Origin of the sequence: Polaromonas sp., from assembly GCF_012927485.1 — a bacterium.
Taxonomy (GTDB): Bacteria; Pseudomonadota; Gammaproteobacteria; order Burkholderiales; family Burkholderiaceae_C; genus Polaromonas.
The window spans coordinates 56595-113512 of sequence record NZ_JABBPC010000013.1 but is presented as its reverse complement, the minus strand read 5'-3'; the positions used below and the strand labels follow the sequence as shown (position 1 = coordinate 113512).

Here is a 56918-nt window from a genome sequence, read left to right as displayed (position 1 = left end):
GGCAAAAAACCTTTTGAAATTAATCGGCTCGGTCTGTCGCGCAGCTTTCAGATTACGAATATTTTTCCAAAGCTCAGCGTATTTGAAAATTTGCGCTGTGGTGTCCTCTGGAGCTTGGGCTACAAATACACCTTCTTCAAGTTTCTTGCGGATCTGGATGATGCCAACGCGCGCGCCGATGAGTTGATGGCCATGATCAAGCTCGACAGAAAGCGTGACGTACTCGCCATCAATCTGACTTATGCGGAACAACGCGCCCTTGAGATCGGCATCACCATCGCGGGCGGTGCCAGCGTCATCCTGCTAGACGAGCCCACCGCAGGCATGAGTCGCTCTGAGACCAGCCGCTTCATCAGCTTGATCAAGGAAGTTACCATCGGCAAGACCTTGCTCACCGTAGAGCATGACATGGGTGTGGTATTCGGTCTTGCGGACAAGATTGCCGTAGTGGTTTACGGCGAAATCATCGCGTATGACAGCCCCGAAGCAGTGCGGGCCGACCCGCGTGTTCAGGAGGCCTATCTGGGCTCCCCGGTTGCGGACCAGCAAGCAGGGCAACACTAACCATGCTGTCTATAAAAGATCTACATGCCTTCTACGGCAAAAGCCATGTACTGCATGGTGTCTCGTTTGATGTGCGTCCTGGCGAAATTGTGGCTTTACTCGGTCGCAACGGCTCTGGCCGATCCACTACCGCGAAGGCGATCATGGGACTGGTTCATTGCCAAGGCTCTATTCACTGGAAAGCAGCCAAGTTTGCCGGAGAAATTGTCGGTAAAAAGGCCTACCAGATTGCCCATCTTGGCATCGGCTACGTGCCAGAAAACCGCGATATCTTTCCAAAACTTACCGTGCATCAAAACTTGATATTGGGGCAAAAAGGTTCAGCAAAGGGAGCGCGCTGGTCGTTCAATGACATGTACGCGATGTTCCCTCGGCTTGAAGAGCGCCAGAACATCGAAGCAGGCGTTCTGTCGGGTGGCGAACAGCAAATGCTCACGCTCTGTCGCACCCTGATGGGCGACCCGGACCTCATCATCATTGACGAACCCACCGAGGGCCTTGCGCCCAAAGTGGTGGAACTGGTGGGCCAATATCTGCAAACCCTGAAAGCTAAAGGCATCTCCGTGCTCTTGATTGAGCAGAAGCTGACTATTGCCATGGCCATTTCTGACCGGGCGCTCGTGATGGGACACGGCAGCATCGTGTTTGATGGCACACCTGACGGCCTGCGCGCCGACGCCTACATTCGAAAAGAATGGCTCGAAGTGTAAAAAAGTACCTGGACTTGTCCCGCCCGGGACAAATTGGGGCGTATTGCGAACGGAATAACTTATGCGCAGCCATGGAGCCCCCTACAATTATTAATAGAACGGTCGTACTATTTATCGTCAGTGAATGCAAGTGTCCGCATCCCAGGCCCATGCAAATCAATCTTCAAAACTGAAACTTGAATCAAGGAAAGAAAGCCTCAATGACTACCCTCTACGAAGTTCACGGCACCGTGGCGCTTATCACTCTGAGTAATCCGCCCGTCAATGGGCTTGGTTATGCCACCCGCTTAAGTGTCACTGAAAGCCTGCAGAAAGCTAACGCAGATACCGGTGTCAAATCGATTGTGATCACTGGCGCAGGCAAAGCCTTTTCTGGCGGCGCCGACATCAAGGAATTTGGATCACCCAAGGCGTTGCAGGAACCCAACCTTCACAGTGTCATTTTGGCGATTGAAAACTCATCCAAACCAGTGGTTGCCGCGATTCATTCGGTCTGCATGGGTGGCGGCCTCGAGTTGGCGCTCGGCTGCCACTACCGCATTGCCGCACCGGGCTGCAGTGTGGCGTTGCCCGAAGTGAAGCTGGGTCTGCTGCCGGGAGCGGGCGGTACCCAGCGTCTGCCACGCGCCGTGGGTGTTGAGCCGGCGCTGAACATGATTGTGAGCGGAGAGCCTGTCAAGAGCGAGTTGCTGGCCCAAATCCCCGGTCAAAAGCTGTTCGACAAAATGGCCAAGTCGGCTGAATCTTTGGCTGAAGAAGCGCTGGCGTTTGCTCAGGCGATTGCAGACACCCGTCCCCTGCCGCTGGTACGCGATCTGCCTTGCAAACATCGCAACGGAGATGCCTACTTTCAGTTCGCGCGCAACATGGTCAAGGGCATGTCCAAAAACTTCCCGGCACCGCTCAAGTGCGTGGATGCGGTGGAAGCTGCGACCAAGCGGAAATTTGAAGATGGCCTGCTGTTTGAGCGCGAGCTTTTCATTAACCTGATGTGGACGTCCGAAAGCCGCGCACTGCGCCATATCTTTATGGCCGAGCGGGCTGCCTCCAAGATACCCGACGTGCCGGCTGACACGCCAAAGCGCGAGATCAAATCGATCGCCGTGATTGGCGCCGGAACCATGGGCGGCGGCATTTCCATGAATTTCCTCAACGCGGGCATTCCGGTCAAGATACTGGAAATGAAGCAGGAAGCCCTGGACCGCGGTATCGCCACGATTCGCAAAAATTACGAATCTCAGGTCAAGAAAGGCAAGCTCAAGCAGGACAAGTACGAGCAGCGCATGAGCCTGCTCAGCACCACCCTGAGCTACGACGACTTGAAAGACGCTGACATGGTGATCGAAGCCGTGTTTGAGGAAATGGGCGTCAAGGAAAAAGTGTTTACTGAATTGGATCGTGTCATGAAGCCCGGCGCCATCCTGGCATCCAACACCTCCACGCTGGATGTGAACAAGATCGCCTCCTTTACCAAGCGTCCCGCAGACGTCGTGGGACTGCACTTTTTCAGTCCGGCCAACATCATGAAGCTGCTCGAAGTAGTTCGCGGCGAGAAGACGGCCAAAGACGTCATGGCGACGGTCATGGCAGTGGCCAAGAAAATTCGTAAAACGGCCGTTGTGTCTGGGGTGTGCGACGGTTTTATCGGCAACCGCATGATCGAGCAGTACGGCCGGCAGGGCGGATTTTTGCTAGACGAGGGGTGCACTCCGTCGCAAGTGGACAAGGCGATTGAGAAATTCGGTTTTGCGATGGGACCGTTTCGGATGGGAGACCTCGCTGGTAACGACATTGGCTGGGCTATCCGCAAGCGCCGCTACCAGGAAAAGCCAGGTATGAAATACAGCAAAACGGCCGATTTGTTATGCGAAAAAGGCCGTTTCGGTCAAAAAACCGGGGCGGGTTGGTATGACTATGTGGCCGGCAAGCGCGACGCTATTCCTAATGAAGAAGTCGTCAAGATGATCGAAGAGCACCGCAAGTCATTGGGCGTCACTCCACGCAAAATTTCAGACGAAGAAATTGTCCAGCGGCTGGTGTATTCCCTGGTGAACGAGGCAGCGCATATATTGGAGGAGGGCATTGCTTCCAAGGCCAGCGACATCGACATGGTGTATTTGATGGGCTACGGTTTTCCTATTTACCGCGGCGGTCCTATGAACTATGCCGATCAGGTCGGCCTCTTCAACGTGGTGCAGGCGATGCACCGCTTTGCACAGAATCCGCTAGACGACGCCAACTTCTGGAAGCCCGCACCGTTGCTGGCCAAACTCGCCGCCGAAGGCAAGACCTTTAATTGATTCACGCTTACCGACTCCGGAGATTTCCATGACCATCGCTGTAATTGTTTCCACCGCCCGCACCCCTCTGGCCAAGAGCTGGAAGGGTTCCTTCAACATGACACATGGCGCTACTTTGGGTGGCCATGCCGTTCAGCATGCAATTGCCCGCGCCGGCATCGACGCTGCAGAAGTTGATGACGTGATCATGGGTTGCGCAACGCCTGAAGGCGCTACGGGCGCCAATATTGCTCGCCAGATCGCGCTGCGAGCGGGCTGTCCGGTCACCGTGTCCGGCATGACCGTCAACCGTTTTTGTTCCTCCGGCTTGCAAGCCATTGCTTTGGCCTCTCAGCGCGTGATCGCCGGCGAAGCCGATATTTACGTCGCCGGGGGCGTGGAGAGCATTTCCTGTGTCCAGCAGGAAATGAATACCCACATGCTGCGTGAAGACTGGCTTTCCAAAAACAAGCCTGAAATTTACTGGAACATGCTCCAAACGGCCGAGCAGGTTGCCAAGCGCTACAGTATTTCACGCGATCGCATGGACGAATACGGCGCCGGCAGCCAGCAAAAAGCCACTGCGGCGCTAGCCGCAGGACTATTTGAGGCCGAGATCGCACCGATCACGGTGACGGCCGGTGTGGCCGACCCCGTCATGGGCCTGACCACGAAGCAGGTCACCGTGAGCAAGGACGAAGGCATCCGGGCCGGTACCACTAAGGAAGGCATCAGCGGGTTGCGCTCGGCGCTTCCCGGGGGCCTTGTTTCAGCCGGGAACGCCAGTCAGTTTTCCGATGGCGCCGGTGCTGTGGTCGTCATGGACGAAAAAGTTGCCGAGAAAAAAGGGCTTATGCCGCTGGGACGTTTCCTCGGTTTCGCCGTTGCGGGTTGCGAGCCCGATGAGATGGGCATTGGCCCGGTGTTCGCCATTCCCAAAGTGTTGGCCAAACTGGGTTTGAAAGTCAGTGATATTGACCTCTGGGAACTGAATGAAGCATTTGCCGTTCAAGTGCTGTATTGCGCCGACAAGCTTGGCATTCCGATGGACAAGCTGAACGTCAATGGCGGCGCGATTGCCGTCGGCCATCCGTATGGCGTCACCGGCCAGCGCCTGACGGGCCATGCGCTGATTGAAGGCAAGCGCCGCGGCGCGAAGCGTGTTTGCGTGACCATGTGCATTGGCGGCGGCATGGGCGCAGCCGGCATTTTCGAAGTCCTTTAAGCCGCTTGCCAAGGCCATGAACGATTCCCTGCTGCTCCAGAAAGGGCAGGCTATTCTGGCCCTGCAGCCTTTCAGCGTCCTCATCGGCGCCGAGCTCCATGCCCTGTCAACCGGGCACTGTGAAATGCAGGTGCCGATCACCGAAAAAATCCTGCAGCAATACGGTTTTGTTCACGGCGGCGTCGTGAGCTACGCCGCTGACAATGCGCTCACCTACGCCGGCGGAACGGCCCTCGGCGGGGCGGTGGTGACGTCTGAATTCAAGATCAATTACGTCAGGCCGGCCATCGGCGAGCGGCTGATTGCGCGCGCCCAGGCCGTGTATGCGGGAAGTTCGCAGGCGGTCTGCCGCTGTGATGTGTTTGTGATGGTGAATGGCGAAGAGAAACTCTGCGCTGTTGCTCAGGGCACGATTGCCCGCTTGCCGGGCAAGGAAACAGCTAAATAATCCCTCGGGAGATTGAACCGCACCATGAACCTCCGGCCCACCCTCGATTTTTTGCTCTACCAGTGGCTCGATGCCGAGTCGCTGAATCAGCGGGCTCGCTTTGCCGACCACAGCCGTGAAACCTTTGATGCCGTTTTTGACACCTGCGAACGCATTGCCCGCGAAAAATACGCGCCGTTCAACCGCATCGTTGACACCCAAGAGCCGCACTTTGACGGTGAAAAAGTCATCTTGCCTCGGGCCACGCACGAGGCTCAAAAAGCCTATGCGGCTTCAGGAATGCTAAGTGCTGCACAGGACTACGACATGGGCGGCATGCAATTGCCCTATACCGTAGAAGCCGCTGCCAACGCGTTTTTTGCCATGGCTTCGGTCAGTATCGGCTCCGGCATGCTGACGACGGGCAATGCCAATTTGCTGATGGTGCACGGCACTGAGGCGCAGAAGACGGTGTTCGCCAAGAATGAGTTTTCTGGACGCTTTTCCGGCACCATGTGTCTGTCAGAACCGCAGGCTGGTTCCTCGCTCAGCGATGTGACGACCCGCGCCGTACCCGACGGTACTGATTTCGAAGCCGACCCGCTGGGCCCACGTTATCGGCTCAGGGGCAACAAGATGTGGATTTCGGCTGGTGAACACGAGCTGACTGAAAATATCATTCACTTGGTGCTCGCCAAAATACCTGGGCCCGATGGCAAACTGATTCCGGGCACGCGCGGAATTTCGTTGTTTATCGTGCCCAAAAAACTGGTGGACAGCAGCGGTGCGCTCACTGGCGTTCGCAACGATGTCGCGCTGGCAGGGTTGAACCATAAGCTGGGCTGGCGGGGCACCACCAACACGCTGCTGAATTTTGGTGAAGGTAAATACCCGGTGAACGGAGAAGCCGGGGCCGTCGGCTACCTGGTAGGCAAGCCGCACGAAGGTCTGCGCTGTATGTTTCATATGATGAATGAAGCACGCATTGGCGTCGGGACAGCCGCCACCATGCTGGGACTGGCGGGGTATTACGCTTCGCTTGATTATGCGAAAAACCGCCCGCAGGGTCGCCCCATCGGACCCGGCGGCAAGGACCCGGCTCAACCGCAAATCCGGATCATCGAGCACGCTGATGTCAAGCGAATGCTGCTGGCGCAAAAGTCATACTGCGAGGGCGCATTAGCGCTCGAGTTGTACTGCGCCCGCCTGGTCGACGAGCAGCACACAGCCGAGCCGCAGGTCGCAGACGACGCGCGTTTGCTGTTGGAAGTGCTCACACCGATCGCCAAAAGCTGGCCCAGCGAATGGTGCCTTGAGTCCAATTCCCTGGCGATTCAGGTGCATGGCGGGTATGGCTACACGCGCGACTTTCCGGTCGAGCAGTACTGGCGCGATAACCGATTGAACATGATTCACGAAGGCACTCACGGCATTCAGGCGATGGACCTGCTGGGGCGCAAGGTGCTGATGGAACATGGCAGAGGACTCGCGCTGCTCGCAGCGCGTGTCAACGCCACCCTCCAACGTGCAACTCAGGTGCCGGAGCTCGCTGCGTATGCCGGCGCACTGGCGCAAGCCTGGCAACAGGTTGGCAGTGCCACCAAGGCCGCCTGGATCACCGGCGACTCTAGCGACGCACTTGCCAATGCAGTCCCTTATATGCAGGGCTTCGGCCACACCGTGCTGGCCTGGATCTGGCTGGAGGTGGCGCTGGCCGCACTTAAGGCAGATGCTACCCAGTCGATAGCTTCTACGCTAGGAATACTGGGTGCTACCCGCTATTTCTATCACTACGAATTGCCCAAAATTGAGGCCTGGTTTAACGTGGTTGAAGCGCGTGACCGCACCTGCGCCGACTTGCCCGAGGAGGCTTTTTAGTGGGGGTTTTAAAGCCGCCTTCCAAGGCGGTTTCTGGTACGGCTCTGGCCCGCTTGCAAGGGGTAATCTGGGTACTGATTTATGCCGGCCTGCTGGCGCTGGTTCTGGGAATAGTGGTGGACCGCGCGGACGAAGACGATGGCCAGACCCTCATGGTAGCGGGCGCGCTGGTCGCTGCGGTCGGCTTTGGGCTGATTTATTTACGCTCAAAAATAAGAGGGTGACGCATGATCAAACACATCGTCATGTGGAATCTTTTCGACGCTGCGGATGCGCCACGTTTCAAGGCCCAGCTGGACACCTGCAATGCACTGGTTCCGGGCATGGTCGAGTTTGAAGTCGCCATCAGGACAGTCGGGTTAGAAGCCAATTGTGATGTTGTGCTTTACTCCGTGTTCGAGAACAGCGCCGCACTGGCGGCTTATCAAAATCACCCGCATCATCAGCATGTTAGCGGCGCCTTGGGCACCCTGCGCGAGATCCGTAGCGTGCTTGATTATGAAATTTAGCAACAACATAAATGGAGACTTCCCATGACCCGTACGATTCAGCAACTGTTTGATCTCAAAGGAAAAACCGCACTCGTCACGGGCGGGTCGCGTGGCCTTGGCTTGCAACTCGCGCAGGCCTTAGGCGAAGCGGGCGCCAAAGTCATGCTGAGTTCGCGCAAGGCTGAGGACCTGATCGAATCGGCCGCCGAGCTGAAATCCGCTGGCATCGAGGTTGATTGGATTGCCGCCGACTGCTCTAAAGAAGCCGATATTCGCGCACTGGCCGATGAAACCATCAAGCGTTTCGGGCACGTGGATATCCTTGTCAACAACGCGGGAGCGGCCTGGGGGGCGCCGGCTGAAGATCACCCGGTGGAGGCCTGGGATAAGGTCATGAACCTCAATATCCGCGGGTATTTCATTCTCTCGCAACAGATTGCCAAACACAGCATGATCCCGCGCAAGTCAGGCCGCATCATCAACGTCGCGTCTATTGCAGGTCTGGGTGGGAACCCGCGCGAGATGACCACGATTGCCTACAACACGTCCAAAGGTGCGGTGGTCAACTTTACCCGGGCATTAGGCAGTGAATGGGGCGCTTACAACATCACCGTGAACGCCATCTGCCCCGGCTTTTTCCCCAGCAAGATGACGATGGGCACGCTCAAGGCGATGGGCGAAGACAAACTCACCGCACACGCACCACTGGGTCGTTTGGGCGATGACGAAGATCTCAAGGGCCTTTGCGTGCTGTATGCCTCAGACGCAGGCAAGCACATCACCGGCCAGTGGCTGGCGGTGGACGGCGGCGTCTCCGCAGTGACTGGCGGTTGAGCGGGAAAGCTGGATGACCTTCCTGAACTTTGGTACAGAAATACCTTTTGTCAGTCACCTCGGCTTTGCGCTGGAGTTGTTTGATGGCGGTCAATCAACCATTGGCTACACGCCAAAGTCCGAGCACCTGAATTCCTTCGCGGTCACGCATGGCGGCGCCATCATGACGCTTCTGGATGTCACCATGGCTGTGGCCGCGCGCAGCGTCCAGAAGGATATGGGCGTCGTCACCATTGAAATGAAGACCAGCTTCATGCAACCTGCGCCGGGCGACGGTAGCAAACTCACGGCGAAGGGGCGACTGATGCACCGAACCGCCACACTGGCTTTTACCGAAGCCACGCTTTACGATTTACAAAATCGGGCTTGCGCCCACGCGACGGGAACGTTCAAATACGTAAGACGCTTGGCGACAGGACCCAAAAGTGCGAATGCGCTGAGCGCGCCCGTCAGTCCCATTCCGACTGACTGATGTATTGTTTAACCGCTGACTCGTTTTCTAGCCCCAGAAAGACGGCCATTATTTGCTATTCATAAATAGCGTTTATTGCCGTTATAGAAGTCCCAAACCCATCTCAGGAGATTCACATGCCCGCTAATCAACAAATTCTTCTCGACAACCGCCCCACCGGTGAAGCGGTCGCCAGCAACTTCAAGCAGAGGTCCAGCGAGACCCCGGCGTTGCAGGATGGCGAGGTGCTGGTGCGGCACCACTTCCTGAGCCTTGATCCCTATATGCGCGGTCGCATGAACGAGTCGAAGAGTTATGCCGTGCCTCAGCCTCTGGGTGAAGTCATGCAGGGCGGCACCGTTGGCGAAGTGGTGGAAAGCCGCTCACCCGCGTTTCAGCCTGGCGACAAGGTGGTCGGCATGGGCGGGTGGCAGCAATTCAGCGTGGTAAAGGCAGAGCAGCCGGGCGCCTTGCGCAAAGTCGACACCACCCATGTGCCGCTGTCCCACTATTTGGGCGCGGTCGGCATGCCGGGGGTGACTGCCTGGTATGGGCTGGTGAAAATCATCGAGCCCAAGGCAGGCCAGACCGTCGCGGTGAGTGCCGCTACCGGCGCCGTGGGCAGTGCCTTCGCGGCGCTGGCGAAAGCACGCGGCTGCCGCACGGTCGGAATTGCGGGCGGCCCTGAGAAGTGCAAATATGGGGTCGACGAACTGGGTTTTGACGCTTGTATCGACTACAAATTGCACAAAGATGCAGCGTCCCTGTCTAACGCGCTCAAGGAAGCCTGCCCGGATGGCATCGACGGCTACTTCGAGAACGTCGGCGGCATGGTGCTTGACGCCGTGCTTTCGCGGATGAATGATTTTGGCCGCATTGCCGTGTGCGGCATGATCGCCGGCTACGACGGAAAACCGCTGCCCATCACGCAACCGGCACTGATTTTGCAGAGCCGTCTCCGGTTGCAAGGCTTTATTGTCAGCGAGCACATGGAAATATGGCCGGAGGCCCTCAAGGAACTCGGCACGCTGGTCGCTCAAGGCAAGCTGCGGCCACGCGAAACGGTGGCGGTTGGTCTGGCAGCCGCGCCTGAAGCCTTTCTGGGGTTGCTGAAAGGCAAAAACTTCGGCAAGCAACTGGTCAAACTTATTTAGCTTTGTAATCCGAGGTCGCCGTGGGCGCTAGCGATGTGGTCCTGAACCATCCCGAGTCACTGGTCGTCTATAACCTTCACCAGGAGAGAGCTTCATGACCGCGTTGATCCTTCATCACTACCCGACCTCGCCCTTTGCAGAGAAAACCCGTTTGATGTTGGGCTATAAAGGCCTTCCCTGGAAGTCGGTGCTGATCCCGATGATTAGTCCCAAGCCGGACGTGGTGGCGCTTACCGGGGGCTACCGCAGAACGCCAGTATTGCAAATCGGTGCTGACATTTATTGCGACACAGCCTTGATTGCCGACGTTTTAGAACATCTTCAGCCTGAACCCACGCTGTATCCCGAGCCCTGCAAGGGGATGGCGCGGACGCTTGCTCAGTGGGCTGACAGCACGTTGTTTTGGACCTCCATGGCGTTCAATATGCAACCGAAAGGCCTGGCCCAGATATTTGGCAATGCGCCGCCCGATGCGGCCAAGGCTTTCGGTGAAGACCGCCGTGCCATGAGTTCGGGCATGACACGCCTGCGTCCACTGGATGCCGCTGCAGCCTACAAGTCCTACCTGCGACGCCTATCGGACATGCTTGATGACTGGCCGTTTTTGCAAGGCGATGTGCCGTGCATCAGCGACTTTGCGATGTACCATCCGCTGTGGTTCACCCGCGTGCGCACGCCCGCGCTCGCCAACATTCTCAACGCCACACCGGCCGTGCTGGATTGGATGGAGCGCATGGCCGCCATCGGCCACGGCGCAATGGAAAAGTTCAGCGCATCAGGGGCGATTGCTGTCGCGGCGGCGTCGGTGCCGGCTCCGTTGCATGACGATATTTTTCAGGATGACCACGGCATCCCGCTCGGCAGTCAAGTGAGCGTAACCGCCGAAGTGTTCGGTCCCGAGCCTACCGTGGGCGAACTTGTCGCCGCCACTCGCATGCATTACACCTTGCGCCGCACCGACGAGCGCGCTGGTACGGTTCATGTGCATTTCCCGCGAGTAGGCTATTCGTTGAAGGCCGTTTGACGCACATGAGAGCCGACCCGACCTCGGTCATCAGCGAAGCCACAGAGATTACGCGCCTGATCTCGTGGCGCTTTCTTGCCTTCGATGCCTTCACACCCCATCAGCTTTACGAGGTCTTGCAGCTTCGCAGTGCGGTCTTTGTCATTGAGCAGGCGTGTCTCTTTCAGGATATGGATGGCGCGGATGGGAAGGCGATGCATTTGCTGGGCAGCATATCGGGTAGGTTGATCGCTTATGCGCGGGTCTTCGGCCCGGGTCTCAAATTTTCCGAAGCCAGTATCGGGCGCGTGATCACGCATGAATCGGTCCGCGGCAGCGGCGCTGGTCACGTTCTCCTGCGTCGGGCCATCGCCTGCCTGTCTCAGCAATGGGGGCCACAACCGATACGGATAGGCGCTCAGGCGCGACTGGAACAGTTTTACCTGCAGCATGATTTCGTCCGAACAGGGGTTCCGTACATGGAAGACGGCATCCCCCATATCGACATGCTGCGTCCTGCTTAATTCAAGGAGTTCACGATGATTACAAATTTCAAAGGCAAAACCGCCGTTCTTACCGGCGCGGGGTCGGGCTTTGGCCTGGAGTGCGCACGCATAGGCGCAAGACTGGGTATGAACCTAGTACTGGTCGATGTGCAACAGGATGCGCTCGACCAAGCCAGCGCAGAGGCAAAGGCCGCCGGTGCTCAAGTGCTTGCTTTAAAGATCGACGTATCGAGTGCCACGCAAATGGAAACGCTGGGTCAAGCGGTGCTCGAGCGCTTCGGTGCGCCGCACTTTGTCTTCAATAATGCCGGCGTCGGTGCCGGTGGTTTGATCTGGGAAAACACCGTCAAAGACTGGGAATGGGTGCTAGGTGTCAACGTGATGGGCGTGGTGCATGGCGTGCGTGTTTTTACACCCATGATGTTGGACGCGGCCGCGAAAGATCCCACCTGGCAGGGACATATCGTCAACACGGCCAGCATGGCCGGTCTACTGAATCCCCCCAATATGGGCGTGTACAACGTGAGCAAGCATGCCGTGGTGAGCCTGACCGAAACGCTGTACCAGGATTTGCGCCTCGTGAGTGACCAGGTTGGTGCCAGTGTGCTCTGTCCATTTTTCGTGTCAACGGGCATTAGCCAAAGCGAGCGCAATCGGCCGGCTGAATTTGTAGTCGAGAAACCTACCCGGAGCCAACTGATTCAGCAAACCATGACGGGAAAAGCGGTGGGTTCCGGCAAAGTCACCGCGGCCGACGTGGCACAACTGGTCTTCGATGCGATCGTTGCCAATCAGTTTTATATCTACAGCCACCCTAAGGCCATACACTCTGTGCAGACACGGCTTGAAGACATTTTGCAGGCACGCAATCCGACGGATCCGTTTGCGGACAAACCTGAGATTGGCCAGCAGCTGAAAGCCGCGCTGCGCGCTGCGTGACGGCGGGCAACCGGCAGTCGAGTCAACGGCTGACCCGGTGCGTCCGTTTGCGCCAAACCTCGGGGAGCAGGTCAAACAAGGGGCTGGGTTCCCGCTGCAGCTGCCGGGTGCCTGTCACGGGGACCAGTCCCGGCGCGTCTTTCGACAGATCCAGGTTGCCTAATTGCTGCATCCAGGCGACGTCCAAATCTCCCTCGAAGGTCGTACGGGAGAAGATCAGGGCCAGCATACGGCGAGCCTCAACGCTGCCCTTCACCTCGGCCAGTCGGTAGAGGCGGATCGCCTCCGCATAGTTTGCCGGCCGTCCCTCGCCCCGGTGAAATTGTTGCGCGCTGGCCAACAGGTCGGCGGCCGACATGGACGTTGGCCGGACCTGCAAACGGTTCTTGATACGGTCCGAGATAATCGCCATATTTGCGGAAGCTGCAGCCGATTTTGGTGCGGCTGCTTTGAAGTACTCCAGCGCTTCGGGCAAGCGGCTGGCGGCCACACTTTCAAGACCCAACTCGATGCGTGCGTGCATATCACCGCCTTGGGCTGCCCGAACCAGCAGCTCGCGCGCCGGCAGTGCCGGGCCGCTGTCGATCTGCCCAAGCCGTGGCGTGGCGATCTGCAACGGCGACATCCTGGATTGCACGACCCATTCCAGATACTGGGCGCGCGGCAGGTCCACGTTGCGCAGTTGGGCAATCCAGCGACGTGCGGCGGCCGGATCCGGCGAGCCTCCACAGCCCTCGATCTGGCACCACGCGAGTCCTGCACTGGACCACGCGTCCCCCAGTGCATGAGCGCGCTCGAACCATAGTTGGGCTTGGTTCGGATCACTCGTGACGCCCGCACCTTGCAGATAGATCAATCCCAGCAGCCATGCGGCCCGGGACGCGCTTGCGGGCTCCGCTGTCTGCGAGGATGAACCGTTCGGCGAGCGCGGGCTCAAATTACGCACCGGTGTACCCGCGATTGACTTAAGTCGCTGAATGTCGCGCTCTACCGCCGGATCGTCCGGCCCCTGTAACCTTAACGGGCTTGCCAGCAACGGGGACGACTGTATCGGTTGCGCAGGTGCTACCAGGACGCGGGCATCAGCGCCGCTCAGGCTAACGGCCAGCATCAGGCAAGCCGGTAACGTTCGGCGCAGCCGGGTGCGCCAGCGACCAGGTCGGTTGGTTGAAAGCATTTCAGCCCCCGGTGCAACACGGAAGGAAAGTCGTGCCCGCATAGCGCTGCTCTGGCTCAACGCGCCGCTGCCACCCGGCGCGGAATCACACGCCATTGAAGCGTCTGCTCGACGTAGCCGCCTTCGCCCAGCGCCTTGGTAAAGGCTTCCTTGACGCTGCCGATGCCCTTGTAGCCAGCGATCACCGTCAATCCCTTACCCTGCAACGGCGCGGGCAATTTTGGGAAGGCCTCTTCGTTCGTGGCAATGCAGCTGACGGCTTCGGTACCCGGTATACCGGTATCCAGCACAAAACCGGGGGTTGGACTCATCCAGTCAGGAATGCGGATCGCCAGGTTGGCGGATATCAGCGAAGTCGGGTTGGTCGCGTTGGGCAACAGCCGGATCACATGACCATCGGCCTCGGAGAGATAGCAGTAAAGGTGAGACGCTTTGGAGAGCGTGGCCGAGAGGAATATCTGCTCGCCCGATTCAAAAACAGTTCTGTCCAACACAAGGTTTTCGACCTGCATGTCGATGCGAGTAGGTTGCGACGGTGCGCCGTAGGCTACCTCACCCGGCATTGAGGCGGCGCCGCTGGTCGCTTTGTCTGCCGATGTAGTGGCGGCTACCCTGGTCGGGGTGGTGGTAGTGGGGAGCCAGCCGACACGGGCGAGCTTGCCGTCGTCGCCCAAAGTCACAAAATTGCGCAGGGCGCGCTCGTAAGTAGGAAAGTCGACGACACCCGTGACCACCATACCGCTGTCGGCTTGGAACCGGCCCAGCGCACTGCGGAACTCTGGGCTGTTGACTGCAAGCATGTCATCGCTTGCGGCCAGGTATCCATGGCTTATGAGCGAGCGCTTGACCAGTCCCTGATGGACGCCCGCATCTCCTTCGTCATACCAGTCCCTAAGCTGGCGCTGAAAGTCTGGATGCGTTTGCTCAAGTGTCAGGCATTGCCAGTAAGGCACTCGGGCCCATTTTCCGGTCAGCTCAATCATCGCCAGATCAACCAGGGTCCGAATGGCGGCGCCAGAACCTTGGGCATAGTCGCGGCCGACGTTGAACTTCCAGCCATAGTCGCCGATGCGGCCTGCAAGATCGAGTCCCTGTCCACCGGTTCCGAGGATGACCTCGTTGGAAGAGTCCAGTCCTGGAATAATGGTGCGCGTGCGGAAGTCGCCCAACTGAAGCTCCAGGCCAATGATCGTTGCATTGCGGTTTCGGCTGTAACCCGTATCCAGCCGGGAACCCGATGTGCCCACGTCAAACCGGTTGTTCAAGACATTCTGGTCCACAAACGCCACCGCGCCGGTTACGTAAAGGGCGGGGCGCTGCAATTGAATCTGGTTGTTGTTCAGCAGGATGGTGGTGAGGTTTTGCACCGTGTCTTGACGTGAAATATCAATTTCATAGTCCACGTACCTGAATGCGTTGCTCAGACGGGACATCTGCGAGAGGGCCGTCACGATCATTTCCTTGGTCGCAACAGGCACACGGGTTGAGAAGTCGGGAATCTGTTTACTTGTGATGAGCGTGGTGGGTAATTGCGTTTCCCGGAACAACCGGTCCATGCACATGAGCGAATCCGAGAAGCTGGATATCGAGCGGACCGGCCTGCCAGTCGGTCGGTCGGCAGCATGGCCATAGGACTGAAAGTTGGCATCCTCGCGGGGATTCATAGGCGTTCCACAACCCACCAGCAGAGACAGCGCTGAAAGCAGCGCAAGGCCCATGGTTCCCTTGAACCAGCCAGCGCCGACTGTGTTTTTTTCTGGCGTTCTCATGATGCTTCCCTGTTGTAGATGATTCAGAAAAAAGCGCCGCTGTCAGCCTCGGCGGTTGGGGCGGTAAGACTGCGGTGAGTTCTTGTATGAATGCAGTTTTACCGGCAAATATTGACCAGATCGCCTCTCAGAACGACGATCTGCTGTTGTCCGCTGACCGTATTGCGGCCTGCTTTATTCGTTGCCGACGTGACGCTACCGACGTCCTGTACGCAGGTCTTGTTAAGGCCTTGCGCACTGGAGGTGTTCACCACGTCGTTGTTGGTCAAGATCGTTCCGTCATTGGCCGTCGCCGAAAATGCCTTTGCTTCGTAGCGGGCAACCCGCGCTTTCATCCAGGCCGGCATTTCGGGGTTACGGTCGATCGGGTCTGATTTAGGCGACGGGCCGCCTGGCAGGTTCAAAAACTTGACCGGGCCCGACAACTGCACCGGATCCTCACCGGGAACGCCCTGTGCACCGGCACTCAGGGCCGTGCCCAGTATCCATAACGCCCATGCAGTGCGCAGATTTCTATTCATCATGACTGAGCTCCATTCTTAAAACTAAAAAAGGGCACCCACTGCGTCAGATCCAGGAGGGTGCCCTCGCACGTTGTCAGCGGTCTTGTCGGTTTGCGAGAGGCTGGCAGGATGTGCAACCGTTGTTACTCGCAATGTTTTGAACCGCAGTCGCGTGGTTGCCGCTGGCCAGGTTCGCCACGTAGGAACCCAGCATCGCCGTCACCTGTGTCGAGCTGCCGTTGATGTCAACCTTACCGACGTTGGACGACAGGTTTTGGCTGGCATAGCTGTGGCTGCCGGTTGAACGGTTGGACACGTCAGACCAGATGCCTGCCGTCAGTTGTGTTGAATTGCCATTGACGGTTACGTTGCCGGAATTGCTGGACACGTTCTGATGCGCGTCGCTGTTGCTGCCAGTAGACTGGTTCCGCAAGGACGAAAAGATCATCGCCACGCCCTGGACCGAACTGCCGTTAATCACGATTTGCGGTCCGTTGAGAGGGCCTGGGGGGCCGGCGAAGGCGGTAGTTGCCAGAGCAGCAAAAGCGATAAGTGCAAGCTTTTTCATGATAATTTCCTCAAGATATTGATCTACATTTTTCCGGAAGCCTGGAGAAATCCAGAGCCACTGGCCTGATAGACATTGCGGGGCGGTGCAGCTTCTCCGGACCGGTTTGGCTTTTTGCCCTGCTTTGTCTGGATTCAGTTTCGTAAACGCATGAGGTAATGCCAATCACTGCAATGAGTTACATCATTTGCGCGATCTGGCGAGCTGTTTGTTACGGATGTTGAACCGTCTTCCTGAGTCAACATCGGACTGCCTTGCTATCTTTTCCGCTCCGTACCACCGCGTTTGAATAGGGTGGATACATTATGAAACTAATGAAACAGAACGTATCTTTTAACTTAATTTCAACTATTCTTACAGATGTACATATAAATTTAGCTTCCCGCCAATAGTTCGTTACCATACAAAAGAATCTAATCAAGTGGTTTAGCGTAAATGGTGGCGAATAGTCAGTCAAACAATCGGTAAAACCTGCCGGTTGTGCCTGATAGATCGGGAACTCAGGAGAAGTTATGAACAATTTGTTGCATCCAGACGTCACAGCTAGCTCATCAATGAAATTTGGCCTGCTCGCAGAGGAGCATCACTTCGCCTCGCATAGCGCCCCCCCCAGCATCTGGCCTGACTTTTTGACGGGTCAAGCCGAGCAACCAGTGCGCGTTTTGCTGGTCGATGATGATCCGCACATACGCCGGGTTATTGCGCAGGAATTGCTGGCGGACATGCGGATCAACCTCCTTGCGGAGGCGAACAGCATGAAGGAAGGAAGACGCCTGATTTCGGTACATGAGTTTGACGTCATGCTGGTGGACCTTAACCTCGGCGATGGCACGGGATTCGACCTTATCGAGCACATGAAAACTGTGCGCCCTGTTGCGGAAGCGGTGGTGATCTCGGCAATGGAAGACGAGCAGCATGCCCTCCATGCCTTCGAACTGGGCGCCACAGGGTATTTGGTCAAAAATTCCTGGTTTGGAAACTTTTCACAGGCTGTGTTGCAGGTGGTCAACGGGGGGGCGTCCATCACACCCAACCTGGCGCGGCGCCTGCTCAGCAAGTTCAATCATGCCCAGGAGAGTAACCATCGTATCCTGTACAAGAGCAGCGACAAGGGCAAGCTGTCCGAGCGTGAGAAGGAAGTGCTGAAGCTTGTCGCCTCAGGCTACACCAGTTTGGAAATCGGTTCACGGTTGACCATCAGCGGGTTGACGGTTAATACGCACATCAAAAACATATATCGCAAGCTCCAGGTGCGCACACGTGCTCAAGCCGTGAGTTTTGCGGCCCATCGCGGGCTGTTCTGAAGGCCTGCCGTGTCACCCATCCCCTACCATTGGGGGGTTCAGGCCGGCGCCTTGCTCAGCATGGCTGCAGCGGCGGTGACTCTCGCGGTATCGGGCAAAGCCTGGATAAGGCAGCACAACCCGGTTGATCTGGCCTGTGCCGTTGCTACGTCCGGTTGGTTGGTGTATCTGCTAGCCAGTAGCGCCAGCTTTTTGATTGAGTCCCGTCCGCTTTCGGTATTTGCTGCCCATGCTGGTTATCAAGTCGCCGCTGCGGCGGTGTCGTTCTTTCTCTTGGTCAGCGCTTCGATCACCGACTTCAAAGTCTATGCCGTGTGGATGGCACAGGGCGTGGCGGGGACGCTGCTGCTGACTTTGTACGCCTGGGGCCCGGCGCAGCAGGACCTGGCTTACCAGCTTTGGGTGGCGCTCAATCTGGTTTGTGCCAGTGCGCTGTCGGTCTACTTGGGGTTGATCGCTTACAGGCAGGGGACTTACCGCTTCTGGCTGGTGCTTGGGGGAAGCGTGCTGGGTCTCGGCATTTGTTTCGAAGATTTGCTCGCCGCCAACGGTTTGCATGGCCCTACGTTCGCTCAATATTTTTTCGCCACTTTTCTGCTTCTGCTATGGCTTTTGATTACCGACCGGGCCGGACCCCCTGCGCGGGAAGCCGCGTCGGGAACACACTACGCGCATCCAACGGCGTGGGACACTGTCACCGGATTTGGCCCGTCCACCGAACTTGCCACGGCTGCTGTGGCCAGCGAGCGCCGACGTATCGCGCAGGACCTTCACGATGGCGTGGGTTCCCAACTGGTCAACATCCTGGCCACTCTCGACACGCGCGCGCCGCTGCAGAAGGAGGTCGCGCTGGCCCTGGAGCATTGCCTCATGGACCTCAAAATCACGGTCGACTCAATAGACACTTCGGACGATAACGTAATCGATGCGCTCGGCCGTCTTCGCTACCGCGTGCAGCATTCACTGGACAAACTGGGCATTCGCATGGTCTGGAAGGCGGATGTGGACGGACCGCTGCAGGCCTTTATCGGCGATCGTGCACAGCAAGTCTTGCGCATTACGCAGGAATGCCTGTCAAACATCATGCGCCACGCTCATCCCAGCGCGGTCGAGGTGATCTGCCGCTATCTGCCGGAGAGCGACTCCCTGCTACTGGAAGTGCGCGACAACGGCCTGGGCATTGCCCGCCGCGAGGCCGGCAGACCTGTGGGCAAGGGCCTGGAGGGCATGCGTCTGCGCGCCAGTAAGCTGGGCGGGCAGCTGCAGATTGCCACTAAGGCCCAGGTAGGCACCCGGGTACGACTGGTGGTACCGCTACACCCGCCAAACGTCACGGGCCGGTCTACCACCAAGCGATGAACTGACCGCCCTCATTCGATCTCGCGATATATTATTTTTGCCTCTGGCCCAATAGGAACAAGCGTGAATAGCTATAAAATATATAGCACCATGCGCTATCGATGCGGCATCGCAGACGGGCTGTGGCACACTCGCGGCTTTACGCCTGAATGAGGGAGTTGAGGAGGCATGAGACACGACTTCACCAGCGCATCGGTCACTTCGACGCTGAAGGCCTTGGCGATCGCCTTGGCTTGGATCCCGCTGGCGCACGCGGCAACCCAGACTAACCAGTGCCTCGCCGGAAAAGCAGCTGATGGCATTGAACGCACCGGCAGCCACCCTCAGTGCATGGTGACCCAAAAGTTTGAACCCGCCGGGGCTAACGGCAGGGTGCTCCTCGTCTTCCTGTATGGCGACAACGGCGGCAGTCTTGAGGTGCTGACAGGTCGGGAGACGGCATTGAATTTATCGCAACAGCTGAAAATTACCACCATCGCCTTCCAGCGCCCGATTTCCCGTAGCGATCCGGGTCTATCTGGCGGTGCCACCAGCGCGGAGGTCGACGACTACAGCCCCGGCAATGTAGCGTTAGTCGCTGCTGCGCTGGACCAGCTTCGACCGCTCAACCCGGGCAAAAAGATATTACTGATTGGCTACTCGGGTGGTGCAGCCGTGGCCGCACTGCTGGCCAGCCGTTTTCCAGCCAGTGCCGATGCTTATCTGCTGGCCGGTTGCCCGTGCGACGTTCCGCCGTGGCGGCAATGGCGCAACGCTTCAGCGCGGGAAAAGGGTCGTTGGACACACAGCCTATCGCCACAGGACGAGGTGGGCAACATCAAGGCGGGCATCCACATGCGTCTTGTGGTGGGCAACAAAGACGACAACACGCTGCCAAAATTTAGCGAGACCTATGCCGCTCGACTGCAGGCGCAAGGTGTGAAAACGCGATTGACTTACGCGATCGGCGCCACCCACGTATCCGTGCAGCGGGCGCCAGAGTTTGTCATGCTCGCTCAGGAACTGGCGTCAGACCTCTCCCGCTAGCTGACTGTGGGCGGATTCGATGGCGCTGTTGACGCTTGCAAGGGCGGATTGTTCTTTATCAAACTCTAACAACGCGGCTGGCTTGTAAAATCGTTAACAGTTGTTAATACTGTCAAAATATCTGACATAAGTATCGATTCCGAACCGGCTTTTGGCCGCCTTTCTACGGAGATCTCTCACGTTATGCGCTTAAACCTACCCGTCACCAATAACGAATACATACTTCCACCAGAGGTGGCGATGGTGTCCCGCACCGACCTCAAGGGACGTATCACCTATGCAAATCCGACGTTTCTTGAGGTGAGTGGCTATGAGCTGAATGAACTCCTGGGCAAGGCGCACAACATCGTCCGTCATCCCGACATGCCGCCGGAAGCCTTTGAGGACATGTGGGAAACGCTGAGTCGAGGCGCGCCATGGACAGGCGTGGTCAAGAATCGGCGCAAAAACGGTGACTTCTATTGGGTGCAGGCGAACGTCACACCAATCCGCCACAAAGGCGCGACGCAGGGTTATATGTCGGTGCGTAGTAAACCCGAACCCGCGCAGATGAGCGACGCCGAGCAAAATTATCGCAAGATTCGGGAGGGGCATGCCGGCGGGTTGGTGATCCGGCAAGGGGAGGTGATGCGACCGATTTGGGTTGACCCCATGGCCGGCTTGCGCCGAATCCCAATCGCGTACCGGGTCGTTTGTATCAGCGCCTTTGCGGCTCTTCTGACGCTGATCTTTGGCGTACTTGGATGGCGCGAAGTCAGCCTGATGGCCCTGTCATCGGGCAGGGCCAACTGGGTCCCTAACGTACTGGCGGCGGGCACTGTAGTTTCCGCCGTGGCGTGGATCGGAATGGGCTATTTTCTTGTGAGTACCGTGTTTCGTCCTCTGGACAAGGCGGTCCGGGTAGCTCAGGCCATTGCCGGGGGCGATCTTGTCAAGTTCGAAATCCACTCCACGGATGAAGCCAAGCCCTTGCTGCGTGCCTTGAACCAGATGAACGCCAACATGGTGGGACTCCTCTTGGACATCGGTGGAAATGTCGACACCATCGCCACGGCCTCCAGCCAGATCGCGGCGGGCAATATGGACCTATCATCGCGTACCGAAGAGCAGGCCAGCTCGCTGGAGCAGACGGTTGCCTCGATGGTAGAGCTGACTTCCACGGTGAAACAAAATGCCGACAATGCCCGCCAAGCGAATCAGTTGGCTGAATCTGCCTCCCGCGTAGCGGTCAAGGGCGGGAGCGTCGTAGCGCAAGTGGTCGACACCATGGGGTCTATCAATGCTTCCTCCAAAAAGATCGTCGAGATTATTGGCGTGATTGACGGCATCGCCTTCCAGACCAATATTTTGGCGCTCAATGCCGCCGTCGAAGCGGCCCGTGCTGGAGAGCAAGGCCGGGGTTTTGCGGTGGTGGCAACCGAAGTGAGAAATCTGGCGAAGCGTTCTGCCGCGGCCGCGAAGGAGATCAAGACCTTGATCGGCGACTCAGTGGACAAAGTTCAGGAGGGAAGTAAACAGGCAGCGCAGGCCGGCAAAACGATGGACGAAATTGTCGCCAGCGTCAAGCGCGTGACCGACATCATGGCCGAAATTACATTGGCCAGCCAGGCGCAAACCTCGGGAATTGAGCAGATCAACCGAGCCATGACGCAGATGGACCAGGTGACACAGCAAAACGCGGCGCTGGTAGAGGAAGCCGCCGCTGCCGCCTCTTCCTTGGAGGAGCAGGCGGAAGATCTGGCACAGGCTGTGATCGTGTTCAGGCATGAAGGACATCAGTCGATGCGCGAGAACAATCTCCGTCGTGTCAATTCGAAGACGGGTGGTGAAGAGCCCCTTTGGGCGGCAGCGCCGTCTCTCAGTTTGGAGACAGCTGGCCGACCCACACGCGGGTAGACTGCTGCAAGACTTGAAAGTCGCGATCGTTCAGGGGGCGGATTGCACGGCCAACTACCCCACCACGGCCCCCTCATTGATTTTTTAAATGAGACTAATTGGTTGTGCTAATCTTTTAGAGTAAAAATGCTTTTCGCCCAATTAGATCAAGCACAGAAGGCTATCATTTAAATAGCACAAAGCGGACATGGGCCGCTCGCCACGCTCAAAAAAGAACACGGCTGCGGATGGTCCCTGGCACCTCAGCCAGCTTGGCCAGCGCCAAGTCGGAGTGCCCCGCATCAATATCGATCACCACATAACCGATTGCCTCATTGGTTTGCAGATACTGAGAGGCGATGTTGATGTGATTGTCGGAAAAAACCTTGTTGATTTCAGAGAGTACGCCGGGCACGTTGCGGTGAATGTGCAGCAACCGGTGTTTGCCAGGGTGCGCCGGTAGCGCCACCTCGGGAAAATTGACCGACGACGTCGAGGTGCCGTTGTCGCTATATTTCACCAGCTTTTCAGCCACTTCGACGCCGATATTTTCTTGCGCCTCTATCGTGGAGCCCCCCACATGGGGCGTCAGGATCACGTTGTCGAGGCCGCGCAACGGCGACTCGAACACCTCCTTGTTACTGTGCGGTTCTACGGGGAACACGTCAATCGCCGCCCCCAGCAGTTTTTTCTGGCGTAGCGCTTCGGCGAGCGGCTCAATCTTGACTACCGTGCCGCGCGAGGCATTGATCAGCACGCTACCTGGCTTCATCGCAGCGATTTCGGCCGGACCCATCATCCACTGCGTGGCTTGGGTTTCTGGCACGTGCAGGCTGACCACGTCCGCCTGTGCCAGCAGTTCGTGCAGTTGGGCTAGCTGACGGGCATTGCCGAGCGGCAGCTTGGTGACTACATCAAAAAACACCACCTTCATGCCCAGCGCTTCTGCCAATACCGACAATTGGGTACCGATGGATCCATAACCCACGATACCCAAAGTCTTGCCACGAATTTCATAAGCGTTTTCAGCCGATTTCAGCCAGCCGCCGCGGTGCGCTGCCGCGCTTTTTTCGGGGACGCCGCGCAATAGCAAAATGGCTTCAGCCAGCACCAATTCAGCGACCGAACGGGTATTGGAAAAAGGCGCGTTGAACACCGCGATGCCGCGTGCCCGTGCCGCGTTCAAATCAACCTGGTTGGTGCCTATACAAAAGCAGCCGACCGCCGCCAACTTGGCCGCATGGGAAAACACCTCGGCCGTGAGTTGCGTCCGCGAGCGGATACCGACAAAATGCACATCCGAGATTTTTACCTTGAGCTCGTCGTCCGACAGCGCCCCGCTGAAGCTTTCGATGTGCGTGTAGCCCGCCGCCTTTAGTACCGCGACGGCCGAGGGATGAATGCCCTCTAATAGTAGAAACTTGATTTTGTTTTTGTCGATGGAAGTTTTGATCATGAGAGGCTAGCGATTCAAAGAGTGATCCGGCTGATAGTATGAATGAATGTGGGATTTCAACGCTGCGCCGGCTTATTTGGCCCTGCTGATTGCCCGCTTGATGGAGGTAAAGTGGTTATCGCGTTACAAAAGATCGGGTTTGATCCGGGGGCAATTCTGCGCAGCGAAAAGCTCACGGAGTGCCACGGCGAGGGCTCCAGAATGCCAGCCTCGACGCGCGCTGATCGCGCGGCCTGCGCATCAGTAAATACGCCGCCGGAATTACAAACATCGACAACAGTGGCGCCGTGATCATGCCGCCAACCATTGGCGCAGCAATACGCTGCATTACCTCCGAACCGGTTCCAGCACCCCACATGATGGGGAGCAGGCCCGCCAGGATCACCGAAACCGTCATTGCCTTTGGCCGCACGCGCAATACAGCGCCCTCCTGAATGGCGTCCATGAGATCTTCGACGCTGGTCTTGCCTTGTTCAATGCGCTTAGTCCAGGCACTCTTTAAATACAGCAGCATGATGACCCCGAACTCCGCCGACACACCCGAGAGCGCGATGAAGCCGACGGCGCCCGCAACCGACAGGTTGTAGTTCAGCAGGTACAGCAGCCAAATGCCGCCGACCAAGGCAAAAGGCAGCGTCGCCATAATCAGCAGTGCCTCGCCAAAGGCTCCGAAGCACAGGTACAGCAACACGAAGATGATGAGAAGCGTGAACGGTACCGCGACTTTTAGTTTGGCGGTGGCCCGCTCCAAAAACTCAAACTGCCCTGACCAGGAAATCGAATAGCCCGGTGGCAGCGTGACTTGCTTCGCTACCGCACGCTGCATATCCATCACAGCCGAGCGCAGATCGCGGCCACGAATATCCACGTACACCCAGCCTGACAGCCGCGCGTTTTCACTGCGCAACATGGGGGGCCCGTCGGTGATGCGAATGTCGGCTACGTCGGAGAGCACCAGCCGCTGTCCGCGCTCGGTGATGATCGGAAGGCTGCGCAGGTTTTCAAGGGAATCCCGTATTTCGCGGGGATAGCGCAAGTTGATTGGAAAGCGTTGTAGGCCCTCGACGGTCTCCCCGATATTCTCTCCACCGACCGCGGTGGTGATGACGGCCTGAACGTCGGCGATATTCAGCCCAAAACGTGCCGCGTCGTCACGGCGGATGTTGACATTCACGTAGCGCCCTCCGGTGAGCCGCTCGGCGAGGGCGCTGCTAACGCCGGGCACGTCCTTTAATATGCGTTCGATGTCTGCCGTTGCGCGATCGATCGCGGCGAGGTCGGAGCCCGCCACCTTCACGCCCACGGGACTCTTGATGCCCGTGGCGAGCATGTCGATGCGGTTGCGGATGGGCGGCACCCAGATGTTGGACAAGCCCGGCACCCTGACAATGCGATCGAGCTCTTCCACCAGCTTATCGGTCGTCATGCCCGGACGCCACTGGTCGCGCGGCTTGAATTGGATCGTGGTCTCGAACATTTCCAGCGGCGCCGGGTCGGTAGCGGTTTCGGCGCGACCCGCCTTGCCGAATACGCTGGCGACCTCGGGAACGGTTTTGATCAAGCGGTCAGTCTGCTGCAGCAATTCGCCCGCTTTGCCCACTGAGAGGCCCGGTAACGCCGAAGGCATGTAGAGCAGGTCGCCCTCGTCAAGCCTGGGCATGAACTCGCCGCCAATGTGTTGCAGCGGCCAAAGGCTGAGCACAAACGCGACGGTTGCCAGCACGAGCGTCAGCTTGGGTGCCCGCAGCACCGCATTCAGAAGGGGGCGGTAGATTGCGATTAACACGCGATTAAGTGGGTTGGTTTTTTCACCAGGTATGCGCCCGCGAATGAGGTAGCCCATGAGGACCGGAATCAGCGTGACAGATAAACCAGCGGCAGCCGCCATGGCGTAGGTTTTGGTAAAAGCGAGCGGTGAGAACAGTCGCCCCTCTTGCGCTTCGAGCGTGAACACCGGAATAAAGGACAAGGTGATGATCAACAGCGAGAAAAACAGCGCCGGTCCCACCTCGGCTGCGGCATCTCCGATCACCCGCCAGCGCGCTGGTCCCTGCAACGATTGTTCGGGATACTCGTGAGTCCAATGTTCCAGATGCTTGTGCGCGTTTTCGATCATGACCACGGCCGCATCGACCATGGCGCCGATGGCGATGGCAATGCCACCTAGCGACATGATGTTGGCGTTGACGCCTTGGTAGTACATCACGATAAATGCTGCGAGGATTCCTAGCGGCAGCGAAATGATCGCGACGAAGGCCGAGCGCAGATGAAAGAGGAAAACGAAACACACCAGCGCGACGACGAGGAACTCTTCCAACAATTTGTGCGTCAGGTTTTCAACAGCGCGCTCGATCAGATTCGAGCGATCGTAAACCGGCACAATCTCGACCCCTTTCGGAAGCCCCGCCTGCAAAGAGCGGAGTTTTTCTTTGACTGCCGCTATGGTTTTCAGTGCATTTTTGCCTGAGCGCATCACGATCACACCGCCGACCGCTTCACCTTCACCGTCCAGTTCCCCGATGCCGCGCCGCATTTCGGGCCCCAGCTGAATGCGCGCCACGTCGCCAAGGTGAACCGAGACGCCGGCGCTGGTGGTCACCAACGGGATTTTCCGAAAATCATCCAGCCCCTGAACATACCCCGACGCGCGCACCATGTATTCCGCTTCGCCCAGTTCAAGCACCGAGCCGCCGGTTTCCTGATTGGCTTTCTGAACGGCCTCGACAATCTTGCTTTGCGGGATGCCGTAAGCCGCCAGCTTTTCGGGGTCCAGCACGATTTGGTATTGGCGCACCATACCGCCCACCGAGGCTACCTCAGCGACGTCGGGCACTGTCTTCAACTCGTACTTTAAGAACCAATCCTGCAGTGCGCGCAATTGCGATGCATCCTGGGTACCGCTGCGGTCAACCAGTGCATATTCGTAAATCCATCCGACCCCGGTCGCATCCGGGCCGAGCGAGGTCTTTGCGTTTGCGGGTAAACGCGATTGAATCTGATTAAGGTATTCCAGGACTCTGGAACGCGCCCAGTAGAGGTCGGTGCCATCCTCAAACAACACATAGACGAAGGAATCGCCAAAGAACGAATAGCCGCGGACGGTCTTCGCGCCGGGCACCGACAGCATGGTGGTAGTGAGCGGGTAGGTGATCTGATTTTCGACAATTTGCGGGGCTTGGCCCGGGTAGCTGGTCCGAATGATGACCTGGACATCGGACAGGTCAGGCAAGGCGTCTAACGGGGTTCTTAAAAGCGCGTAGACGCCCCAGGCGCTGACAACCAGCGTAGCCAGCACTACCAGGAAGCGGTTGGAAATCGACCACCGAATGAGTTTTGCAATCACCTGGTGGCTCCGGCGGCTGTTTTGGGGGCCAGCGGTGACACGCGGGTGAGTTGCGGAAGTCCCTCGGTATCCATGTAGAACTCAAAGCGCACCTGGTCACCCGTTTTTAAATTGGGCGGAAGGGCTGCCGAAGGAGGGCGTTTGAAATCCATGGTCATCGGCCCCCACTTCAGCGAGGGGATGGCGCCGTGGGAGAGTGTCAGTGCCTCGCGGCCAACGGCCTCGACCTTGGCTTCACCCTCGTGCCGGGGTTCCGTATTGGGAGCCGCAGATTTCGCCGCATCATTGAGTCTGGCCTCGACCCCTTTCAGGCTGGATTCCGAATCGATCAAAAATTGCGAGGACACCACCACGCGCTGACCAGCTTCCAGTCCGCGCTTTATTTCCGTCTGGTCGCCGCTTTCAATCCCGGCCTCCACGTTAACGGGGCGGAACTGGCCATGATCCTCGGCCAGCATCACTACCGCGCGCTTGCCGGTCTGAATCAGCGCTTCGGTGGGAATCAACAAGACCTTTTCGGCGCGCAGGTCCGCAAACCGCATCGACACGAACATACCGGGGACTAACCGGCCATCAGGATTGGCCAATTCCAGACGCGCTTTCACCGTGCGCGTGGCGGCATTGACCTCCGGCAGAATGGCCTGAACCTTGCCGTCAAAGTCGACGCCGGGTGCGGCCGGGCTATGGGCTTGCACCTTGGTCCCAGGCCGCAACAGCACTGACTGGCTTTCGGGCACCTCGGCGTTAGCCCAGACGGAAGACAGGCCGTTAATGCGGAACAAGGTCGTCCCCGGCATCACCGTCATACCCTCGCGTGCCGCAAGCTCGGTGACCACACCTCCGATTGGAGCGGTCATCGTGAAACGAGCGCGGGTCTGGCCGCGGGTTTCCACGGCGCGGATTTGTTCTTCGCTCATACCGGCCTGACGCATGCGCTGGCGAGCGCCATCAATCAGGCTGTCCAGTCCTGGTCCCTGCATTCGTCGCACGGCTAAAAACTCTTCTTGTGCGGCCACCCAGTCCGGTACATACAGGTCCGCCAGAGCTTGTCCTTTGGTCACCCGATCAAGGGTGGCGCGTACATACAGGCGTTCCACATAGCCGGTTGCGCGGGCCTGCACAATGGCCTGATCGCGCTCATTGAAGGCAATGCTGCCTACTGCCGAAAGCTCGGGCGAGAGCAGACCTCGAGTGACTGCGGCGGTGCGTATTCCCAGGTTTTGCTGAATTCGAGGGCTGATGCTGACGCCACCCCGGTCCGAACCACTATCGGCGTAGACGGGTACCAGCATCATGTCCATAAAAGGGGATTTGCCCGGTTTGTCAAATTTGGTCGCCGGGACCATTGGGTCCTGGTAATACAAAATCTGGCGGTTATTGGCGGGGTCGGTGTCACCGGCCTTGATGCCTTCGCTGATGTGGCGTTTAGTCGCCTCTTCGCCTTCGGCAACACTTTGCGGGCCGGCGATTGGGCGGGGACTTTGGACGGGCACGGTCGATAACGAAGTAGGTTGTGCGCCGGTTGCGCTCATTCCGCGTTTCATGCCAAGTGCGTACAGACCATAGCCGCCAAATCCTATGGACGCGATCAAGCCAGTTGCCGTCAATGCCACGACCAGAATTTTTTTGGAGTTCATGGTTGCTCTTTCACAGAAACTGGGAGGGTTGGGATTGGGGCTGGCGTGGCGCCGTTCGTCTGGGCGTTGTCGGGCGTCAGATAGTTAAGCTGCGCCCACAGACGAGCCGTTTCCAATTCCAGGGTTAGCGCCTGGATGCTGGTTTCGATTTCATCGCGCCGTGCAGCCAGTGCGTTGGCCAAATCGCTCTTGCCGATGCGGTAGGCCGTTAGCGCCGCTTCGCTGTGGTTTCCGGCAACGGGAAGCAGTTGGCTGGTGTAGCGGGAAACCCGCTCGATGCCGCTTTGCCAATCGTTGAGAAGACCGCGCACTTCGGCCTCTCGGCTTTGCAGCCTGTCTTCATAGACGGCGCGGGCCTCTTCCACCAATGCCAATTTGGCACCCACCTCACGCTTCTGACGATGTGCTGGGTCCCATTGCAGCGGGATGGAAACACCCAGTGAAACCATGTTGGAGAAAGAGGGACCGCGTTGGCTGTACGCCGCTTCGACACTCCAGTCCGACCTGGTGTTGGCCTGGGCCAGACGAGCCTCTGTTTCGGCAGCTTCCACCTGCGCGGCCAGCACGGCCAGCTCTGGCTGTTGCTTCAGCTGCTCAGTAGAAAATATCGAGTCGAGCCTGCGGCTGTCTCTGTCTCTCAGGTTTTCCCAGTCGGGTTGTCCCAACAGAGGGCGGTCGGCATCCGGACCGATCCAGCGAGCAAGCAGCAGGCTGGCGCTTCGCGTCTGCCGATCAATCTGGCTCAACCGGTCCTCAAGACCGATGAGTGCAGTGCGCGCAGCAAACACGTCGGCCGGGGTGCCCCTGCCACCGCGGAAGGCGATGTCCGCGCCTTCTACCTGCAAGCGCGTCTCCCCGAGCTGCCGCAACAGTAGCGCGCGCATGTTTTGCGCATAGTAGCGTTCGATCCAAGCCAATGCCGTGTCCCGCTGGATATTGGCCAGTGCCATTTGACGCTGCGCCTGGGCACGCTGCAACTCATGCTCAAAGCGTTCCGCTTTAAGCTGACGTTTTTCCTGCCGCGGAAACTCCTGCATGATGCCGATGCGACGGGCGGTCGATGAATCGCGCGTCAGGCTCAGGCTATCGGAGCCATTAACGGGCAGATTGTCGATGCCGAGCTTGAGTACCGGATCGGGCAGTTGGCCCGCCGAAATTAACATTTCCCGCGCTGCCCTGACGAGCGCATCCTGCGCAACCAGTTGCGGAGATCGGGCGGCCGCGAGTTGCTGCGCTTCTCGCAAGGACAAGGGCTCAGTGGCCCAGAGCGGCGCTGTGACTTGGGCCAGCAGCGCGGCCGCTGCAACGCTTCGAATTAAATAACCAGACAACATAAAACCTCCAGACAGCAAGAAAAACGGCCGGAGCAATTCGCAGGCTCAGGCAAGCACGATGAAGCTGGAGAAGTTAAATGCGAAAACAGCAGTGACGCACGGCCAATGGAGGCGCCGTGGTGCGCATCAGAAGAGGCGCTTGCAGGAGAACACCCGAGGATGCGGGGAAGGCGCGGGCGATCGGGAACTCGCTTGCCAGTTCTGGAAAAGACGCCAATCCAAGCGCTTGGTACGCACCGGCGGTCTGTGAGTCAGCCTTGCAGTACGCATGACACAAGCTGGGTTGCTCGCTGTCCATGGTCAGACTCATGGTCTCCGCGCACGGCATGTCGACCTGCGCCATTGAGGTGTTCTGCCCATCAGTGTTACCTGCCGCGCCCGGGCAAAAATAGCTCGCCATTGCCAACTGCATAAATAGAAAGCTCCCAAGCGCGAGGAGCACTGTGACGAAGCGATGGCGGCGATTCCAGGTCATGCAAGAGGTTAATCGATCGATTCGGGTTATGGGTTTATGCGGGATCTTTAGCGCATCAGTCTATATAAATGTGCACGTTTTGTCGAAAAAAGTCTTAAACCTCGTTTGAATCTCAGCTCTGGGTGCTTGCACGGCTGACTGCGACCAGCCGCTACTTTCGAAGCAGTCTCCATGCATTAAAAACCACCAGCAAACTCGCGCCGACGTTGGCAATCACAGCCATCCACGTCGGGCCTGATCCGCTCAGGGCAAGCGCCGAAAATAATGCTTTGATACCCACGGCCAAGCTGATGTTTTGGACCAGCACCGAGTGGGTGGCTTGCGACAAACGGATGAAGGTCGGAATCTTGCGTAAATCGTTGTTCATTAGAGCCGCGTCGGCTGTTTCTAGCGCCGTGTCGGTTCCCATCGCCCCCATCGGGAATCCAATGTTGGCGCGCACAAGAGTGGGCCGCTGGAATCCATCTGTCAACTTGCATAGATCGGCAAAGTTAAGGGGAAATGGAACGTCATGGCCCTTTGAGATCGTTTTCGACGTTTTGAATAAATTTCTCTTTGGTTTATTGAGAATAACTATCATTCGCATGGTACATTACTGTCTTTGCTGAGCTGCAAAACAACGCCGTGCACTTTGCAAATTCTGTCAACTATCGAAAGCTCACGATGATTGCGACTCTCCCTGCTAACCTTGTGCGGGACAACGTAGACCACCTTGCCTTGATGAAAAAGGGTGATTGCGCAACCGTGACGAGAGTGGCGTCCGTCGAGCGGCCAGACCAGTTGGCCATTAAAACGAGGCTTCTGGAGCTCGGTTTCGCTCCGGGCGAGAAAGTTAGAGTCGTGGCAGAGTCATTTCCGGGTGGTGACCCGATGGCAGTGCGACTTGGCAACACCACTTTTGCGTTACGGCGTCACGAAGCCGCAATGATTCAGGTGGAACGACCAGCTCTACTGGCTGCGTAACAGTCGTTAGCCGACTCCCTATGAGCACCACCCACCAGTTGCGGCTTGCATTAGTCGGAAATCCCAATTGCGGTAAAACCGCGCTGTTCAATCGACTGACGGGTGCCCGGCAAAAAGTCGCAAATTATGCCGGTGTGACGGTCGAGCGCAAGGAAGGGAAATTCACGTCTGCAGCGGGAAGTACCTATCAAATCGTTGACCTGCCTGGCGCTTACAGCCTGAATGCGATGACGCCTGACGAGGCCATAACGCGAGACGTATTATTCGGCAGCCGCGCAGATGAGACGCCGCCAGACGTCATTGTGCTGGTTGTCGATGCAACGAATTTGCGCTTGAACTTGCGCCTGGTCCTGGAAGTCCTGCGCCTGAAGCGTCCGACAATACTGACGCTGAACATGGTGGACGTTGCTGAAAAGCGTGGCTTGGTGATTGACACGAATAAGCTACAGGCGGAGTTGGGTATTCCCGTGGTTCGAACCGTGGCGACCGCGCCGGGTGGCGAGACAGCGCTGATTGCGCAGCTTGACACCCTGTTGCCGGAGCCTAAGTCAAGTGACATTGCAGTCAACAACTTGGCGCAATTCAATGCTGACAATATCGCAAGCCTTGAAGCCACACAACGCGAGGTCCGGCGTATTCTGGACGCGGTCATCACAAAGGAAGGTCGCGAGCATGTTATCGGCGACAAAATCGATGCTGTAGTGCTTCATCCGGTGTTCGGTTATGTCGTTTTGAGCGTCATCCTGTTCCTGGTTTTTCAGGCCGTGTTCAGCTGGTCAAAATGGCCGATGGATCTGATAAAGAGCGCTGTCGATGGCCTAGGCCAAAGCGTACAGGCGGTTATGCCGCACGGTATTTTGCGCAGTCTAGTGGTTGACGGTATTTTGTCCGGCGTCGGCAGCGTGCTGGTCTTTTTGCCACAGATCCTGATTCTTTTCCTGTTTATCCTCTTGCTCGAAGATTCAGGCTATCTCCCGCGTGCTGCCTTTTTGCTGGACCGATTGATGGGCAGCGTTGGCCTTTCTGGCCGAGCCTTCATCCCGCTGCTCTCTAGTTTTGCCTGCGCTGTGCCCGGCATCATGGCGACGCGGACTATCCAAAATCCGCGTGACCGCTTGGCCACGATCATGATCGCCCCGCTGATGACCTGTTCAGCGCGTTTGCCAATTTATGCCTTGGTTATCGGCGCATTTATTCCAGACCGATCGCTTGGTGTTTTGAATTTACAAGGGCTGGTGCTTTTTGTTTTGTACATCGCAGGAATTGCGTCCGCAATGGCAGTAGCCTACGTTCTCAAGCGGACTATCGGCAAGGGGCGCTACCAGCCCCTGATGCTGGAGTTGCCAAACTACCACTGGCCAAATCTCCGCAACCTGATCATTGGGCTCTGGGAGCGCACCAAGATATTTGTCGGCCGCGTGGGCACCATCATTTTGTCGTTGATGATTCTGCTGTGGTTTTTATCGAGTTTTCCGGCGCCGCCATCGGGTGCCATTGGTCCGGCAATCCAATACAGCATGGCCGGACGACTGGGGCATTCCTTAGAAGGTTTTTTTGCACCGATAGGTTTTAACTGGCAGATCGTGATTGCGCTAATTCCTGGGATGGCAGCCCGTGAGGTTGCAGTGGGGGCGCTAGGCACGGTCTATGCGCTTTCTGCCACCGGTGACCAGCTGACAACCACCTTGACGCCAATGATCGCGGCGACATGGACGTTACCAACCGCACTTTCTTTGCTGGCGTGGTACGTGTTTGCGCCGCAATGTATTTCCACTCTTTCGGTTGTCAAGCGAGAAACCAATTCCTGGACACCCGCACTGGTCATGGCAGGATATATGTTTGCTCTTGCGTATCTTGGCTCGTTAGCGACCTATCACATAAGCCGCGTATTGCTTGGAGGGGTGTAATGCAGGAGTTCATCGTCGGGATAATTGTCGTTTTTGCTTTCTGGCTGGTGGCAAAACGATACACACCGCCGGCCATCCAGCGCTTTTTACGCAAGGGGTTCGCCGGTATTGCAAAGCAGTTTGGCTGGCCCATGATCGCGCAAAGATTTGAAACAGAAAAACCAGCACCACCTTCTTGCTCGGACGGTTGCAGTGCATGCCGCCAATGTGGGCCAAGCGGCAAAGTGTCTGCCAGCAAAAAAACCAATATCTCTTCCACGTCGATCGAGCGTTCGACCCCGCCGTTATAAATAAACTGACGAACTGCGCTTTGACTCTTTGGGGCACACAGCGGCCCAAGGCCAAGCAGTGGGATACTCAATCGGTGAAAAACCATATCTATATTTATTCGCCCTCCAGCGCAGTGCGCGACAAAGCGAGCTTCAAACGCGGGGTGAAGCGCCTGGAGTTCTTGGGCTATGAAGTCGAAATTGACGAAGCCGCATTGGCAACCCATCAACGTTTTGCCGGTGACGACGACACCCGTCTCGCCGCCATTCATCGCGCGGCAGCCAGCGGTGCCGATGTCGCGCTGATTTCGCGCGGCGGTTACGGCCTCACTCGAATCCTGCCGCGCATCAACTACAAAGCAGTGGCCAAGGCTATTGCAAAGGGTACACAGTTTGTTGGATTAAGTGACTTCACAGCGTTTCAGACGGCGTTGCTGGCCCAAACCGGTGCGGTGACCTGGGCTGGACCCGCGCTCGGCGAAGACTTTGGCACTGAAGCCCCGCCAGATGACATCATGGAGGCCTGTTTTGAAGACCTGATCACGGGACAGGGCGAGGGCACGGGTTGGCAATTGCCTAAAGTTGCTATCAAGTCGACCGCGATTGAAGACGCTCCAATAGGCGCCACCGCTAAATTTAGTATTAAAGATGCAATGCTTTGGGGCGGTAATCTGGCGATCTTGTCATCACTGGTGGGGACACCCTATCTGCCAGTCGTTAAAGGTGGAATTTTGTTTCTCGAAGACGTCGGTGAGCATCCATACCGGGTCGAGCGCATGCTCACGCAGCTGTTGCATGCGGGCGTACTGGCGCAGCAAAAAGCCGTTATTTTCGGACAGTTCACCAACTACAAGCTGGTACCTCACGACAAAGGTTTCAAGTTGGCAGCGGTGGTCGCCTGGCTTCGCCGCCAAATCAAGGCGCGCGTGCTAACTGGACTGCCTTTTGGCCATGTCGCCACCAAAGTGTTACTGCCTGTTGGCCACCAAACGACGCTGGCCGTGGAGGGCCGAGACGCCTTTTTGCTTTGGGGCCATCAGCATTAGTTTCTGCGGGCCTGCCTATGCCCAGAAGTAAATCAGCGCGGAACTGGATCGCAGCCTTGCTGAATCGCGCTGCTTTGTAGGTCAACGGTCAATGGGCTTGGCCTGGAGGTCAGGCCGCGGGGCAACAGCCCCTCGAATTTTTCAGTGATGCGGCCTACTTTTTCACGTGCAATGTATTCTCCATGCACTGCGGCCAGCACGGCCATCACATCGCCGCGCGCGTACCACAGCCCTTGAGCGTCAAGAGCATAGCGCACATGCCGTATGACCTTGGGGTAGTTCTTTTCACCAAATTCACCAAGCTCATCCAGAATAAAAAGGCGAATGTCTTCGGTTCTATTTTTCAGAGTGGAAGGCGTGGTATCACGAGAGCCTAGTAAGGCCATCAGGCTGCTCTTGAAGGTCGGCTTTAACCATTGCATCGGGTAAAACTTTCTGTCGGGCTTGCTTCCGGCGTAGCGTGGAAGGTAAGTCGGGAGGTTCGGTAAACCTGATCCCCCGAGCTCTTTTACTAGATTAAAACTGACCTTTCCTTAACGCAACAGGTTTTACGTGAATTGGTTAACGTAAAACAACAAATGAATCAAAGACTTAGTAACTAAATGTGAAGTGGATTCTGCTTTTGAACAGTGTTTAAATATTTTGAGCTAAATTAGTGAAAGTTGGAAATTACCAATAGTTGCGAGCCGGCCCTTGGGAATTCCCGATGGCCGATCTATTCGTTACGCGTCGCGCTTTCCCTATTTATTTCACTTTATGAGGACGCCAGGATTGATATGACCAAGCCCGTGACCGCTTATCCCGCGCACTGTATCAACGGGCAACGGACCAAAGTGCAATCCTCCGAGACGCTGCCGGTTTACGACTCCAGCACAGAAGCGCGCGAAGTAAACATGCCGCTGAAAATGGCGCGTGCCGTGCAGGTGGGCGGGCCAGCTTGGCATTGGGGCATTTTTTCGAAAGTCGCGCGCCAATTCGAGTGGGGGAGAAAGACCGGTAGCTCGCTCATCGCGCGCGAGCCGATTGATTTGGACGTTGAGAGTCAGACTGGTAATCTTTTGTGGATTTCCATCCAAAACCACCCTACACCAAGGTCAACTTGTGTCGTCGTAACGCATGGTCTAACTGCCCTTGAGTATGTTTCGCCGCGGCCTGGCCGACCGTCGTGGCCAACCCAAGGTCAAGGACTTCTCCTGCCTGGATCAGATCTTCGCCATGGCCTTTGCCCGACGGACCTACCGAGAGCGCTCGCGCGACATCGAAGTCAACCTGCGTGCGCAATCGCGCCGGGTGTACCGCTTGGGGTTTCTCGGCCAGCCGATTGCCCGCGATACGCCGGTCGACACAAACGTTACGCGTCTTTGGCAGATCTGCGCGGACTTCACCCGGCACTGGATTCGGATGTCCCTGCCTTTGTATGCCAACAAGGCATTGGTAGTCGAGTTCGATGCTGCGGTCTGCGCGGTCGATGTCAGCATCATCGACACGTGTCCGTCGCTGTTCGCATGGGCACCGGTTCGCTCCACCAAAGCAGCCATCAAGGTACACGTGCAGCTGGACTTGCGCGGCTCCATTCCCGGCCTCTTTCATTTCACCGACGGCAAGATCCGCCCGATCGAGACGGTGATATGAATTGATATATCCACATAGGTCCTGATCGCCGTCACAATGAAGCGCTTGCATCTTGACAATCACAGCCTACACGAAATTCTGCAAATCCGGCGCTTGTCTAGGGTTGAAATAATCCCTATGAACCAATTACTGACGTCGCTTCAAAAAATTCAAATGCAAATTTTGAGCCCAATCAGCGCAATCCCCTTTGAAAAACGTCGGAATATTGCTAATTTCAGATACTCCAACGAATCGCATTACCCATGGCAGTAATTACCGTCGTTTTTGTTGATCTCACGAGAAGCACGGAGATTTTTGAATCTCTGGGCAACGCCAAGGCAACCCGGGCCATCACCCGACTGACCCGCTGGACCGGCGAGGTGTGCGAATCGCTGGGAGGGCACGTCGTGAAGTATCTGGGCGACGGCGTGCTAATTGTGTTTCCTCTAAACAGCAATGCCCTGAAAGCTGTGACGGAACTTCAACGCATTCACTGCGCGCGCATTTTGCGCTGGCCCGAACCGCTCAAGATGCGGCTTCAGATAGGTATGGCGCGTGGCGAGGTCGTGGAACAAGACGGCGACTATTTTGGCGATGCGGTCAATCTTGCGTCCCGTCTGAGTGACCTGTCCGGGCCGGATCAGATCCTGGCCACTGAGGGCGTCATCAGTCAACGGTCGTCCGATAGTTTGGTGCGGTTTCGTTGCCTTGGTGCCATGAATATTCGGGGCCGCAGCGGGACGTGCGTCGTGCACCAGATTGAATGGCAAAACGAAGTGCAGTCGGATTTTTTCACGGTGCAAGCCAGTTTGCCAGCGTCTTCTGACTCTTCAGCGGTAGCCCCCATGGTGATTGAGTTGTCCTGTCTGGACCTCCACGCTGTGTTTACTTTAGAGCAGCTTCCCATTTTTCTCGGTCGCGACGAAGACGCGCAATTTGTTGTGCGGGATCCGCAGGTCTCGCGCAAGCACGCCAGAATCGAGTGGCGTGCCGGTAAGTTTTACCTTGAGGATGTCAGCAGCTATGGTACCTGGGTACGATTTTCAGACAGTACAACCATCGTATGGCTGCGTCGGGAGGGATGCGTCTTGACGTCAGAATGCGAAATTGCGCTGGGGGCGCCTTTTGAGAACTTTACCGGTTCGACGGTCAATTTCAAATTCGGTCGGAGCCAAGCGGTAGTGCTAATGCCTCCCGTATAAGAAGGCGCAGCGGCGCTTGACGCAGCCGCACTAATCCTAGCCAGTTACGTCCGTATTCCTCGAATGTCCGCCCCGTTTCATGGGAATAAGCATGCAGGGGATTTGGCCAGAATTTATAGCTCAGTTGACGCTGAGTCTTTGAGCGGGTCGGTGCGCGACCGCTCGCGCCTGTCCCAGGAGGAAGTTCAAGCTGGAATCGCGTCGATATTGAGCCGGTCCCAATGGCGGTGCAGGGCGATCGCAGTCATAAAGTCTTGCGAGACCATCCCATCCAGCACCTTGCGCACGTCAGTAATGAGGACCCCCGGCGTGGGCACAGAGATCAGATCCGGATTTTCACCGAGGCTGAAGCCAAGTGTGCTTAACAACTGCACGCCGTCATTTACTGCGCAAATGGTTTTGCAGTGTTTATAAGCCTCCAGTACAAAGTGGACGGCTTCGCCGAGTCCGCACAACGCTGCGGCGCTGTCGCTGCCACCGGGAATCAGGACCGCGTCGAACATAACCGACGGCATGGTGGCGAAGGTATGGTCAACCGCGAGCTGCCGGCCAGTGGTGGTCCCTACGCTGCCTAGATGGGGTGCAATGAGCTTGCACAGGGCGCCCGCATCCACCAAGTCTTGCTGGATGCGCCGAAGAGTGGCGGTCTCAACCCCATCAGCCACCAAGATGGCGACCTTGCGGGTTTTTACGCTGCCACCAGGTCGACCCACCATGCGCAAGGCGGGATCTTCGTCGACCTTATTGACCATTCGGTAATCCCGAAAGCCGAGACGGCCTGCTGCCGCTTTCGGATCTGGGGCGTTGATGCCGAGTGACGTCGCGACCCGCGTGGCCAACTTCGGGTCCACGTGCGCGAGGTTGTCGACCATGCGCTGACGGATATCAGGAACGTTGACTTTGGATAGCTCAAATCTGAACGCCGCGGCGATATGGTCCTTTTCAGCAGTGCTTTGGCTGTTCCAGAACAGTGTGGCCTGGGAAAAATGATCGTCGAATGAGGGGCTACGGCACCGAATTTTTGGTGATTGAAGTTGTTCTGGGTAGGACTGAAAGCCCTGCGCTGCGCCGTCGACTCGAAACTCTGTTCCCTGCAATCCATTTCCCAGCGTGTTGGGTTCATAGGCTACAGCGCCTTTGTTGATGGTTTGGCGATGCAGCCCATCCCGCTGAAAATTGTGCATGGGGCAAACACCCCGGTTAATAGGTATCTCATGGAAGTTGGCTCCGCCCAGGCGCGATAACTGGGTATCGGTGTAAGAGAAAAGACGGCCTTGAAGCAAGGGATCGTTCGAGAAATCAATGCCCGGCACGATATGACCCGGATGAAATGCCACTTGTTCGGTTTCAGCAAAAAAATTGTCTGGATTGCGATTCAGTACTAGCCTGCCGATGATCTGCACCGGCACCTGCTCCTCTGGAATCAGCTTGGTAGGATCCAGAATGTCAAAGCCCAGCGCGTCCTCTTTTCCAGCTTCCACGATCTGAACACCTAACTCCCATTCAGGAAAATTGCCGCTTTCTATCGCTTCCCACAAGTCGCGCCGATGAAAGTCGGGGTCCTTCCCAGCGATTTTTTGTGCCTCATCCCACGCCAATCCATGGACACCCAGTTTGGGTTTCCAATGAAACTTCACATAGTGGACATCGCCCCGCGCGTTGATAAAGCGAAACGCGTGAACCCCGAACCCCTCCATCATTCGCAGGCTGCGCGGAACTGCACGGTCTGACATCGCCCACATGAGCATGTGCGTTGACTCCGGCATCAATGAGGCAAAATCCCAAAACGTGTCGTGAGCGCTGGCCGCTTGCGGCATATCGTGATGCGGCTCCGGTTTGATCGCATGAATCAGGTCCGGAAACTTAATGGCGTCCTGGATGAAAAAAACTGGAATGCTATTGCCAACCAGGTCGTAATTGCCTTCACTGGTGTAGAACTTGACGGCGAACCCCCTGACATCACGTACCGTGTCAGCGGAGCCTTTGGACCCAACTACCGTGGAGAAGCGCACGAACACGGGTGTTTCAATGTCCGGGTCTTGCAAAAAGGCAGCGTGGGTGTATTGAACCATGGGTTTGTAGACCTTGAAATAGCCGTGTGCTCCGGACCCCCGGGCGTGAACAACTCGCTCAGGAATGCGTTCGTGGTCGAAATGGGTGATTTTTTCCCTGAGGATGAAATCTTCCATCAGGGTGGGGCCGCGAACGCCTGCCTTCAGAGAGTTGTGATTGTCTGGAATCTGCAGGCCTTGGTTGGTTGTCAACACATGCGCCGTATCGGTGGTAAAAATCTCGAGTTGACTTTGTTTGCGTTTCGCGTCATCTACCCCCATGGAGAGGAGGTTTGCGTTTTTGCGCTTGGATAGCGGCATGTAAATTCCTTGGCTGAACAAAAAAAGCCGGCGTAAATTCCCCCGGCATGTGCTTGCAAAGAAACAGTGCGCCGGTGAGAAGGCGTGATTTAGGAGTCGAGCAGGCCCTCCAATCCCTTCACGATTGCCAACAAGGCTAGCGCTGCAACTGTACCGGCCAGGAACCAGGCGGCAACCTCCTGAACGGCTTGTGCAAGTTCCTCTGGAAAAAGTAACGCGAGTACGAATAGACCTGCCGCCAAGACCAGTGCTGCGAGAAAAACAGCAATGCCAAGGTCGGTGTAAGCCTTTTCCACCTTCCGTACTTTTGGAACTGCATCCTTAACCAGGCTGTTCATGATCTTCATAATGATTTCCCCAGTCATCTCGTCACACAGCTAATCGTTCCCTGGGTTCAGCATAAATGTATGCAACCGAAGGGCCCATAGCCAGGAGCCGACGCCGGTTGTAAGGACAGTCTGTTTTTGGCGTAAGACGCCTCCGACCGTCGTAATAAAGCGCCGGCTTCAGCAATAGATTTTGGCGCTCATAGCGCTTTCGCCTACAGCCAGACGCAGGCACTTCCGGCAACAGCCTCCACCCTCATGATTTAAATTTTCGAAATGAGCTACCAAATTAATTTCAAATGTATTGAGCAATCGCGAAGTGTGGCAAAGCGATGAAAGTAAGAACCTACCTTGTCGATGACAACCCCATCATTCGCGGCAACCTAATCAGTACGCTGGAAGAACTTGGATCGGTAGAAACCGTGGGCGTGGCTAATAATCAAGAAGAGGGTGCGGCTTGGCTTACACAGAATGGTCGTCATTGGGATCTAGCTATTGTTGATTTGTTTTTAAAAAGCGGCAGTGGCTTGGGGGTTATGAACGCCTGCCGTGGGCGCAGCACACTTCAAAAGATGGTGTTATTCAGTGATTACGCGACACGCGAAATGCGATGCCGATGCGCTGAACTTGGTGTAGACGCGGTCTTTGACAACTCAACCGAGATTGACGAACTGGTGGCTTACTGCGTTTGCCAAAGCCAAATACTGACTTCCGCCGCTCACCGGGCGACGGGGCACGAAGTCCCCCCGAAGATTTCCTTCCTCATTCCGCCCAATGGTGAGGAAAAGTGAATTTTCAAATACAATTTTGTTCGACACAGATTCAACGAAGCCTTGGGAATACCACGCATCAGTCAGCCGAAGAGAGCCTATTTGCACAAGCGGGGTCGCAAGGCGCTTGGAAATTCGCCACAAGAGATGCATTCCCTTCGACTGCTAAAGCACTTCTTGCTCAAGCAAGACGCCATGTGACAATCAAACCTTGCTACCCGGCTTTGCTCGCCATAGTCGTCAAGTGCCTTTTGTATCAGTATTCTTGTTTAATACGCTAGCCTTCAAAGGAAGCAATATATAGGCGCTCAAACGCTTGAGGTTCTATGTCTATCGAGTCCTGCTATTAGGAGCTTCCAATGCCCGTCAACGTCCCTGTTCCCCAACCCATCCCCGGTATCCCAGGCACCGATGTGCCGGCTAAATCGCCGCCTATCATCGTGCCGCCTGGCACTGGAATACCCCCAGAAGTTAACGAGCCGCCGCCGTCAGAACCTACGTTTCCCATTCGTGAGCCTATGATCCCTTCTCTACCCCAGGTTGTATAGTTCTTGCAATACATATAACGAAAGTTTTTATGCATCTACGGGCGTTTCTCGTGCAGCGATGTTAATCAGTTTGCCGGTAGTAAGGCTCGTTGGCGCTGATACTCATCTTTTTTCATAAGGAGGTAATCATTACGCCCTACCTCATGCAGCTGCAAAGAATACTCCTCGGTGGCGTTAAACCAGTATTGCAGTCGGGTGTTGAATTGTTGTTCGGGTGGTTGGTTAAGTGACGCCAAATAGGCTTCTATCGCCAAGTAATAACGCATGGTGTTGCGCTCGATAGCACCACGCATGCCGCTTACATAGCCTAACCTTTGTTCCTGATTTATTTGCGTAAACCCAACTTTTCCCCTTCCTACCGTTGCCAGATAGGCCTGCATGCTAAGACGACTTGTCAGTCCATATCCATAAGAGTAGTGCAAATGAATAAAGGTCTTTCCATTGGGTATCGGGACGGCCTGAAGTTGAATGCTGTAATCAGTTGTGCCCAAGGGACCTTTATTGGCATTTAGCTGAACTGCGAGGTAATTCGGTGAAGCTGCAGCCAGTTGAAATATAAATTCAAGGGAAAAAGCATCTTTCAGCTGTTGTGCAGATTTTTTACCAATGCTCACCAATAGCTTGCTAGGACTAGCTTCTGAGCTTGCACGACAATATTTGGTATTAATATGCAAAATTAGCACTTCACACCACTGGTTAGGGCGTTTGAATGTGATGCTGACGATGCTAAATGGCGAATCCAAAACGGCGTAGACGTCGCTGTCAACCGTTTTTTCGCTTTCCGAGGACTCCAGAAATAGCGGCCTTCGGTACTGGTTCTGCGTCAACTGTGGAGCCAGCGCCGCATATTTTTCAAGCAAGGCGGCCGCGTTTCTTTCGCTATTTGATGTGACAGCAAGTTGCGCAACTGCGCTCCCGACCAAAACCAAAGTTAAAGTTGAGGCGACGCCCGCGATAAGGCAGCGTTTTAAAATCGGGCCCTTTTGCATTTTCTCAGTGTGCCAGTGCCCGGGAGTCGTTTTTGCAACACGCTCCACCGTCCTACAGGTGTTTGCCTTGCCAGAGAAGTTCGTGCTGTCATCACCGTATTTTGGGAAGAGTACGGAATTGGTGGCGGGCATTACAGCGCCGGGCGGCAAGACTAGCTGACCGCTGATAAAGCGCGAATCTTAATAGTTGCGCTGTGCGGCTGATACTGCGTGAAAGACGGGGTTATGGGACTTGGCACCCAGTTTGTCAAGACGGGTCTGGCTCGCGGGCCAGTTGGCGTCCAAGCTATGCCAGCGTAGACTTGCCGTGATGGATTCAGAAACCAAATTACCCGAAACGGTGGATCGCATATTGGTCTACGCGCTACGCGACCGCTTGCAGGCCGACACCGGAAAGCCGGTGGTGCTGAAGGAGACGCACATCTCCTGGATACTGCTGTCCGGGCAATTAGCGTACAAGTTAAAGAAACCGGTTCACCTGCCGTTCGTTGACTTCAGTACGCTGGCGTTGCGCAAGCATTTTTGCGAAGAGGAGGTACGCCTCAATCGTCGTTTAGCCCCGTTGCAGTACTTGGGCGTGGTGCCGATATGCGGCACAGTCAACGCCCCTCGGATCGGCGGTGGTGGCGAGCCGATCGATTACGCGGTGTGTATGCAGCGCTTTGCGCCGGGGGCGTTACTGAGCGAAAAGCTGGTGGCAGGAGACCTGCGGCCAGAGTACCTCGACCGTTTGGCGAACCGCATCGCTATTTTTCATCGGCAGGCGCCGGTTGCGCTGCCTGTTTCGTCGACCCGCGGCATTGAGCGAGTGGTCCAGCCGGTGCTCGAAGTGCTGAAGCAGCTGCAGGCTGACTGCGATACTTCGTCCATCGTGGCAGTGCGAGCATGGGTCGACCAGCAGGTGCTGACTTTACAGGAGGCTTGGCTGCAGCGCCGCCGCAGTGGCGCGGTACGGGAGTGCCACGGCGATCTTCACCTGGCTAATACGGTGCTGATTGGTGACGAGGTCACCGCCTTCGACTGCATTGAATTTAGCCCAGATTTACGCTGGATCGATGTGATAAGCGACGTAGCCTTCTTCACCATGGATCTGAATGCGCATGGTCGCAGCGACTTGGCGTTTCGCTTTCTCGATGCCTACCTCCAGCGCACCGGCGACTACGCTGGCGTGCAGGTGCTTCGCTTTTACGAGGTTTACCGGGCCCTGGTGCGGGCACTCGTGTACCGTGTTCGTTTGAAATCGGTTGGCGCGGCCTCGCCGGCTGTCGACCCAGATTATCTGGGGTGTGCCCGGCGGCTGGTGCAAACCGCTGGCGGTGCAGGCCGCCTTTTGATCACTCACGGCCTGTCCGGGTCAGGAAAATCGACGTTAGCGCGGCGGCTAGTGGAGACGGCCGGCGCCATCCGTCTGCGCTCGGATGTCGAGCGCAAGCGGCTGTTTGGTCTTGACGCGCTGCAGCGGTCGGCTGAGCAGTCCGTGGACATCTACACGCGAGAGGCGACCCAGCGCACTTTTGAGCGGCTAAGGGAATGCGCACGCACGGCACTGCAAGCGGGCTACCCGGTAATCGTCGATTCCGCGTTTCTGCAGCGCGCCGAACGCCGTGTTTTCCAGGCCGTTGCTGCCGAGTTGGGCGTGCCGTTTGCGATCCTGCATTGTCGGGCGAGTGAAGCGCAGCTGCGCCAGCGCCTGGCGGACCGCAATGCTGGCGGCACCGATGCCTCCGAAGCGAATGCAACGGTGCTCGAATACCAGATGGCCACCCAGGACCCCTTGGACGGCGACGAGCGTGCCGCGGCGCTGGAAGTTTTTACTGACGAACCCGTGGATGTTGTCGCGTTACGCGCGCGCTGGTTTTCGCCAGCAGAAGCGAGTTGGCAGTCCCAACTCGGTACGCCGGACGCGAGGCCTTCTGACGCAAATCAGCGCACCTCTTCTGAAAATGACGATCATTGGAGAAATAAACATGCCTGAAAAAAATACCTTGGAAATCTTCAAGCCGTGGTTGCTCGAGAGGCAGACCGAATTGCTTGTCGACATCATCGCGGCGCGCGAAGCCGCAGTGGCTGCCGCCGCAGCCACGGGCATAGATGCCACGGATGTCAACGATCTGGAGGATCAGGCGAGTAAGCGCGAGCGCACGACTTTGCAGGACGCAGAGGAGCAGCGCGATCATGACGAACTTGCAGATGTGCAAGCAGCGCTGGCCCGCTTTACGGAAGGAAGTTACGGCACCTGCATAAATTGTGCGCAGCCGATTGATTTCCCACGCTTGGAGGCCATACCTGCCGCCGCCCGCTGCCTGGCATGCCAAAGACAGTGGGAGGCAAGCAGAGTTCCGGAGGCAAAGGCCAGCTGGATTTGATCTTGTTGGGCCTAAGCTGACGCGGTTGCCTAAGGAATCCATGATTCCCGACTTGGTTAGACCAACCTGTGAAAACGATCCAAAGCGGTAGTTCCCGCTGAATACAGCAGAGTAGGTTAGCGCGGGGAGGCGGTGTCCATCGCAGCGGGGGCAATGGGAGGCGTCTGTGCCGCAGGTACTCGGCGGGCGCCGTCAAAACGACGCTGCCAGTAGCTTAAGCCCATGTTTTCAACGCGCACTTCGGCACCGGGTTTGGGGGAGTGAATGAACTTGCCATCCCCGATATAAATACCGACATGACTAAACGCGCGCCTCATGGTGTTGAAGAAAACCAGGTCGCCCGGCTGCAACTCGGTCTTTTCTATCTGTTGGGTCGCGGCTGCCTGTTGCTCGGCCTTGCGTGGTAGTAACAGCCCTACGCTTTGTTCATACATGGAGCGAACAAAACCGCTGCAGTCAAAGCCAGTTTCTGCATTATTGCCACCTCGTTTATACGGCACGCCCAGAAATCCCATCGCGTCGACGACAAGTTCGGAAGCCTTGCTGGTGACACTTTGGCGGACGTGGTCGATTTGCGTTAGCAAGCCTTTTTCGGCGAGGAGTTTGTCCATGTCTTCGCCTGAATTGCCAGGCGCTGCATGAGCTCCGAATGCCAATAGCGCCGTAGAGGCAATGATGAGGACAGGGGTAATCATTCGCATGGCGCCAAGCATACTTGAAGGATTAGTCCTACGTCAACCTCAAACCTTTTTCAATACCGTCTTTAACCCATTGATTTGTAACGACTTCATACGGATTCGATAACTTCGTGTGTGTCGCGATGGGCGGTTCGCATCTGTGAAGAGCGGGTCGGGTTGACCCCCGCAGCAACGCTGACCGGCGACCTGGCCCCTTGGCTAGTAGAAATATTTCAGAGTTTGAAATCGTGAAGAAACCCATGGGGAGCCGCTTCTTTTGCCAGACCTACCTGTTCAGGCGATCAAGCGTCCCTACCGACAGCAGAATGGCATACGGATACGCCTATGGCCGTATCGGGTGGCCTGAGGTCTTGGTAGGCCGCGTCAGATCGGCTGCATCGTCTGCTGACCGCGTTTGACAAAAAACAGGCCCGCGCCCACCGCCATGAGCAGGCCGCCAAACAGGCGATTTTGTATTTTAATGGCGTGTGCATTCTTGAGCAGCGTTTGCAAGCGGCTGGCTGCAAATGCATAGCCGTGCATCACCACGACGTCTACCGCCACGGTGGTCAGTGCCATAACCAGCAACTGGGACGAGAGCGAGCGGCTCGGGCTGAGAAATTGCGGAAGCACCGCCACCATGAACAGAATCCCTTTTGGATTGGTCACATTGGTAAGAAAGCCCGTGAGGAATCGTTTGCCTGCAGCCCGCGCGTTAACGTCGGTAGCTGGCTTAGCTACTCCATCGGCCATGAGGGCATCGGATGAACGCCACTGCGACCAACCTAGATAAATCAGGTACACCGCGCCGAGAGACTTAACCACGGTGAAGGCCAGCTCCGAAGCCACCAACAGCGAACCGACACCGGCGCCTGCTACAAGGAGAATTATCACCAAACCGGCTTGCAGCCCGGCAATAGTGGCCTGTGTCCGCCTCACGCCATAACTAAGCCCATGGCTCATCGCCAGAACGGCCCCCGACCCGGGGGAGATCGCAATCAGAACAGAGGCGACAAAGTAAGCGGTCCACGTGTGAAGGTCCATAAGTATCTGGGTTCTGGTGAGCAGGTAAAAAACAAAGCTCAGTAAAGGCGCTGAGGTGCCCATCCTACAAGCATCGGGTCGTCCACCGGTATCATCGGGGAATGACGAAGGCTACCTTGCAGAGTCGGCTAACGGAAACAGGACAGGTTGGACAGCACTGGCTTATTGAGTGGTGGCGTCTGGTGCACCTTGGGGCACTGATTTTGGTTCTAACGCTCTCACCGTCGAGTTACAGCCGCGAAAGCCGCGAAGTGATGGCCCGGCACATCTACCTGAATACCGCTCCGATTATTTTGTGGTTTACCGTCTTGTGCGCACTGGTAACGGTGGTGCTCACGCGCATTGTGCTGGTGACTGCGCTGAGTTATGGCCTGTCCCAGTATGGACTGCAGGTCGTTATTCGCGTGCTCGTGCTGGAACTGATTCCTCTGACTGCGGCACTGTTTGTGGCGCTGCGCTGCACCATTCCGGATGGCGCCGAGCTGACAGCGATGCAGTCTAGCGGGCAGCTCGACGAAATGCGCCGAGTGGGGCTGGATCCGGTGCTGCACGAGGTATTACCGCGCGTGGTGGCTGGCCTGTTTTCCAGTATTACGCTGGCGGCGCTGAGCAGCGTGGTGGCATTGGTGGTGGCGTATGTGGCGGGGTATGGGTTTATCCTGTCTGGCATCACAGCCTACACACGCCTTTTTGGCCAGGTTTTTAGTCCTGCAGTCACGCTGATTTTCGTTCTCAAGACGCTCTTCTTTTCCCTTACAGTGTCTCTGATCCCGATGGCCTCGGCTTTATATGGCATGCGTGGTGGCAGTGTGCGGACTAGCGCCGAAATGCGCGGACTGGTCCGCATGTTTGCCCTAATTTTGCTGATTGAAGTGGCCTCGTTGGTCGGCAACTACTATTGATCCTGGAAACGGCCTACTCATGAGTTCACCTCCCGACCCTCAACATCCGCGGTCCGCTGTGCCGGTCGACCAAGCCGGCCAAGACCCAGCGGATCCGCTGCAACGAGTGGGCGCAACTGCTTCCTCACCGAAGCAGGTAGCCAATCTGGAATTGAAGGCCAGACTCTTGATGCTTTTCATGCTGCTGCTGGTGTGCGGCTCAGTGCTGTATGTGTTGTACGCCCGGGGCGCGTTTGAAACTACCCAACGGCTGGTGCTGATGGCGGAAGACTCCGAAGGCGTCGTCGTTGGCATGGACCTCACGTTTGCCGGCTTTCCAATTGGCCGTGTCCGGCGTATCGAATTGGCTGAAGACGGCAAGGCCCGGATTTTGGTTGACGTAGGAACCAAGGACGCCCACTGGTTGCGCACCAGCAGCGTATTTACGCTGGTACGCGGCATTGTGGGCAGCACCAACATCCGTGCTTACACCGGCATCCTCAAGGACCCCGCCCTGCCTGACGGTGCTGTACGCACTGTGCTGCAAGGCGATGCCAGTGCAGAAATTCCCAAAGTGATTTCCGCAGCCAAGGACCTCATCGACAACCTCAGTGCCTTAACCAGTAGCGGCGGTTCGGTGGGCACCAGCCTGACTAACCTGCAGACATTAACGGGGCGGCTCAATGGCCCTGGCGGCGCGCTCACAGTGTTACTTGGCAGCGAGCAAGAGGCGAAAAAGTTGGTTGCGACGCTTGATCGAACCAACGCGCTGCTGTCCAAGCTAGACGGTCTGGCCGCCAAAACCGACACCCAGGTGTTTGGCGAGAAGGGGGTCATGCCGGAAACCCGTGCCACGGTTGTTCAGCTCAACACGCTGCTCGGAGAAGCGCGCGCCAGTCTAAAAAAAGTGGATATCGTGCTGAAAGATGCCCAGGCGGTCAGCTCCAACGCCAAAGACGCCACCGCCGATCTGGGTGCCTTGCGTGCTGATGTGGATGCCAACCTGCGCAAAATCGAAAGCCTGGTCAACGAGATCAACCGCAAATGGCCTTTTGCCCGCGATGCGGAGATAAAACTGCCGTAAAGGCCCCCATGCACACCACGATGATCCTGAAATTTTCTATTTCGCTCGCGGGCGGCTTATTGTTTTCCGGCTGTACCAGCGGCCCCAAGCCGCCGGACTGGCAATTGGAGGCCAAAGGTTCCATGGAGCGTTCGGTGGCGGCCTATATGGAAGGCGACCGCCGCGTGGAGACGGCCGAACTGGAACGCGCGCGCGCCCAACTCTCGCGGACCGGCCGAGCGGACTTGCTTGGCACGGCGGAACTACTGCATTGCGCCACTCGCGTAGCGAGCGCGGTGTTTGAACCCTGCACAGGTTTTGAAAAGCTGCGCCAGGACGCCCCAGAAGCCCAGCGCGCTTACGCCGATTACCTGGCGGGCAACATACAGCCGCAAAGCATTGCGTTGCTGCCGGCTCCACAGCGCGCGGCCGCCGCAGGAAATACCACTGCCATCCCGGGCATCGCAGCGCCACTGTCGCAATTGGTCGCCGCTGGCGTGATGCTGAAAACCGGCAAGGCCAGCCCCAGTGTTATCGGGCAGGCCATTGATACCGCTTCCGCTCAAGGCTGGCGCCGCCCCCTGCTGGCCTGGCTGAATTTGCAGGCCCAGCGTGCGGAGCAGGGCGGTGATATGGAAGCGGCCGCCAGGCTGCATCGGCGCATCGCGCTGACAGAAGGCGGCATCTCGTCAGTAAAAGAGAGTGCGAAAGAAAACAAGTGAGTTACACCCTCAGGCTGTATGCATTTGAAGACGTTTCCCCGCAGGAGCTGCAGGCAGCCGAGCGCCGCTTTAAAGACGCGCTCGAGGCCACTCTTGGCGATGCAAGTCTGGTGGCCCCCGTTTATGCGGCGTATCTGAAGATTGTGGCGAACCACGGGGAGACGCCTGCGGATGAAACCCTCTCGCCAAGCGAGTTGGAAATCTTCAGCCAATGGCAGGCGGCGGAGTTAGCGGCTACCGCCGCAGCGTTAGGGCCCAACCGGTATATGGGTGAAGCGCAGTTTGTGATTGATGGATGAATGCAAAAAAGACGGGCGCTCGCGCCGGGGAAACGCATGAGCGACAAAACGTCTGAAAATTCAGTCGCTTTTGGAGGCCGGTCGATTCTTTGACAACAGCGAGCCCAAAAGATCCATCGGCAACGGAAACACAATGGTCGACGCGCGATCGCCAGCGACCTGGGTCATCGTTTGCAAATAGCGCAGCTGCATCGCTTCAGGTTGCTGCGCCAGCATCTGTGCCGCTTCAAGGAGTGCTCCGGCGTCCTGCTTTTCGCCCTCGGCGTGAATCACCTTGGCACGACGTTCACGTTCAGCTTCGGCTTGGCGGGCGATGGCGCGCACCATCGATTCATTCAGGTCAATGTCCTTGATCTCGACATTGGTGACCTTGATTCCCCAGCCGTCGGTCTGCGCGTCAAGGATGCGCTGGATGTCGACATTAAGTCTCTCGCGTTCAGCCAGCATTTCATCGAGCTCATGTTTGCCAAGCACCACACGCAAGGTGGTTTGAGCCAGCTGGCTGGTGGCCATCAGGAAATTCTCCACTTGAATAATGGCTTTCTGGGGGTCAATGACGCGAAAGAAAATCACAGCGCTGACTTTTACCGAGACGTTGTCGCGGGAGATCACATCTTGCGGCGCCACGTCCATTGTCACGACGCGAAGGTCAACCCGCACCATCTTCTGCAGCGCAGGAATGAGTATCACCAGCCCCGGGCCCTTGACTTTCCAGAAGCGCCCGAGTTGGAACACCACCGCACGCTCATACTCTCGCAGAACGCGGACTGCGCTGGACGCCAGCACAATGAACACAATCAGCAGCGGGATCAGCACACTTCCCAGGCTGAGGTTGAAACTGGCGCTCATGACGGAACTCCTTCAATGATGGGGTGGGTGTCAATTTTCACTTGAAGCGTCAGCCCTTGCAAACTGAGCACGCGGATGCGCTGGCCGGCCGCCAGTGGTTCTTGGCTGGTGACACGCCAGCGTTCACCTTGAACTTGCGCCCAAATTTCGTCTTCACTGACCTCCAGCACTTCGCCGGAGGCGCCCGGCAGGCCTTCGCCTCCGCTGATCGCTGGTCGGCTGCGCGCCTTCAGGGCCATACCGCCACCGAGCAAAATCACCGCCGCCGAAGTGACGGCCAGCGCCAAGACGAGGGCCACGGGTACACCGAACCCTGCCGCGTTCCGGTCGAACAACACGAGGCCTCCGGCGATGAAAGCGATTACTCCGCCAGCGCCCAATGCGCCGAAGCTTGGTGATAGCAACTCCGCCACGAGCAGAGCCATGCCGAGAAAAATCAGCGCCAGCCCAGCGTAGTTCACGGGTAAGAGCTGCAGCGCAAACCAGGCCATCAACAGGCAGATCGCACCGGTCGCACCCGCTAGGCCGAAGCTCGGCGACGAAAGTTCGAAAATCAGGGCGTAGATACCAATCACTACCAGGACTAATGCAACGCTCGGATTGGCGAGCACGGATAAAAGCGTGCGCTGCCAGTCGGGTTGACCAGCCTCATAGACACCGGCGCTAAGTGCAGGCACTGCCAGGGCAAACAGCAGTGCTGTTACAAGCACAAAAAACAAAAAAGCAGCGCGCTTGCCCCGATGGGCGGCTAATATTGTCTGATTCTGAAAGAACTTGCGAACTGATGGCATTGAGGCCTCTCGAATCGCCATGGATTCCGTTTGGGTACCCAAAACATAACTATGCGCCAACTGAGAATCGTCAAGGTGAGCAAGGCGCTATTCCGCGCCACGGATCAGGGATTCGACCTGAACCTTAAGTGTAAGCTTTTGCGAAGAGCCTGCAACGGACAGTAAAATCTCGCTCCGACCTGCAGCACCATCTTTTAGTTTGCCGATAAGCGCTTCTTTTGAGCGCGATCTTTGACCTGAGTAATTGAGCATTGACCGACCCCCGCATCCCTTCGCCCGACCTGGCTGCCGAATCCCCGCCCGAGCCCTCCCTTAAACCCCAGCAACCGCGTGTTTGGCGTGGAGACGGGTGGACTGCGCAAGTGCTTAAAAATGAAGACGATGACGGCTGGGCCGTGGCGATGATCAAAGACGGCGAACCTGAGCCCGCGCTAGTCGGCCCATGGACCATGGGACGCGATAAAAAGAATCCAAAACCACTGGATGGGAATGCGTTCAGCACCCTGGTTAAAACGGCCTCGGAATTTGTCCGCAGGCACGAGCAGCAACTGCACGCGACACTGCACCAGCGCATCACGGTGACCGCAAATGGCGGCAGGGTCAGCGTATCGCTGGACATCGTCCCGGACGACGAGAACCCTCACGCCCTGCTGACGGCACACGATGAAGGGGGCAACGCCCTCGCTCAGGTGCGTGTCCCGCCGTCTTTCAAGCTCAATCGTGCGAGCGCGGTGGAATGGGCCGAGAACGACTTTTACAAGCCTCTTGATCGATGAGCGCCTTGGCTACCGCATGCGGGATTGACTTTGGGACGTCCAACTCCACAGCAGGTTGGATTCGTCCTGGGCAAAGTGCCTTGTTACCGCTTGAAGACGGCAAGTTGACCCTGCCTTCTGTTGTCTTTTTTCATGCGGAAGATGCTCACGTTACTTATGGCCGCGCCGCCTTGGCAGACTACTTGGCCGGGCATGAGGGGCGTTTGATGCGTTCCCTCAAAAGCCTCCTGGGCACCTCCATGATTGATGACCACACGGAGGTCAGTGGTCGGGCTCTGCCGTTTCGCGAATTGTTGGCACAGTTTGTCGGCGAGCTTAAGCGCCGGGCCGAGTGTGCGGCGGCGCGCGAATTCACCTCTGCTGTATTGGGCCGACCAGTATTTTTTGTCGATGACGATGCCCAAGCCGATCAACGTGCCGAACGCACGCTTGCAGACATCGCTCGCAAGGCTGGCCTGCGTGACATTGCTTTTCAGTATGAACCGATCGCGGCCGCTTTTGACTATGAATCGCATGTCTCGCGTGAAGAGTTGGTGCTGGTAGTTGACATCGGAGGTGGTACTTCGGACTTCACGCTGATCCGCGTCGGGCCTGAACGCAGGCGCCGTGCAGATCGACGAGAGGACATTCTGGCCAGCGGCGGCGTGCACATAGGCGGCACTGACTTCGATAAATACCTGAGCATGGCCAGCGTGATGCCAACGCTCGGCCTCGGTAGCCGTCTTCAAAACGGTCTTGAGGTCCCGTCGAGCCATTATTTCAATCTGGCGACCTGGCACACCATCAACCTGGCTTACACCAAAAAGTCGTGGGCCCAAATTAGCGAGATCCAGCGCGGTGCGCTTGAGAAAGACAAGTTCGAGCGTTTGCAAAATCTGGTTCGGGAGCGGGCGGGCCACTGGCTCGCGATGCAGGTTGAGGCGGCCAAGATTGCATTGTCAGACGCGCCCGCCACCATAATGGATCTGAGCCGTATTGCGCCGGGCGAAACGCTAACGTTACATCGACCGGATTTTGATGGCGCAATCAGTGATCTGGTGGATAAAGTTGAACGCACGGTTATTACGCTGCTGCGAGACGCAGGGGTCAAGCCGGATGATGTCGACACAGTGTTTTTTACCGGGGGCTCAAGCGGCGTACCACTGTTACGCGAACGCATCTCGTCGCTGCTGGCACAGTCTCGTAGCGTTGAAGGCGATCTGTTTGGCAGCATCGGCACTGGCTTGGCGCTGGATGCGCTGCGCAAGTTTGCCTAGTCCCCGCGTGGCGGAAAGGCGTTACATCGCCAACGCGCTGATTGTTGATGTCAATTGCGATGACTCGGCATCGCCGTTGTAAATGTGCGTGAAGTGTTTGCTGGAGGCCGATAGCCGCAAGAGCCCGGGATAAGTGGCGACGGCACGGCGGCTCTAGTTGCAGATTCTGGTTGCCGATTGCAGGCACAAAATGGGCTTTCGCATGACAGAATACAAGCGTCATTAACTTTATGCGGTTGGAGTCCCGGATGAACTTTGCGCCTGACCTTGCGGCGGTCACCCACGGTATACAGCTGGCCGTTGCGCCGGTGTTTTTTCTGACTGCGGTATCTGGAATGATTGGCGCCGTGGCTGGTCGGCTGGCCCGGATCATTGACCGAGCGCGCTTTCTTGAAAACCGGCTGGAGGCAGGGGATGTTGCCGAGTCTCCCGCCATCAAAATGTATGCGGAGTTACTGCGCCTGAGGCACCGCGGCTGGCTGGTCAACATTTGCATTGCGCTGCTGACCTTCTGCGCGATTTTAATCGGTACCACCATTATTCTTCTGTTTCTGGGCGAGACCACTGAGTTGCCCATTTTCAGAATCGCCACGGTGTGCTTCCTGTCGGGTGTGGTCTGCTTTCTGTTTGCGCTGGTGTGTTTTCTAGCCGAAACCCTGATGTCCACGCGCTTGCTAAAGTTTGCGGAATTACCTGTCCGGTAGGGTGTTTAGCACCCGAATAAAAACCGGAATGGCGGCCTCAAAGCTGAAGTCCAACACACCTGCAAAATTTCTCTAAGGTGTGCCCATGAAATTAGCGCTTGGAGCAGGAGTTGAGTCTACGAGCCACAGGTCGCGTGCTGAGCCGCAACACCGCCACGGTAGGCAGCCACCCAAGCCGATTGTCGGCATCCCTGTTTGAATCCATGACTGAACTTGTTCGCAAGCGCTGCTCATCCCGGCAAATTGCAGCTCACTTGGCTAAACGGCACCCGGGTGAGTTCGCCCAACGCGCTTTGCCTGAAACCATCTATCGTGTCACCTACGCCCAACCCCGAGGAGAGCGACGCAAAGAAATCACGGCCTGTTTGCGCCCCGCTTGTTAAGCTTGAAGGCCCGGTACAAACCATTTAATAAATTAGCGCTGCGTTGCGCTTGGGTTTGAGTGCGCCATTTTTTAGTGTTGTTCGGCTCAGGACTGAATAAACAAGCCTGGACAGGTTGATTTTTCGGGGTGACTTCAATTCACTCCAGATTCGCGTTGCACCAAGCGATCGAGTTCTGCACAGACATCGGTCATCCGACCCGAGATGACCATGCGACCGGCGCAGGCTGAGCTGACAGCTGAGTCAAACTGTCGAACAACTCTCAGGCGACTGCGAGCAGGAACTTCCAGAGCCGTTTTGCTGAATTTGGTTGCAGTCGTATTGACGAGGGCGTGACGGCGCCGCACGACAGTGTTGTTAGATGCAAAGGGTAGTTCCAATTGACTGGTCGCTCGCTGGACACCCACCGGCATGGCCGGTTGGCCTGAAGCTTTTTGTGTGGTTACAAACCACGCTGCGACAGCCTGCACTGGCCCGCGCAAAACTGACAGCATCGGTGAATGCAAGAATCTTATATTTCCCATGATGAACTCCTGTTTGAGAGAGGTTTACACAAGCAGGATTTCGTGTTGGCTAGTTTGCCAGTGGTGCCACGCCATCAGGGTGTTGGCCACTAGGGACCAAACGCCCGCCACCTGTTGCGCGGCTGGAATAGGGGAGGTCTACATCAGCATAGTGTTGCGAATCAAACCGACGGCCAGGCCTTCAAGTTCGAAAGGCTCGCCCGGTTCCACCACAATTGTTTTGAAATCGGGATTTTCGGGTAGCAGTTCGATGCGTTGCTTGTTGCGGCGAAATCGTTTAACGGTCACCTCATCGCCCAATCGGGCCACGACAATTTGGCCGTTTTTCGCCTCCTTGGCTTGTTTGACGGCGAGTAGATCTCCATCCAAGATGCCGGCATCGCGCATGCTCATGCCACGCACCTTCAAGAGATAGTCAGGACGATGTAGAAACAGGCTGCTCTCAAAATAATAAGTCTGCTCGACATGTTCTTGCGCCAGAATCGGATTACCCGCAGCAACTCTCCCCACCAAAGGTAAGGCGAGCTGAGCGAAGGTTTGCAAAGGCAGGGAAAACTGTTTGATTCGGAATTCGTTCAGAGAGCGCAGTGTGTCGCTGCGCAGGCGTATCCCGCGTGAGGTGCCGCTAACCAGTTCAATGACACCTTTACGGGCCAGGGCCTGTAGATGTTCCTCGGCTGCATTGGCTGAGCGAAACCCGAGTTCAGTTGCTATTTCGGCCCGTGTCGGCGGAGCGCCGGTGCGTGCGATGGCATTTTGGATCAACTCCAGAATTTGTTGCTGGCGCGCTGTTAGCTTTGGACCCTCGGAGGCTAGTTGCGGAAAATCGTTTAGGGTAGTCATGACCGGGTTTCCTTGGTTGAGCTGGGGTGGGTATTTATTGGTGTGCCCAAAGAAGTACCTTTGGTACGGCCATTGACACGGTAGTTTTAATAACTGTATTAATACCCAGTACCTGTATTTTCATCCAGTTTTTAATAGAATGCAAATTTACGCTTTATGGCTTGTCACAACATTGTTATTTTGGGGACTGGCGGCACCATTGCTGGCCGAGCCGCCACCGCTTCTGACAACATTGGCTACACGGCCGCCCAAGTAGGCGTTGAGCAGTTGCTCGCTGCGATTCCCGGAATAGCCGGCGGCGGTCTTGTATTAACAGAGCAACTTACCCAGATAGACAGCAAGGACATGAGTTTTGCCGTTTGGGTGCAGCTCGCCGCGCGCGTCAACCATTTTCTAGCGCAGCCAGATGTTCAGGGCATCGTCATCACGCACGGCACCGACACGCTGGAAGAAAGCGCGTATTTTTTACAGGCAGTATGCGAGCCGGCCAAGCCGGTCGTGCTGACATGCGCCATGCGCCCCGCGACCTCGCTCGCGCCGGACGGCCCGCAAAATCTGCTGGATGCCATAGCCGTCGCCCGTCACCCGGGTGCGAAGGGCGTGGTGGCGGTCTGTGCGGGCACGATTCACGGCGCTCTGGATGTGCAGAAAGTGCACGCCTACCAGCTTGATGCCTTCAGCTCTGGCGATGCCGGGCCTATCGGTTATGTAGAAGAGGGCGCCGTCAGATTGTTGAGAAATTGGCCCGTGGCGATTGAAGGGCGATTGCCTCTAGCTATAAAGAATATAGCAAATTTGGCCAGCGTTGCCGACTGGCCGCGCGTGGAAATTGTCATGAACTATGCGGGAGCAGACGGCGCAGTGGTTGAGGCCCTGCAGGCGCGAGGTGTGCATGGTTTGGTGGTTGCTGGAACGGGCAACGGTACGTTGCACTATGCACTTGAAGCTGCTTTGCTCAAGGCGCAGGCTGCGGGCGTCAGGGTAGTTCGCGCGACGCGTTGCCTGAATGGGCGTGTATTGCCCAAGCCGGGTGACACCCTTTCAGATTCAGAAGGTTTGAGTCCGGTCAAGGCGAGAGTAGATCTGATTCTTCGTTTGCTGATCTACGGTACGGCAGTTCCGCATGCGGTTTGAGTAACGCACTGTTTTTAAGAGAGATGCTCTCCTAAGGGAAGGCGCTAGGTCGCTGATCAACCGTCCATGGAACCAGAAAAAAACTGTTGCAAAGCGAAAAGGGCGATTCGCCCTAGGACGCCGAGAAGCCGTTTGTAAATGGCCCAGCCTGATGACCAGGGTGCGGCTGTTATGACGGCCGGCGTTGCGGCGGCAATCGTCCATGCAAAAAGGCCATCCTCAAGGACGGCCGTTTCAACAAGATTCACCGCATCGACTCAGCTCGATAGCGCCTTAAAAGCTCTTTCGGTAATTTCATCCACACCGCCAATGCCCA

At 56.8% G+C, this 56918-nt stretch carries 55 protein-coding genes and 1 pseudogene (2 of these 56 cut by a window edge); 36 read left to right on the top strand and 20 right to left on the bottom strand.

What is annotated here, in order from left to right; all coding sequences use genetic code 11:
* The 14 genes from HHJ16_RS06540 to HHJ16_RS06475 form a co-directional block, all read left to right on the top strand.
* Positions 1–564, top strand: partial view of an ABC transporter ATP-binding protein gene (locus HHJ16_RS06540; RefSeq protein ID WP_293641714.1) — the 3' portion only. The gene continues 219 nt to the left of window position 1, outside the view; the window shows 564 of its 783 coding nt (coding positions 220–783); its start codon lies off the left edge, out of view; it ends in the stop codon at positions 562–564.
* 2 nt (positions 565–566) lie between these two features.
* Positions 567–1274, top strand: a complete 708-nt coding sequence (locus HHJ16_RS06535) for an ABC transporter ATP-binding protein (RefSeq protein WP_293641712.1) — start codon at positions 567–569, stop codon at positions 1272–1274.
* Between the two features lie 200 nt (positions 1275–1474).
* Positions 1475–3574 carry a 3-hydroxyacyl-CoA dehydrogenase NAD-binding domain-containing protein gene (locus tag HHJ16_RS06530; protein ID WP_293641710.1) on the top strand — a complete coding sequence of 700 codons (2100 nt, stop codon included), beginning with the start codon at positions 1475–1477 and terminating at the stop codon, positions 3572–3574.
* 28 nt (positions 3575–3602) lie between these two features.
* A complete protein-coding gene (locus HHJ16_RS06525; RefSeq protein WP_293641708.1) occupies positions 3603–4778 on the top strand; it encodes an acetyl-CoA C-acyltransferase in 1176 nt (391 codons plus the stop codon).
* 16 nt (positions 4779–4794) lie between these two features.
* A complete protein-coding gene (locus HHJ16_RS06520; RefSeq protein WP_293641707.1) occupies positions 4795–5226 on the top strand; it encodes a PaaI family thioesterase in 432 nt (143 codons plus the stop codon).
* Positions 5227–5250: 24 nt separating this feature from the next.
* Positions 5251–7083: an acyl-CoA dehydrogenase gene (locus tag HHJ16_RS06515; RefSeq protein WP_293641705.1), complete on the top strand. Its 1833-nt coding sequence runs from the start codon at positions 5251–5253 to the stop codon at positions 7081–7083.
* The gene (locus tag HHJ16_RS06510) at positions 7083–7307 is read left to right on the top strand and encodes a hypothetical protein (RefSeq protein WP_293641703.1); all 225 of its coding nucleotides are present in this window, start codon (positions 7083–7085) and stop codon (positions 7305–7307) included. The genes HHJ16_RS06515 and HHJ16_RS06510 overlap by 1 nt, the downstream gene beginning before the upstream one ends.
* A 3-nt stretch (positions 7308–7310) precedes the next feature.
* A complete protein-coding gene (locus tag HHJ16_RS06505) occupies positions 7311–7592 on the top strand; it encodes a Dabb family protein (RefSeq protein WP_293641701.1) in 282 nt (93 codons plus the stop codon).
* Positions 7593–7616: 24 nt separating this feature from the next.
* The gene (locus tag HHJ16_RS06500) at positions 7617–8408 is read left to right on the top strand and encodes an SDR family oxidoreductase (RefSeq protein ID WP_293641699.1); all 792 of its coding nucleotides are present in this window, start codon (positions 7617–7619) and stop codon (positions 8406–8408) included.
* A 13-nt stretch (positions 8409–8421) separates the two neighbouring features.
* The gene (locus tag HHJ16_RS06495; protein WP_293641697.1) at positions 8422–8880 is read left to right on the top strand and encodes a PaaI family thioesterase; all 459 of its coding nucleotides are present in this window, start codon (positions 8422–8424) and stop codon (positions 8878–8880) included.
* Between the two features lie 116 nt (positions 8881–8996).
* Positions 8997–10013: an NADP-dependent oxidoreductase gene (locus HHJ16_RS06490; protein ID WP_293641695.1), complete on the top strand. Its 1017-nt coding sequence runs from the start codon at positions 8997–8999 to the stop codon at positions 10011–10013.
* A 94-nt stretch (positions 10014–10107) separates the two neighbouring features.
* A complete protein-coding gene (locus HHJ16_RS06485) occupies positions 10108–11037 on the top strand; it encodes a glutathione S-transferase family protein (protein WP_293641694.1) in 930 nt (309 codons plus the stop codon).
* 5 nt (positions 11038–11042) lie between these two features.
* Positions 11043–11540, top strand: coding sequence for a GNAT family N-acetyltransferase (locus HHJ16_RS06480; RefSeq protein WP_293641693.1), 498 nt, complete (start codon positions 11043–11045; stop codon positions 11538–11540).
* 15 nt (positions 11541–11555) lie between these two features.
* Positions 11556–12461 carry an SDR family oxidoreductase gene (locus HHJ16_RS06475; RefSeq protein ID WP_293641692.1) on the top strand — a complete coding sequence of 302 codons (906 nt, stop codon included), beginning with the start codon at positions 11556–11558 and terminating at the stop codon, positions 12459–12461.
* A 22-nt stretch (positions 12462–12483) separates the two neighbouring features.
* Here the strand turns inward: HHJ16_RS06475 and HHJ16_RS06470 are convergent, their stop codons facing one another.
* The 4 genes from HHJ16_RS06470 to HHJ16_RS06455 all read right to left on the bottom strand — a co-directional run bounded on the left by HHJ16_RS06470 (position 12484) and on the right by HHJ16_RS06455 (position 16478).
* Positions 12484–13734: a hypothetical protein gene (locus HHJ16_RS06470; RefSeq protein ID WP_293641690.1), complete on the bottom strand. Its 1251-nt coding sequence runs from the start codon at positions 13732–13734 to the stop codon at positions 12484–12486.
* Positions 13695–15407, bottom strand: coding sequence for a DUF4384 domain-containing protein (locus tag HHJ16_RS06465; RefSeq protein ID WP_293641688.1), 1713 nt, complete (start codon positions 15405–15407; stop codon positions 13695–13697). The genes HHJ16_RS06470 and HHJ16_RS06465 overlap by 40 nt, the downstream gene beginning before the upstream one ends.
* Before the next feature lie 98 nt (positions 15408–15505).
* Entirely contained in the window at positions 15506–15931 is a 426-nt protein-coding gene (locus HHJ16_RS06460) for a hypothetical protein (RefSeq protein ID WP_293641687.1), read from the bottom strand.
* 73 nt (positions 15932–16004) lie between these two features.
* Complete coding sequence (locus tag HHJ16_RS06455; RefSeq protein WP_293641686.1) at positions 16005–16478, bottom strand: hypothetical protein; 474 nt, start codon at positions 16476–16478, stop codon at positions 16005–16007.
* A gap of 554 nt (positions 16479–17032) precedes the next feature.
* Here HHJ16_RS06455 and HHJ16_RS06450 point away from each other — a divergent pair.
* The 4 genes from HHJ16_RS06450 to HHJ16_RS06435 all read left to right on the top strand — a co-directional run bounded on the left by HHJ16_RS06450 (position 17033) and on the right by HHJ16_RS06435 (position 22063).
* Positions 17033–17782: a response regulator transcription factor gene (locus HHJ16_RS06450; protein WP_293641819.1), complete on the top strand. Its 750-nt coding sequence runs from the start codon at positions 17033–17035 to the stop codon at positions 17780–17782.
* 9 nt (positions 17783–17791) lie between these two features.
* A complete protein-coding gene (locus HHJ16_RS06445) occupies positions 17792–19141 on the top strand; it encodes an ATP-binding protein (RefSeq protein WP_293641685.1) in 1350 nt (449 codons plus the stop codon).
* Between the two features lie 168 nt (positions 19142–19309).
* A complete protein-coding gene (locus HHJ16_RS06440; RefSeq protein WP_293641684.1) occupies positions 19310–20167 on the top strand; it encodes a hypothetical protein in 858 nt (285 codons plus the stop codon).
* 183 nt (positions 20168–20350) lie between these two features.
* Complete coding sequence (locus HHJ16_RS06435; protein WP_293641683.1) at positions 20351–22063, top strand: PAS domain-containing methyl-accepting chemotaxis protein; 1713 nt, start codon at positions 20351–20353, stop codon at positions 22061–22063.
* Between the two features lie 205 nt (positions 22064–22268).
* Here the strand turns inward: HHJ16_RS06435 and serA are convergent, their stop codons facing one another.
* The 6 genes and pseudogenes from serA to HHJ16_RS06405 all read right to left on the bottom strand — a co-directional run.
* Positions 22269–23498, bottom strand: coding sequence for a phosphoglycerate dehydrogenase (serA, locus tag HHJ16_RS06430; protein WP_293641682.1), 1230 nt, complete (start codon positions 23496–23498; stop codon positions 22269–22271).
* 172 nt (positions 23499–23670) lie between these two features.
* Complete coding sequence (locus tag HHJ16_RS06425; RefSeq protein ID WP_293641681.1) at positions 23671–26841, bottom strand: efflux RND transporter permease subunit; 3171 nt, start codon at positions 26839–26841, stop codon at positions 23671–23673.
* Positions 26838–28478, bottom strand: coding sequence for an efflux RND transporter periplasmic adaptor subunit (locus HHJ16_RS06420; protein WP_293641679.1), 1641 nt, complete (start codon positions 28476–28478; stop codon positions 26838–26840). Before HHJ16_RS06420 ends, HHJ16_RS06425 begins: the two co-directional genes overlap by 4 nt.
* Complete coding sequence (locus tag HHJ16_RS06415) at positions 28475–29812, bottom strand: TolC family protein (protein WP_293641678.1); 1338 nt, start codon at positions 29810–29812, stop codon at positions 28475–28477. The genes HHJ16_RS06420 and HHJ16_RS06415 overlap by 4 nt, the downstream gene beginning before the upstream one ends.
* Before the next feature lie 73 nt (positions 29813–29885).
* On the bottom strand, positions 29886–30287 hold the full coding sequence (locus HHJ16_RS06410) for a hypothetical protein (protein ID WP_293641677.1): 402 nt from the start codon (positions 30285–30287) through the stop codon (positions 29886–29888).
* Positions 30288–30438: 151 nt separating this feature from the next.
* Positions 30439–30726, bottom strand: a pseudogene (locus tag HHJ16_RS06405) (hypothetical protein); the annotation flags it as partial.
* Positions 30727–30950: 224 nt separating this feature from the next.
* Between HHJ16_RS06405 and HHJ16_RS06400 the strand changes: the two are divergent.
* From HHJ16_RS06400 to HHJ16_RS06385, 4 genes are all read left to right on the top strand, one after another.
* Positions 30951–31250 carry a FeoA family protein gene (locus HHJ16_RS06400; RefSeq protein WP_293641675.1) on the top strand — a complete coding sequence of 100 codons (300 nt, stop codon included), beginning with the start codon at positions 30951–30953 and terminating at the stop codon, positions 31248–31250.
* Between the two features lie 20 nt (positions 31251–31270).
* Positions 31271–33157 carry a ferrous iron transporter B gene (locus HHJ16_RS06395; protein ID WP_293641673.1) on the top strand — a complete coding sequence of 629 codons (1887 nt, stop codon included), beginning with the start codon at positions 31271–31273 and terminating at the stop codon, positions 33155–33157.
* Positions 33157–33447, top strand: coding sequence for a DUF6587 family protein (locus tag HHJ16_RS06390; protein WP_293641671.1), 291 nt, complete (start codon positions 33157–33159; stop codon positions 33445–33447). The genes HHJ16_RS06395 and HHJ16_RS06390 overlap by 1 nt, the downstream gene beginning before the upstream one ends.
* A gap of 74 nt (positions 33448–33521) precedes the next feature.
* The gene (locus HHJ16_RS06385; protein ID WP_293641669.1) at positions 33522–34472 is read left to right on the top strand and encodes an LD-carboxypeptidase; all 951 of its coding nucleotides are present in this window, start codon (positions 33522–33524) and stop codon (positions 34470–34472) included.
* 32 nt (positions 34473–34504) lie between these two features.
* Here HHJ16_RS06385 and HHJ16_RS06380 read toward each other — a convergent pair whose 3' ends face one another.
* Complete coding sequence (locus tag HHJ16_RS06380; protein WP_293641667.1) at positions 34505–34894, bottom strand: hypothetical protein; 390 nt, start codon at positions 34892–34894, stop codon at positions 34505–34507.
* Positions 34895–35609: 715 nt separating this feature from the next.
* Between HHJ16_RS06380 and HHJ16_RS06375 the strand changes: the two genes are divergently transcribed.
* On the top strand, positions 35610–36104 hold the full coding sequence (locus tag HHJ16_RS06375) for a DUF4372 domain-containing protein (RefSeq protein WP_293641817.1): 495 nt from the start codon (positions 35610–35612) through the stop codon (positions 36102–36104).
* A gap of 242 nt (positions 36105–36346) precedes the next feature.
* Positions 36347–37285, top strand: coding sequence for an adenylate/guanylate cyclase domain-containing protein (locus tag HHJ16_RS06370; protein WP_293641666.1), 939 nt, complete (start codon positions 36347–36349; stop codon positions 37283–37285).
* A gap of 185 nt (positions 37286–37470) precedes the next feature.
* Here the strand turns inward: HHJ16_RS06370 and HHJ16_RS06365 are convergent, their stop codons facing one another.
* Positions 37471–39618 carry a catalase gene (locus tag HHJ16_RS06365; protein WP_293641815.1) on the bottom strand — a complete coding sequence of 716 codons (2148 nt, stop codon included), beginning with the start codon at positions 39616–39618 and terminating at the stop codon, positions 37471–37473.
* Between the two features lie 128 nt (positions 39619–39746).
* Positions 39747–40004, bottom strand: a complete 258-nt coding sequence (locus HHJ16_RS06360) for a hypothetical protein (RefSeq protein ID WP_293641665.1) — start codon at positions 40002–40004, stop codon at positions 39747–39749.
* 311 nt (positions 40005–40315) lie between these two features.
* Between HHJ16_RS06360 and HHJ16_RS06355 the strand changes: the two genes are divergently transcribed.
* The gene (locus HHJ16_RS06355; protein WP_293641663.1) at positions 40316–40774 is read left to right on the top strand and encodes a response regulator; all 459 of its coding nucleotides are present in this window, start codon (positions 40316–40318) and stop codon (positions 40772–40774) included.
* Between the two features lie 592 nt (positions 40775–41366).
* Here the strand turns inward: HHJ16_RS06355 and HHJ16_RS06350 are convergent.
* Entirely contained in the window at positions 41367–42422 is a 1056-nt protein-coding gene (locus tag HHJ16_RS06350; protein WP_293641661.1) for a hypothetical protein, read from the bottom strand.
* Between the two features lie 178 nt (positions 42423–42600).
* On the opposite strand from HHJ16_RS06350, the gene HHJ16_RS06345 reads away from it, so the two are divergent.
* Positions 42601–44265 carry a bifunctional aminoglycoside phosphotransferase/ATP-binding protein gene (locus HHJ16_RS06345; RefSeq protein WP_293641659.1) on the top strand — a complete coding sequence of 555 codons (1665 nt, stop codon included), beginning with the start codon at positions 42601–42603 and terminating at the stop codon, positions 44263–44265.
* Positions 44258–44656 carry a TraR/DksA C4-type zinc finger protein gene (locus HHJ16_RS06340; RefSeq protein WP_293641657.1) on the top strand — a complete coding sequence of 133 codons (399 nt, stop codon included), beginning with the start codon at positions 44258–44260 and terminating at the stop codon, positions 44654–44656. Before HHJ16_RS06345 ends, HHJ16_RS06340 begins: the two co-directional genes overlap by 8 nt.
* A 116-nt stretch (positions 44657–44772) precedes the next feature.
* On the opposite strand, the gene HHJ16_RS06335 is transcribed toward HHJ16_RS06340, so the two are convergent.
* Together HHJ16_RS06335 and HHJ16_RS06330 are read right to left on the bottom strand one after the other, a co-directional pair.
* Positions 44773–45357 (bottom strand): C40 family peptidase, encoded by a 585-nt coding sequence (locus HHJ16_RS06335; RefSeq protein ID WP_293641656.1) that lies wholly within the window; start codon positions 45355–45357, stop codon positions 44773–44775.
* Positions 45358–45717: 360 nt separating this feature from the next.
* Positions 45718–46377 carry a LysE family transporter gene (locus tag HHJ16_RS06330; protein WP_293641655.1) on the bottom strand — a complete coding sequence of 220 codons (660 nt, stop codon included), beginning with the start codon at positions 46375–46377 and terminating at the stop codon, positions 45718–45720.
* Positions 46378–46478: 101 nt separating this feature from the next.
* Between HHJ16_RS06330 and HHJ16_RS06325 the strand changes: the two genes are divergently transcribed.
* Genes HHJ16_RS06325 through HHJ16_RS06310 form a run of 4 tightly spaced genes read left to right on the top strand, consistent with a single transcriptional unit; the run spans position 46479 to position 49342 of the window.
* Positions 46479–47279: an ABC transporter permease gene (locus tag HHJ16_RS06325; RefSeq protein ID WP_293641654.1), complete on the top strand. Its 801-nt coding sequence runs from the start codon at positions 46479–46481 to the stop codon at positions 47277–47279.
* Positions 47280–47298: 19 nt separating this feature from the next.
* Positions 47299–48342, top strand: a complete 1044-nt coding sequence (locus HHJ16_RS06320; RefSeq protein WP_293641652.1) for an MlaD family protein — start codon at positions 47299–47301, stop codon at positions 48340–48342.
* Positions 48343–48350: 8 nt separating this feature from the next.
* Positions 48351–49043 (top strand): hypothetical protein, encoded by a 693-nt coding sequence (locus HHJ16_RS06315; RefSeq protein ID WP_293641650.1) that lies wholly within the window; start codon positions 48351–48353, stop codon positions 49041–49043.
* Positions 49040–49342 carry a hypothetical protein gene (locus HHJ16_RS06310; RefSeq protein WP_293641648.1) on the top strand — a complete coding sequence of 101 codons (303 nt, stop codon included), beginning with the start codon at positions 49040–49042 and terminating at the stop codon, positions 49340–49342. The genes HHJ16_RS06315 and HHJ16_RS06310 overlap by 4 nt, the downstream gene beginning before the upstream one ends.
* A 60-nt stretch (positions 49343–49402) precedes the next feature.
* Here HHJ16_RS06310 and HHJ16_RS06305 read toward each other — a convergent pair whose 3' ends face one another.
* Together HHJ16_RS06305 and HHJ16_RS06300 are read right to left on the bottom strand one after the other, a co-directional pair.
* Positions 49403–50191, bottom strand: a complete 789-nt coding sequence (locus HHJ16_RS06305) for a slipin family protein (RefSeq protein ID WP_293641647.1) — start codon at positions 50189–50191, stop codon at positions 49403–49405.
* Positions 50188–50982 carry an NfeD family protein gene (locus HHJ16_RS06300; RefSeq protein WP_293641646.1) on the bottom strand — a complete coding sequence of 265 codons (795 nt, stop codon included), beginning with the start codon at positions 50980–50982 and terminating at the stop codon, positions 50188–50190. Before HHJ16_RS06300 ends, HHJ16_RS06305 begins: the two co-directional genes overlap by 4 nt.
* A gap of 281 nt (positions 50983–51263) precedes the next feature.
* Here HHJ16_RS06300 and HHJ16_RS06295 point away from each other — a divergent pair, with 281 nt between their 5' ends.
* From HHJ16_RS06295 to HHJ16_RS06280, 4 genes are all read left to right on the top strand, one after another.
* Positions 51264–51758, top strand: a complete 495-nt coding sequence (locus HHJ16_RS06295; protein WP_293641814.1) for a hypothetical protein — start codon at positions 51264–51266, stop codon at positions 51756–51758.
* Complete coding sequence (locus HHJ16_RS06290) at positions 51755–53014, top strand: Hsp70 family protein (protein WP_293641645.1); 1260 nt, start codon at positions 51755–51757, stop codon at positions 53012–53014. Before HHJ16_RS06295 ends, HHJ16_RS06290 begins: the two co-directional genes overlap by 4 nt.
* Before the next feature lie 248 nt (positions 53015–53262).
* On the top strand, positions 53263–53718 hold the full coding sequence (locus HHJ16_RS06285; RefSeq protein WP_293641644.1) for a DUF2721 domain-containing protein: 456 nt from the start codon (positions 53263–53265) through the stop codon (positions 53716–53718).
* 110 nt (positions 53719–53828) lie between these two features.
* The gene (locus HHJ16_RS06280) at positions 53829–54101 is read left to right on the top strand and encodes a hypothetical protein (protein WP_293641643.1); all 273 of its coding nucleotides are present in this window, start codon (positions 53829–53831) and stop codon (positions 54099–54101) included.
* Positions 54102–54763: 662 nt separating this feature from the next.
* Here HHJ16_RS06280 and lexA read toward each other — a convergent pair.
* Complete coding sequence (gene lexA, locus HHJ16_RS06275; protein WP_293641642.1) at positions 54764–55468, bottom strand: transcriptional repressor LexA; 705 nt, start codon at positions 55466–55468, stop codon at positions 54764–54766.
* A gap of 156 nt (positions 55469–55624) precedes the next feature.
* On the opposite strand from lexA, the gene HHJ16_RS06270 reads away from it, so the two are divergent.
* Positions 55625–56602 (top strand): asparaginase, encoded by a 978-nt coding sequence (locus HHJ16_RS06270; RefSeq protein ID WP_293641641.1) that lies wholly within the window; start codon positions 55625–55627, stop codon positions 56600–56602.
* 257 nt (positions 56603–56859) lie between these two features.
* Here the strand turns inward: HHJ16_RS06270 and adk are convergent, their stop codons facing one another.
* Positions 56860–56918, bottom strand: partial view of an adenylate kinase gene (gene adk, locus HHJ16_RS06265; RefSeq protein WP_293641640.1) — the 3' end only. Its footprint extends 598 nt past the window's final position; only the last 59 of its 657 coding nucleotides appear in the window; the start codon falls outside the window, past its right edge — the gene reads right to left on this strand; the stop codon is at positions 56860–56862.

Bases quoted from the DNA above. Each gene is read 5' to 3' on its own strand.
- HHJ16_RS06335 (WP_293641656.1), bottom strand. From the start codon at position 45,357: ATGCGAATGATTACCCCTGTCCTCATCATTGCCTCTACGGCGCTATTG.
- HHJ16_RS06520 (WP_293641707.1), top strand. From the start codon at position 4,795: ATGAACGATTCCCTGCTGCTCCAGAAAGGGCAGGCTATTCTGGCCCTG.
- HHJ16_RS06355 (WP_293641663.1), top strand. From the start codon at position 40,316: ATGAAAGTAAGAACCTACCTTGTCGATGACAACCCCATCATTCGCGGC.
- HHJ16_RS06315 (WP_293641650.1), top strand. From the start codon at position 48,351: ATGCACACCACGATGATCCTGAAATTTTCTATTTCGCTCGCGGGCGGC.
- HHJ16_RS06515 (WP_293641705.1), top strand. From the start codon at position 5,251: ATGAACCTCCGGCCCACCCTCGATTTTTTGCTCTACCAGTGGCTCGAT.
- HHJ16_RS06325 (WP_293641654.1), top strand. From the start codon at position 46,479: ATGACGAAGGCTACCTTGCAGAGTCGGCTAACGGAAACAGGACAGGTT.
- HHJ16_RS06525 (WP_293641708.1), top strand. From the start codon at position 3,603: ATGACCATCGCTGTAATTGTTTCCACCGCCCGCACCCCTCTGGCCAAG.
- HHJ16_RS06375 (WP_293641817.1), top strand. From the start codon at position 35,610: ATGTTTCGCCGCGGCCTGGCCGACCGTCGTGGCCAACCCAAGGTCAAG.
- HHJ16_RS06495 (WP_293641697.1), top strand. From the start codon at position 8,422: ATGACCTTCCTGAACTTTGGTACAGAAATACCTTTTGTCAGTCACCTC.
- HHJ16_RS06400 (WP_293641675.1), top strand. From the start codon at position 30,951: ATGATTGCGACTCTCCCTGCTAACCTTGTGCGGGACAACGTAGACCAC.
- HHJ16_RS06330 (WP_293641655.1), bottom strand. From the start codon at position 46,377: ATGGACCTTCACACGTGGACCGCTTACTTTGTCGCCTCTGTTCTGATT.
- serA (WP_293641682.1), bottom strand. From the start codon at position 23,498: ATGATCAAAACTTCCATCGACAAAAACAAAATCAAGTTTCTACTATTA.
- HHJ16_RS06340 (WP_293641657.1), top strand. From the start codon at position 44,258: ATGCCTGAAAAAAATACCTTGGAAATCTTCAAGCCGTGGTTGCTCGAG.
- HHJ16_RS06270 (WP_293641641.1), top strand. From the start codon at position 55,625: ATGGCTTGTCACAACATTGTTATTTTGGGGACTGGCGGCACCATTGCT.
- HHJ16_RS06350 (WP_293641661.1), bottom strand. From the start codon at position 42,422: ATGCCCGCCACCAATTCCGTACTCTTCCCAAAATACGGTGATGACAGC.
- HHJ16_RS06370 (WP_293641666.1), top strand. From the start codon at position 36,347: ATGGCAGTAATTACCGTCGTTTTTGTTGATCTCACGAGAAGCACGGAG.
- lexA (WP_293641642.1), bottom strand. From the start codon at position 55,468: ATGACTACCCTAAACGATTTTCCGCAACTAGCCTCCGAGGGTCCAAAG.
- HHJ16_RS06435 (WP_293641683.1), top strand. From the start codon at position 20,351: ATGCGCTTAAACCTACCCGTCACCAATAACGAATACATACTTCCACCA.
- HHJ16_RS06450 (WP_293641819.1), top strand. From the start codon at position 17,033: ATGAAATTTGGCCTGCTCGCAGAGGAGCATCACTTCGCCTCGCATAGC.
- HHJ16_RS06505 (WP_293641701.1), top strand. From the start codon at position 7,311: ATGATCAAACACATCGTCATGTGGAATCTTTTCGACGCTGCGGATGCG.
- HHJ16_RS06305 (WP_293641647.1), bottom strand. From the start codon at position 50,191: ATGAGCGCCAGTTTCAACCTCAGCCTGGGAAGTGTGCTGATCCCGCTG.
- HHJ16_RS06410 (WP_293641677.1), bottom strand. From the start codon at position 30,287: ATGACCTGGAATCGCCGCCATCGCTTCGTCACAGTGCTCCTCGCGCTT.
- HHJ16_RS06415 (WP_293641678.1), bottom strand. From the start codon at position 29,812: ATGTTGTCTGGTTATTTAATTCGAAGCGTTGCAGCGGCCGCGCTGCTG.
- HHJ16_RS06475 (WP_293641692.1), top strand. From the start codon at position 11,556: ATGATTACAAATTTCAAAGGCAAAACCGCCGTTCTTACCGGCGCGGGG.
- HHJ16_RS06290 (WP_293641645.1), top strand. From the start codon at position 51,755: ATGAGCGCCTTGGCTACCGCATGCGGGATTGACTTTGGGACGTCCAAC.
- HHJ16_RS06460 (WP_293641687.1), bottom strand. From the start codon at position 15,931: ATGATGAATAGAAATCTGCGCACTGCATGGGCGTTATGGATACTGGGC.
- HHJ16_RS06535 (WP_293641712.1), top strand. From the start codon at position 567: ATGCTGTCTATAAAAGATCTACATGCCTTCTACGGCAAAAGCCATGTA.
- HHJ16_RS06455 (WP_293641686.1), bottom strand. From the start codon at position 16,478: ATGAAAAAGCTTGCACTTATCGCTTTTGCTGCTCTGGCAACTACCGCC.
- HHJ16_RS06360 (WP_293641665.1), bottom strand. From the start codon at position 40,004: ATGAAGATCATGAACAGCCTGGTTAAGGATGCAGTTCCAAAAGTACGG.
- HHJ16_RS06500 (WP_293641699.1), top strand. From the start codon at position 7,617: ATGACCCGTACGATTCAGCAACTGTTTGATCTCAAAGGAAAAACCGCA.
- HHJ16_RS06480 (WP_293641693.1), top strand. From the start codon at position 11,043: ATGAGAGCCGACCCGACCTCGGTCATCAGCGAAGCCACAGAGATTACG.
- HHJ16_RS06285 (WP_293641644.1), top strand. From the start codon at position 53,263: ATGAACTTTGCGCCTGACCTTGCGGCGGTCACCCACGGTATACAGCTG.
- HHJ16_RS06440 (WP_293641684.1), top strand. From the start codon at position 19,310: ATGAGACACGACTTCACCAGCGCATCGGTCACTTCGACGCTGAAGGCC.
- HHJ16_RS06365 (WP_293641815.1), bottom strand. From the start codon at position 39,618: ATGGGGGTAGATGACGCGAAACGCAAACAAAGTCAACTCGAGATTTTT.
- HHJ16_RS06390 (WP_293641671.1), top strand. From the start codon at position 33,157: ATGCAGGAGTTCATCGTCGGGATAATTGTCGTTTTTGCTTTCTGGCTG.
- HHJ16_RS06420 (WP_293641679.1), bottom strand. From the start codon at position 28,478: ATGAACTCCAAAAAAATTCTGGTCGTGGCATTGACGGCAACTGGCTTG.
- HHJ16_RS06300 (WP_293641646.1), bottom strand. From the start codon at position 50,982: ATGCCATCAGTTCGCAAGTTCTTTCAGAATCAGACAATATTAGCCGCC.
- HHJ16_RS06490 (WP_293641695.1), top strand. From the start codon at position 8,997: ATGCCCGCTAATCAACAAATTCTTCTCGACAACCGCCCCACCGGTGAA.
- HHJ16_RS06485 (WP_293641694.1), top strand. From the start codon at position 10,108: ATGACCGCGTTGATCCTTCATCACTACCCGACCTCGCCCTTTGCAGAG.
- HHJ16_RS06380 (WP_293641667.1), bottom strand. From the start codon at position 34,894: ATGCAATGGTTAAAGCCGACCTTCAAGAGCAGCCTGATGGCCTTACTA.
- HHJ16_RS06345 (WP_293641659.1), top strand. From the start codon at position 42,601: ATGGATTCAGAAACCAAATTACCCGAAACGGTGGATCGCATATTGGTC.
- HHJ16_RS06470 (WP_293641690.1), bottom strand. From the start codon at position 13,734: ATGGCGTGTGATTCCGCGCCGGGTGGCAGCGGCGCGTTGAGCCAGAGC.
- HHJ16_RS06530 (WP_293641710.1), top strand. From the start codon at position 1,475: ATGACTACCCTCTACGAAGTTCACGGCACCGTGGCGCTTATCACTCTG.
- HHJ16_RS06395 (WP_293641673.1), top strand. From the start codon at position 31,271: ATGAGCACCACCCACCAGTTGCGGCTTGCATTAGTCGGAAATCCCAAT.
- HHJ16_RS06320 (WP_293641652.1), top strand. From the start codon at position 47,299: ATGAGTTCACCTCCCGACCCTCAACATCCGCGGTCCGCTGTGCCGGTC.
- HHJ16_RS06465 (WP_293641688.1), bottom strand. From the start codon at position 15,407: ATGAGAACGCCAGAAAAAAACACAGTCGGCGCTGGCTGGTTCAAGGGA.